Annotated in this window: 45 protein-coding genes (1 of these 45 running past the window's edge); 19 read left to right on the top strand and 26 right to left on the bottom strand. The window is 36.5% G+C overall.

The genetic code is table 11. The features are described 5' to 3' along the window. Nucleotides 1-2,423, bottom strand: partial view of a transcription-repair coupling factor gene (mfd, locus tag DWA31_RS00265; RefSeq protein WP_114324682.1) — the 5' portion only. 1,156 nt of this gene lie to the left of the window's left edge; the window shows 2,423 of its 3,579 coding nt (coding positions 1-2,423); its start codon is at nucleotides 2,421-2,423; the stop codon falls past the left edge of the window. 251 nt (nucleotides 2,424-2,674) lie between these two features. Here mfd and DWA31_RS00260 point away from each other — a divergent pair, with 251 nt between their 5' ends. The 7 genes from DWA31_RS00260 to galE all read left to right on the top strand — a co-directional run bounded on the left by DWA31_RS00260 (nucleotide 2,675) and on the right by galE (nucleotide 10,105). Then, nucleotides 2,675-2,983 carry a ComEA family DNA-binding protein gene (locus tag DWA31_RS00260; RefSeq protein ID WP_245942407.1) on the top strand — a complete coding sequence of 103 codons (309 nt, stop codon included), beginning with the start codon at nucleotides 2,675-2,677 and terminating at the stop codon, nucleotides 2,981-2,983. Between the two features lie 180 nt (nucleotides 2,984-3,163). Continuing rightward, entirely contained in the window at nucleotides 3,164-4,063 is a 900-nt protein-coding gene (gene cysD / locus DWA31_RS00255) for a sulfate adenylyltransferase subunit CysD (RefSeq protein ID WP_114324726.1), read from the top strand. Nucleotides 4,064-4,133: 70 nt separating this feature from the next. Further along, on the top strand, nucleotides 4,134-5,534 hold the full coding sequence (cysN, locus tag DWA31_RS00250; RefSeq protein ID WP_114324680.1) for a sulfate adenylyltransferase subunit CysN: 1,401 nt from the start codon (nucleotides 4,134-4,136) through the stop codon (nucleotides 5,532-5,534). Nucleotides 5,535-5,620: 86 nt separating this feature from the next. Next, nucleotides 5,621-7,348 (top strand): SLC13 family permease, encoded by a 1,728-nt coding sequence (locus DWA31_RS00245; protein WP_114324679.1) that lies wholly within the window; start codon nucleotides 5,621-5,623, stop codon nucleotides 7,346-7,348. Between the two features lie 100 nt (nucleotides 7,349-7,448). Further along, nucleotides 7,449-8,087, top strand: coding sequence for an adenylyl-sulfate kinase (gene cysC / locus DWA31_RS00240; protein WP_114324678.1), 639 nt, complete (start codon nucleotides 7,449-7,451; stop codon nucleotides 8,085-8,087). A 4-nt stretch (nucleotides 8,088-8,091) separates the two neighbouring features. Then, nucleotides 8,092-9,060, top strand: a complete 969-nt coding sequence (locus tag DWA31_RS00235) for a DHH family phosphoesterase (RefSeq protein ID WP_114324677.1) — start codon at nucleotides 8,092-8,094, stop codon at nucleotides 9,058-9,060. Nucleotides 9,061-9,094: 34 nt separating this feature from the next. Beyond that, nucleotides 9,095-10,105 (top strand): UDP-glucose 4-epimerase GalE, encoded by a 1,011-nt coding sequence (gene galE / locus DWA31_RS00230; protein WP_114324676.1) that lies wholly within the window; start codon nucleotides 9,095-9,097, stop codon nucleotides 10,103-10,105. A gap of 101 nt (nucleotides 10,106-10,206) precedes the next feature. Here galE and DWA31_RS00225 read toward each other — a convergent pair whose 3' ends face one another. Both DWA31_RS00225 and DWA31_RS00220 read right to left on the bottom strand, forming a co-directional pair. Then, nucleotides 10,207-10,785, bottom strand: a complete 579-nt coding sequence (locus DWA31_RS00225; protein ID WP_114324675.1) for a Tll0287-like domain-containing protein — start codon at nucleotides 10,783-10,785, stop codon at nucleotides 10,207-10,209. 32 nt (nucleotides 10,786-10,817) lie between these two features. Further along, nucleotides 10,818-12,038 (bottom strand): EAL and HDOD domain-containing protein, encoded by a 1,221-nt coding sequence (locus DWA31_RS00220; RefSeq protein WP_114324674.1) that lies wholly within the window; start codon nucleotides 12,036-12,038, stop codon nucleotides 10,818-10,820. A gap of 220 nt (nucleotides 12,039-12,258) precedes the next feature. On the opposite strand from DWA31_RS00220, the gene putP reads away from it, so the two are divergent. From putP to DWA31_RS00200, 4 genes are all read left to right on the top strand, one after another. Then, nucleotides 12,259-13,746, top strand: a complete 1,488-nt coding sequence (gene putP / locus DWA31_RS00215; protein WP_114324673.1) for a sodium/proline symporter PutP — start codon at nucleotides 12,259-12,261, stop codon at nucleotides 13,744-13,746. 42 nt (nucleotides 13,747-13,788) lie between these two features. Continuing rightward, nucleotides 13,789-15,366: a protein adenylyltransferase SelO gene (locus DWA31_RS00210; RefSeq protein WP_114324672.1), complete on the top strand. Its 1,578-nt coding sequence runs from the start codon at nucleotides 13,789-13,791 to the stop codon at nucleotides 15,364-15,366. Nucleotides 15,367-15,866: 500 nt separating this feature from the next. Then, a complete protein-coding gene (locus tag DWA31_RS00205; protein ID WP_114324671.1) occupies nucleotides 15,867-16,256 on the top strand; it encodes a MerR family transcriptional regulator in 390 nt (129 codons plus the stop codon). An 87-nt stretch (nucleotides 16,257-16,343) separates the two neighbouring features. Then, nucleotides 16,344-17,285, top strand: coding sequence for a sensor domain-containing diguanylate cyclase (locus DWA31_RS00200; RefSeq protein WP_114324670.1), 942 nt, complete (start codon nucleotides 16,344-16,346; stop codon nucleotides 17,283-17,285). An 86-nt stretch (nucleotides 17,286-17,371) separates the two neighbouring features. Here DWA31_RS00200 and DWA31_RS00195 read toward each other — a convergent pair whose 3' ends face one another. The 8 genes from DWA31_RS00195 to DWA31_RS00160 form a co-directional block, all read right to left on the bottom strand. Beyond that, nucleotides 17,372-18,145, bottom strand: a complete 774-nt coding sequence (locus DWA31_RS00195; RefSeq protein ID WP_245942406.1) for a DUF3379 family protein — start codon at nucleotides 18,143-18,145, stop codon at nucleotides 17,372-17,374. Further along, the gene (locus DWA31_RS00190) at nucleotides 18,138-18,653 is read right to left on the bottom strand and encodes a sigma-70 family RNA polymerase sigma factor (RefSeq protein WP_114324724.1); all 516 of its coding nucleotides are present in this window, start codon (nucleotides 18,651-18,653) and stop codon (nucleotides 18,138-18,140) included. Before DWA31_RS00190 ends, DWA31_RS00195 begins: the two co-directional genes overlap by 8 nt. 81 nt (nucleotides 18,654-18,734) lie before the next feature. Then, nucleotides 18,735-20,483 carry a BatD family protein gene (locus DWA31_RS00185; RefSeq protein ID WP_114324669.1) on the bottom strand — a complete coding sequence of 583 codons (1,749 nt, stop codon included), beginning with the start codon at nucleotides 20,481-20,483 and terminating at the stop codon, nucleotides 18,735-18,737. A 2-nt stretch (nucleotides 20,484-20,485) separates the two neighbouring features. Further along, entirely contained in the window at nucleotides 20,486-22,456 is a 1,971-nt protein-coding gene (locus DWA31_RS00180) for a vWA domain-containing protein (protein ID WP_114324668.1), read from the bottom strand. Between the two features lie 20 nt (nucleotides 22,457-22,476). Next, entirely contained in the window at nucleotides 22,477-23,472 is a 996-nt protein-coding gene (locus DWA31_RS00175) for a vWA domain-containing protein (RefSeq protein ID WP_114324667.1), read from the bottom strand. Beyond that, nucleotides 23,469-24,053, bottom strand: coding sequence for a DUF4381 domain-containing protein (locus DWA31_RS00170; RefSeq protein ID WP_114324666.1), 585 nt, complete (start codon nucleotides 24,051-24,053; stop codon nucleotides 23,469-23,471). The genes DWA31_RS00175 and DWA31_RS00170 overlap by 4 nt, the downstream gene beginning before the upstream one ends. Next, a complete protein-coding gene (locus DWA31_RS00165; RefSeq protein ID WP_114324665.1) occupies nucleotides 24,041-25,150 on the bottom strand; it encodes a DUF58 domain-containing protein in 1,110 nt (369 codons plus the stop codon). Before DWA31_RS00165 ends, DWA31_RS00170 begins: the two co-directional genes overlap by 13 nt. 22 nt (nucleotides 25,151-25,172) lie before the next feature. After that, a complete protein-coding gene (locus DWA31_RS00160; RefSeq protein ID WP_114324664.1) occupies nucleotides 25,173-26,138 on the bottom strand; it encodes an AAA family ATPase in 966 nt (321 codons plus the stop codon). 612 nt (nucleotides 26,139-26,750) lie between these two features. On the opposite strand from DWA31_RS00160, the gene fadI reads away from it, so the two are divergent. Together fadI and fadJ are read left to right on the top strand one after the other, a co-directional pair. Then, nucleotides 26,751-28,055 carry an acetyl-CoA C-acyltransferase FadI gene (fadI, locus tag DWA31_RS00150; protein WP_114324662.1) on the top strand — a complete coding sequence of 435 codons (1,305 nt, stop codon included), beginning with the start codon at nucleotides 26,751-26,753 and terminating at the stop codon, nucleotides 28,053-28,055. Then, complete coding sequence (gene fadJ / locus DWA31_RS00145) at nucleotides 28,055-30,238, top strand: fatty acid oxidation complex subunit alpha FadJ (protein ID WP_114324661.1); 2,184 nt, start codon at nucleotides 28,055-28,057, stop codon at nucleotides 30,236-30,238. Before fadI ends, fadJ begins: the two co-directional genes overlap by 1 nt. A gap of 1,170 nt (nucleotides 30,239-31,408) precedes the next feature. Here fadJ and DWA31_RS00135 read toward each other — a convergent pair. The 4 genes from DWA31_RS00135 to DWA31_RS17075 form a co-directional block, all read right to left on the bottom strand. Next, on the bottom strand, nucleotides 31,409-31,741 hold the full coding sequence (locus DWA31_RS00135; RefSeq protein WP_114324659.1) for a hypothetical protein: 333 nt from the start codon (nucleotides 31,739-31,741) through the stop codon (nucleotides 31,409-31,411). Nucleotides 31,742-31,941: 200 nt separating this feature from the next. Then, entirely contained in the window at nucleotides 31,942-36,630 is a 4,689-nt protein-coding gene (locus DWA31_RS00130) for an EAL domain-containing protein (protein ID WP_114324658.1), read from the bottom strand. Nucleotides 36,631-36,854: 224 nt separating this feature from the next. Beyond that, nucleotides 36,855-39,665, bottom strand: a complete 2,811-nt coding sequence (locus DWA31_RS00125; RefSeq protein WP_114324657.1) for an insulinase family protein — start codon at nucleotides 39,663-39,665, stop codon at nucleotides 36,855-36,857. A gap of 107 nt (nucleotides 39,666-39,772) precedes the next feature. Next, the gene (locus tag DWA31_RS17075; protein WP_168427253.1) at nucleotides 39,773-39,931 is read right to left on the bottom strand and encodes a hypothetical protein; all 159 of its coding nucleotides are present in this window, start codon (nucleotides 39,929-39,931) and stop codon (nucleotides 39,773-39,775) included. A gap of 572 nt (nucleotides 39,932-40,503) precedes the next feature. Between DWA31_RS17075 and sixA the strand changes: the two genes are divergently transcribed. Then, complete coding sequence (sixA, locus tag DWA31_RS00120; RefSeq protein WP_114324656.1) at nucleotides 40,504-41,019, top strand: phosphohistidine phosphatase SixA; 516 nt, start codon at nucleotides 40,504-40,506, stop codon at nucleotides 41,017-41,019. Nucleotides 41,020-41,027: 8 nt separating this feature from the next. Here the strand turns inward: sixA and smrB are convergent, their stop codons facing one another. Then, nucleotides 41,028-41,582, bottom strand: a complete 555-nt coding sequence (gene smrB / locus DWA31_RS00115) for an endonuclease SmrB (RefSeq protein ID WP_210725510.1) — start codon at nucleotides 41,580-41,582, stop codon at nucleotides 41,028-41,030. An 84-nt stretch (nucleotides 41,583-41,666) separates the two neighbouring features. Between smrB and prmB the strand changes: the two genes are divergently transcribed. Genes prmB through DWA31_RS00100 form a run of 3 tightly spaced genes read left to right on the top strand, consistent with a single transcriptional unit; the run spans nucleotide 41,667 to nucleotide 45,003 of the window. After that, nucleotides 41,667-42,635 (top strand): 50S ribosomal protein L3 N(5)-glutamine methyltransferase, encoded by a 969-nt coding sequence (gene prmB, locus DWA31_RS00110; protein ID WP_245942405.1) that lies wholly within the window; start codon nucleotides 41,667-41,669, stop codon nucleotides 42,633-42,635. A gap of 33 nt (nucleotides 42,636-42,668) precedes the next feature. Then, complete coding sequence (gene aroC / locus DWA31_RS00105) at nucleotides 42,669-43,793, top strand: chorismate synthase (RefSeq protein ID WP_114324654.1); 1,125 nt, start codon at nucleotides 42,669-42,671, stop codon at nucleotides 43,791-43,793. A gap of 31 nt (nucleotides 43,794-43,824) precedes the next feature. Next, nucleotides 43,825-45,003: an MFS transporter gene (locus DWA31_RS00100; RefSeq protein ID WP_114324653.1), complete on the top strand. Its 1,179-nt coding sequence runs from the start codon at nucleotides 43,825-43,827 to the stop codon at nucleotides 45,001-45,003. Between the two features lie 32 nt (nucleotides 45,004-45,035). Here the strand turns inward: DWA31_RS00100 and DWA31_RS17650 are convergent, their stop codons facing one another. Together DWA31_RS17650 and tpx are read right to left on the bottom strand one after the other, a co-directional pair. After that, nucleotides 45,036-45,158 (bottom strand): hypothetical protein, encoded by a 123-nt coding sequence (locus DWA31_RS17650; RefSeq protein ID WP_281268608.1) that lies wholly within the window; start codon nucleotides 45,156-45,158, stop codon nucleotides 45,036-45,038. A 202-nt stretch (nucleotides 45,159-45,360) separates the two neighbouring features. Beyond that, nucleotides 45,361-46,035 carry a thiol peroxidase gene (tpx, locus tag DWA31_RS00090; RefSeq protein ID WP_425451840.1) on the bottom strand — a complete coding sequence of 225 codons (675 nt, stop codon included), beginning with the start codon at nucleotides 46,033-46,035 and terminating at the stop codon, nucleotides 45,361-45,363. Between the two features lie 202 nt (nucleotides 46,036-46,237). On the opposite strand from tpx, the gene DWA31_RS00085 reads away from it, so the two are divergent. Together DWA31_RS00085 and DWA31_RS00080 are read left to right on the top strand one after the other, a co-directional pair. After that, entirely contained in the window at nucleotides 46,238-47,347 is a 1,110-nt protein-coding gene (locus tag DWA31_RS00085) for a response regulator (RefSeq protein WP_114324652.1), read from the top strand. Nucleotides 47,348-47,413: 66 nt separating this feature from the next. Beyond that, nucleotides 47,414-48,385, top strand: a complete 972-nt coding sequence (locus DWA31_RS00080) for a sensor domain-containing diguanylate cyclase (protein WP_114324651.1) — start codon at nucleotides 47,414-47,416, stop codon at nucleotides 48,383-48,385. Nucleotides 48,386-48,427: 42 nt separating this feature from the next. Here the strand turns inward: DWA31_RS00080 and lnt are convergent, their stop codons facing one another. The 8 genes from lnt to DWA31_RS00040 form a co-directional block, all read right to left on the bottom strand. Next, entirely contained in the window at nucleotides 48,428-50,008 is a 1,581-nt protein-coding gene (lnt, locus tag DWA31_RS00075; RefSeq protein WP_210725509.1) for an apolipoprotein N-acyltransferase, read from the bottom strand. Next, nucleotides 50,001-50,879, bottom strand: coding sequence for a CorC family transporter (locus DWA31_RS00070; protein WP_114324650.1), 879 nt, complete (start codon nucleotides 50,877-50,879; stop codon nucleotides 50,001-50,003). The genes lnt and DWA31_RS00070 overlap by 8 nt, the downstream gene beginning before the upstream one ends. 40 nt (nucleotides 50,880-50,919) lie before the next feature. Further along, nucleotides 50,920-51,375, bottom strand: a complete 456-nt coding sequence (gene ybeY, locus DWA31_RS00065; RefSeq protein ID WP_114324649.1) for an rRNA maturation RNase YbeY — start codon at nucleotides 51,373-51,375, stop codon at nucleotides 50,920-50,922. After that, a complete protein-coding gene (locus DWA31_RS00060; RefSeq protein ID WP_114324648.1) occupies nucleotides 51,368-52,480 on the bottom strand; it encodes a PhoH family protein in 1,113 nt (370 codons plus the stop codon). The genes ybeY and DWA31_RS00060 overlap by 8 nt, the downstream gene beginning before the upstream one ends. 4 nt (nucleotides 52,481-52,484) lie before the next feature. After that, nucleotides 52,485-53,945, bottom strand: a complete 1,461-nt coding sequence (gene miaB, locus DWA31_RS00055) for a tRNA (N6-isopentenyl adenosine(37)-C2)-methylthiotransferase MiaB (protein ID WP_114324647.1) — start codon at nucleotides 53,943-53,945, stop codon at nucleotides 52,485-52,487. Between the two features lie 97 nt (nucleotides 53,946-54,042). Next, complete coding sequence (locus DWA31_RS00050) at nucleotides 54,043-56,859, bottom strand: sensor histidine kinase (protein WP_114324646.1); 2,817 nt, start codon at nucleotides 56,857-56,859, stop codon at nucleotides 54,043-54,045. 55 nt (nucleotides 56,860-56,914) lie between these two features. Then, the gene (locus tag DWA31_RS00045) at nucleotides 56,915-57,127 is read right to left on the bottom strand and encodes a hypothetical protein (protein ID WP_114324645.1); all 213 of its coding nucleotides are present in this window, start codon (nucleotides 57,125-57,127) and stop codon (nucleotides 56,915-56,917) included. Next, on the bottom strand, nucleotides 57,128-57,367 hold the full coding sequence (locus tag DWA31_RS00040; protein WP_114324644.1) for a hypothetical protein: 240 nt from the start codon (nucleotides 57,365-57,367) through the stop codon (nucleotides 57,128-57,130). Between the last annotated feature and the right edge of the window lie 304 nt (nucleotides 57,368-57,671).

Here is a 57,671-nt window from a genome sequence, read left to right as displayed (position 1 = left end):
GGAATAGGGGTTGCGGTAAGCGTTAAAATATCAACATTACTGCGTAATTGTTTAATTTTCTCTTTTTGTTTTACGCCGAATCGATGTTCTTCATCAACGACTAATAGCCCAAGGTCTTTATATTTAATACTGTTTTGTAGTAATTTATGGGTGCCGATTAGAATATCTATTTGGCCAGACTCTACTTGTTTTACTACTTCATTTTGTTGCTTTGCGGTTTTAAAACGCGACAAGACTTCAATTGCTACTGGCCAGTTAGCAAACCTGTCACGGAAGTTTTCATAATGTTGTTGAGCAAGTAAGGTTGTTGGCACCAATATAGCTACTTGCTTACCATCATTTACAGCAACAAAAGCTGCGCGCATTGCGACCTCGGTTTTACCAAAGCCCACATCACCACACACTAATCTGTCCATGGCTTTTGAAGATAGCATATCGCTGACTACGGCATTAATGGCTTGTTGTTGATCGAAGGTTTCTTCAAAACCAAAGCTGTCACTAAAGGCTAAATAATCTTCTTTATCACGCTTAAAAGAATAACCCGTATTGCTAGCGCGATTTGCGTATATATCCAGTAATTCAGCTGCAACATCGCGAACTTTTTCTGCGGCTTTTTGTTTAGCCTTACTCCAACTATCACTGCCTAGTTTATGTAGTGGGGCATTTTCGCTGTTAGTACCTGAATAACGGCTAATAAGGTGTAGTGAGGCAACAGGTACATATAGTTTGGCATCGTTAGCGTAACTAAGCATTAAAAATTCGGTGACAATACCGCCGGTTTCAAGGGTTTGTAAGCCTAAGTATCTACCTATGCCATGGTCTATATGCACTACTGCTTGACCAATAGTTAGCTCGGCTAAATTTTTAAAGATAGCATCGGTGCTAATGTCTTGAGATTTATTGCGTCGTCTTGACTGGCGAACATGATCGCCTAGTAACTCTGCTTCTGTTACTAACGCGATAGCATTTTTTTTAGCAGTCCCCTTAGATTGAAAAGTAAAACCCTGACTAAGCGCATTAACGCTTATGCCTAATTTTTCGTTTGATTTGATAAAATCATCAATACAACTAAACAACGTTGGCTTAATGTTATCTCGGGCAAGTAACTCTAATACACTCTCACGGCGACCCTGGCTTTCGGCAATAAATAAAATTTTATCTGGCGTTTCTTTATCACTAATAAAACGATTAATTAACTCAAATGGGTGCTTTAATTTATGGTCGATAGTTAAATCGGTCAGTGCCTTAACATCAAAAACGATGGCGCTAGACTTTTGTTTATCTAGTGTTTGCGTTATATCGTCAACTTGATGGTCGTCAATTTTGGGGGTAACTATGGTAATACGTGCGAATGGTTTTAAAGCAGTATAGAGCGTTTCTGAACTTAAAAATAATTGCTCTGGTGGCAATAGTGGCCTAGTGGGATCGTAACGTCTATTTTCATACCGATAATTAATGTCTTTCCAATACTGATTTAACGATTTATCTAAATCACCAGAGATAGCTATCATGGTGTTTGGCGCTAAATAATCACATAACGTGCTAGTGCCTTGCTGGTTAAATAAATCTGAGTTGTTGTTTAAATTGTCAGTTTTATCGAAAAATAGCGGTAAGTAATATTCAATACCAGGGGGGAGAATATTATTACTGACTTGATGATAAATAGACTCTTTATCAATAGAGCTTTTAAATAACTCTCTATATTGGCTGCGAAATAAATTGATTGCTGCTTTATCGGTAGGAAATTCATGCGCAGGTAATAAATTGATTCTCTCTATTTTGTCACTGGAACGTTGGTTGTCTGGATCAAACAAACGTATTTCATCAATTTCATCATCAAAAAAATCTAAACGGAAGGGGGTTTTACTGCCCATTGGAAATAAGTCTAAGATGGCGCCTCGGGCAGAGAACTCGCCATGCTCCATAACTTGATCAACGCAACGATAGCCGCTGGCTTCTAAGCCTTTCCTTAATTGATGTAAATCTTTTCTATCACCCTTGTTAATGATTAAGCTGTTTGCTTCTAAATATTTTTTAGGCGCTAAGCGTTGTACTAAAGTGGTTACAGGCACAATCACTATGCCTTTTTCCATACGGGATAGTTGGTAAAGTGTCGCTAAGCGTTGTGAAATAATATCTTGGTGAGGTGAAAATGTGTCATAAGGTAAAGTTTCCCAATCAGGAAATAAGCAAATGGTTAGTTCATCTTTTTTTTGCGATAAACTAAGCAATTCCTGCTCTAACCTTAAAGCCGACGGAGTGTCATGTGTGACTAGTAATATTGGCGCATCATTAGTAATAGCACCTTGATATAAGGCAATACTAGCACTTGAACCTTGTAAGTTTAACCAGGTCTTTTTGTCAACAGTCTTAGTGTTATTCTTTGCTAAAATAGGGGTTAGTAAACAGCTTGATTTGCTCATGAAATAAAATAACTTGATAGATTTAAACTTATGGTGGCTTATTCTAGTTAAGGTGTGCCACCAATTCAATGGATTGTTCTATTTGACAATAGCTTATTTTACTTCTAAACCTAATAGGGTGGTTGGATAATTTGTTTTATCGTTATCTAATCGCTTTATTCTCTACCATTTCGTTTAAGGACTCGAACGAAAGTTGCACGAATGTTTATCCGGATGGTTTACATTAATGGATGTATTTACAAGGAATTAATATGAAAAACGTATCACCTAAAGCACTTATCTGTGCACTACTGACTAGCACGTTACTTTTTACTACGAATGTGATTTCTGCCGAACCTAAAATAACAACTAATGTTGAAGTTATGCAGAAATTTGTGCATTTAAATAAATCAACTATCGACGATTTAGTGACATTAAAAGGAATCGGTCATAAGAAAGCGCAAGCGATTTTAGCGTATAGGCAACAAGTAGGCGAGTTTAAATCCGTGAGTGAATTAATAAACATAAAAGGTATAGGCGAAAAGGTCTTAAGTGATAACAAGGAGCGCCTTAAAATATAATACCGATAGAATAATTTTTTTCTGAAAGTCAGCAAGCTGCTGACTTTTTACTTTGTAAAAAATGTCTAAAAATAAATTTAATATTCCTTTTGGTTATAATAAAGGTGTTTGTTATATGGAAAAAAATTACTGGATATGGCATTATTGTTCCATCAATTTTTATCAACGTTTGTAGTGGCAATGAATTTAACCCATTTAAAAAAATTAGAAGCTGAATCTATTCACATTTTTCGCGAAGTAGCGGCTGAATTTGATAACCCAGTAATGCTTTATTCTGTCGGTAAAGATTCTGCCGTCCTATTACACCTTGCCCGCAAAGCTTTTGCGCCAGGCAAAATACCTTTTCCATTATTGCATGTTGATACCAACTGGAAATTCAAAGAAATGATAGCTTTTCGTGATGAAATGGCGAAAGAGTATGATTTCGAATTACTGGTTCATCAAAACCCTGAAGGTATGGAAATGGGCATGGGACCATTCACTCATGGTAGTGCTACGCATACTGATGTAATGAAAACCCAAGGTTTAAAACAAGCGTTAAATAAATATGGTTTTGATGCCGCTTTTGGTGGCGCTCGTCGTGATGAAGAAAAATCTCGTGCAAAAGAACGTGTTTATTCCTTCCGTGATGAAAAGCATCGTTGGGATCCAAAGAGCCAACGTCCAGAATTATGGAATATCTATAACGGTAAGGTAAAAAAAGGCGAAAGTATTCGTGTTTTCCCATTGTCTAACTGGACAGAGCTTGATATTTGGCAATACATATATTTAGAAAGCATTCCTATTGTACCACTTTACCTTGCTGAAAAACGCCCTGTAGTTGAGCGTGATGGCACCTTAATTATGGTTGATGATGATCGTATGCCTATCGGTGAAGATGAAGAAGTTCAAATGAAAAGCGTACGTTTTAGAACGTTGGGCTGTTATCCATTAACAGGGGCGGTTGAGTCAACAGCAAATACCTTACCTGAAATTATTCAAGAAATGTTATTAACTAAAACCTCTGAACGCCAAGGTCGTGTCATAGATAACGATAGTGTGGGTTCGATGGAGAAGAAAAAAATGGAAGGTTACTTCTAAATAAGTAAGCTAAACCGCCATTTTGCCCAATACCATTTTTATTTGATTAAAATTTCCGAAGGAAAAAATTATGAGTCACCAATCAGACTTAATCGAAGAAGACATTCAAGCTTATTTAAAGCAACATGAAAACAAAGAGTTAGTACGATTTTTAACCTGTGGTAGCGTAGATGATGGTAAAAGTACCTTAATCGGTCGTTTATTACATGACTCAAAAATGATTTTTGAAGATCAATTGGCTGCCATTGAAAAAGATTCGAAAAAATCAGGCACCACCGGTGAAGCGATTGATTTAGCTTTGTTAGTTGATGGTTTACAATCTGAACGTGAGCAGGGCATTACTATTGATGTTGCTTATCGTTATTTTTCAACTGATAAACGCAAGTTTATTATTGCCGATACTCCTGGTCATGAACAATATACTCGTAACATGGCGACTGGTGCTTCAACCTGTGATATCGCTATTATCTTGATTGATGCCCGTTACGGTGTGCAAGTTCAAACACGTCGTCATTCATTTATTTGTTCATTATTGGGCATTAAACACATTATTGTTGCCGTAAATAAAATGGATTTGGTTGATTACTCACAAGAGCAATATCAAAAAATCAAAAAAGAATACCGTGAATTTACTGAATCACTTGAGTTTTCTGATGTCCGTTTTATTCCAATGTCAGCATTAAATGGCGACAACGTTGTAGAAGAAAGTGAAAACATGCCTTGGTATCCTGGCGCTACTATGATGAAGCTGCTAAATACCATGGATGTTGCCGAAAAAAATGAGTTCACTGAACTACGCTTCCAAGTGCAGTATGTTAACCGTCCTAATTTAGATTTTCGTGGTTTTGCCGGTACTCTTTCTTCAGGCCATGTATTGGTTGGTGATACTATTGTTGCACTACCTTCAGGCAAAGAAAGTGTTGTGAAAGAAATTGTTACCTTTGATGGTAACATTGACCGTGCTGATAAAGGCATGGCAGTTACTTTAACACTTGAAGATGAAATTGATATCAGCCGTGGTGAAATGATTGTCAAAAAAGGCAGTGTACCGACTTCTGCAAAAGAATTAAATGCTACCGTTGTATGGATGCATGAAAATGAACTTGAACCAGGTCGTGAATATTTTATTAAACACGGTAGTAAAATGACCACGGGCCATGCAAGTAAAATTGTCAGTAAATATGACGTTAATACTATGGAAAAAGTTCAAGCATCACAGCTAGCGGTGAATGACATTGGTATCGTTGACTTTGATATAAGCGAAGAGTTGCATTTTGATGATTATCAAGTAAACCGTGGCTCTGGCGCTTTTATAATTATTGACCGCTTGAGTAATGTTACGGTCGGTGCAGGCATGATAAATCATGCTATTGATGAGAATACTCATGAATATTCAGTATTTGAATTAGAGCTTAATGCCTTAGTTCGAAAACAGTTCCCTCATTGGGGAGCGCGCGACATTACTAAATAGAGTACAAGATAAAATTACTCTATAAAATGCTAATTATAAATGCGTTAATATTTTAGATATTAGCGCATTTTATTTAAGGACAGTTAATGACAGTTGAACAGTGGTTGATGATAGCGGTTTTTATCGTCACTTTTGTCAGTTTAGTTAAATACAGTAAAGTACCGGAACGGGTGTTTTCAGTAACAGTACTTGCTTGTTTAGCGTTGTCTTTTGTTAGTGTTGACGATATTCTCGCTAATGCGGTAAACCCGGGTTTAGTTACCTTAATTTTACTGGTACTTTGTTCATTTGCTTTTGAACGTACCAGTATTTTACGCCGTATGAGCCATCGTGTATTTAATGGTTCTAAAATTAATTCAATGCTGCGGCTTTTTATCGGCACTGCATTCGCCTCTGCTATCATGAGTAATACCGCAGTAGTGGCAACACTTATTAATAGTGTCAAAAATAATAAGTTGATCAACCCTGGGAAGTTGTTATTACCCCTGTCTTATGTTGCCATTTTAGGCGGCACTCTTACGCTCGTTGGTACCTCAACCAATCTTATTGTTAATAGCCTACTGATTAAACAAGGTGTGGCTGGTTTTAGCTTTTTTGATTTTACTTCTATTGGCATAGTGGCGTTATTACTTTGTTTAGTTTTAGTGATTCTACGGGCTAGAACGTTACCTGATATTGAACATAGTCAATTGTTAGCACAAGATTACTTACTGGAAGCGGAAGTCGCTTCTGACTCTAAGTTAGTGAATAAAACCATTGAAGAAAATGGTTTAAGAAATTTAGATGCGCTATTTTTAGTTGAAATAGTGCGTCAAGAGCGTTTAATAACGCCGGTTACACCAGAAGAAAGAGTACAAGCTGGAGATAAGTTGATCTTTAGTGGTGATATTTCCAAAGTATTAACATTGCAGCAGTTTGATGGCTTAACGTTATTTGCTGAGCAAGATGATTTATTGCGTGATAATTTAACCGAAGTGTTAATCAAACCAGATTCAGCTATTGCCGGTAAGACCTTGAAAAAAGCTGGCTTTCGAGCTCGCTTTGATGCGGCTGTTGTAGCTGTTCGTCGAGAAGGTTGCGCACTGTCGGGTAAATTAGGTGATATTGTCCTGCAGTCAGGTGATTTTTTGGTTCTTGCCGTAGGACAAGATTTTTCTAGTCGTACCAATCTATCAAAAAACTTTTTTATATTATCCGGTCATCAAGCCATCAATATGCTCAGTGGTTGGCGTGATCAAGCGACTGTCTGGGGATTTATACTGGCTATTGCTATCTCAGTATTAACGCCTATTTCCTTATTAAGTTGTTTATTTATTTATGTTGCTTTACTTATATTTAGTGGTGCCTTAACGGTAAATGAAATTAAGCGTCGTTTTCCTTTAGAAATTTGGATGATAGTACTTGGCGCGCTAACCTTAGCAACGGCTATTGAAAATACTGGTTTGGCGGCAATGATAGCGGATTCTATAAAACAACTTCTCGATGGTAGTAGTGTTTACTTAGCGTTTATTGCTATTTTTGTTATAACCTTATTAATGACTGAATTGATAACTAATAGTGCCGCAGCAGCTTTAATATTCCCTATTGCGTATAATATAGCTTTGGGCCTAGGCGTTGATCCTATCCCTTTTGTGATGGCAGTAGCTTTTGCCGCTAGCGGTTCATTTATTAGCCCTTATGGCTATCAAACTAATGTGATGGTGTATAACGCAGGTAATTACCGATTAGCCGATTTTGTAAAGTTTGGCTTACCCATTTCGATTGTCTACAGTGTCACCGTGATGTTGATGATCCCCTTGATGTTTCCTTTTTAAAAGGCAGCAGAGTATTTAATTAAAAGAAATAACATAAGTGGCTATTTTCATTCGCTTATTATGCTTTTATTCCAGTAAAATTTTAAATTGAGTAACTATAATGAAAACAGAAAATACCGTTTGGCATGAACAACATATAACTAAAGAACAACGTGCGGGTATAAAACAGCAAAAATCTTGTTTACTTTGGTATACCGGTTTAAGTGGCTCAGGTAAGTCAACGGTAGCTAATGCTGTAGATGCCTTATTATTTGAATTAGGCTGTCATAGTTATTTACTTGATGGTGATAATGTTCGTCATGGTTTAAATGGTGATTTAGGCTTTAGTGATGAAGACAGAGTTGAAAATATTCGCCGAATTGGTGAAGTATCAAAACTTTTTCTTGATGCAGGTTTAATTGTTTCTACTGCCTTTATTTCCCCTTTTAGTGAAGACAGAGCAAGTGCTAGAGAAAAATTAGCGCAAGGCGAATTTATTGAAGTTTATATTGATACGCCAATAAGCGTTTGTGAACAACGTGATCCTAAAGGTTTATATAAAAAAGCACGTAAGGGTGAAATTAAAGACTTTACCGGCATAGATTCTAGTTATGACATACCTCAAAATCCAGAAATTCATGTCAAAACCGCAGAACATTCAATACAGAGTTGTGCGCAGCAAATTGTTAATTATTTAGCTGAGCAAGGTTTTATCGAGCTAAGTTTTATTGAACTAAGCAAAGAAACCAACGAGAGCTAATAGCATGCATTATGATGTTTTTAATGGCGATGCTGATGGCATTATTGCTTTATTACAACTTCGCTTGTCTCAAAAAGAACAACAACCGAGTGAATCAACACTTATCACGGGTGTAAAACGTGATATCAGTTTACTTAAAGAAGTTGATGTGAATATAGCAACGTCTGTAACGGTATTAGATATATCTTTAGAAAAAAATACTGATGCTTTGATTCAACTGCTTGAAAAAGAGGTAAACGTTTTTTATGTTGATCATCATAGAACGGGTGATATTCCTCAGTCAAAACAGTTAGTCAGTTTACTCGATACTGATGCGAATACCTGTACTAGTCTATTAGTCAATAACCATCTTGGTGGAGAATTTGCTACTTGGGCAATCGCTGCCGCTTTTGGCGATAATATGCAAACCTCGGCTGAAACACTTGCTGAGCAGAACAATTTAACGTTAGCGCAGCAATCGCTATTAAAAGAATTGGGTGTTTATATAAATTATAATGGCTATGGTCGTAGTGTCGATGATTTACATTTTCATCCTGGAGATTTGTTTCATAAGTTATTAAAATATGAAGATCCCTTTGATCTAATCAATGAGCAAGGGTCTGTTTTTTCTCAGCTAAAAGACGCTTATTTAGCGGATATGAATAAAGCTAAAAATGCCGATGTGCTTGTTGAAAATGCTAATTTTAAAGCGGTACAGTTAGCCGATGAAGCATGGGCTAGACGTGTTAGTGGTGTTTTTGGTAATGATTTAGCTAATGCTTCACCTAATAAAGCACATGCTGTGCTTACCTTAAATGCTGATAATAGTTATACCGTTAGTCTAAGGGCACCTTTAAGTAACAAACAAGGTGCTGGTGAATTATGTGCTAGCTTTCCAACAGGTGGTGGTAGAGCTGCTGCGGCAGGTATTAATGCGTTACCTCAAGAAATGCTTAGCGATTTCTTTGATAGCGTGTCAAAATATTACGCATAAAGTATAAGTTGCAGGCTAAAAAGGAAGATAAAGCATGAGTTTATTAATTACAGGTGGTACAGGCTATATTGGCAGTCACACTGTTGTCGAACTACAAGCATTAGCAAATGAGCAAGATATTGTTATTGTGGATGATTTGTCAAACTCCTCTACAAAAGTACTGGATCGAATTGAAAAAATAACGGCTAAAACAGTTACTTTTATTAAAGCTGATATTTGTGATTATGAGGCGATGAACGAAGTATTTAGTCTGCACAGTATTGATGCTGTGATTCACTTCGCTGGGCATAAAGCAGTCGGTGAGTCGAGTGAGAAACCACTTAGCTATTACTATAATAATGTTTCTGGTACGGTTATTTTACTTAAGGTTATGGCAGCACATAACGTTAAAAAACTTGTTTTTAGTTCTTCTGCAACAGTTTATGGTGATAATACTTCACCATTAAATGAAACTATGCCTACATCGGCGACTAATCCTTATGGTCAAACTAAATTGATGATTGAACATATATTGTTTGATTTGGCAAAAAGTGACAGTGACTGGTCTATTGCTTGTTTACGCTATTTCAACCCTATTGGCGCCCATGAATCAGGTTTTATTGGTGAAAACCCTAACGGTATTCCAAATAATTTATTGCCTTATGTTGCTCAAGTTGCGGTTGGTAGACTGGCTCAATTACAAGTGTTTGGTGACGATTATGACACGGTAGATGGTACAGGAGTGCGTGATTATATTCATGTAGTTGATTTAGCACAAGGCCATGTTAAAGCGCTGCAAAATCTTGATAAAATATCAGGTTGTAAAGCGATCAACTTAGGTACAGGTAATGGTACTTCTGTATTAGAAATTGTTAATACCTTTAAAGAAATTAGCGGTCAAAATATTCCGTATAAAATAGTCCCTAGGCGTGCGGGCGATTTAGCAACCGTTTATGCGGATGCAAATTTAGCGCATGAACTACTTGATTGGCAAGCAACGAGAGATTTACATGCCATGATTTCAGATACTTGGCGTTGGCAGTCAGAAAACCCACAAGGATTCTAACGACTTTACTCATTGAAATTCCGAGCTAAGGCTCGGAATTACTTTGTGGATAGTGCTGGATTAGCTCTTTTAGTTAAAGCTTTTTAGTTAAAGCTTTTTAGTTAAAGCTTTTTAGTTAAACTAAATGCTCCTCTGATTTGCCCCAATGAATAGCCTACGGCTTGATCTTTTGGATAATATTGTTTGAGCGCAGCTTTTGTTTCTGCATTTAGCCCACTGCCATGGCATGTCAAACAAAGTGATTCTGTACCTTGTGCCTTCATAAAACGAAATTCATCTTTAACAACTTCCGCTTTAGCCATTGCTTTAGCACTTTCACCTTGCTGTTGTCTTTGATTGAACTCTTCAAGTACTGATTTCTCCCATGCATCAGGTGTTGCGTTGTGGTGATTGCGGGTTTTTAAACTCACACGCTTTACTTGCCACGGCGTAGACATACTAAGGTTTTTGGCTATTTCAGGCGCTTTTACTGAACATACTTCAATAGCTTGTTTCACACCACCTTCAGCGAGTGCTTTTTTTAACTGTGGTTTTAATGTGCCACCAAATTGTTTAACAATGGTTATTGCTTCAGCTTTTAGCGCTGAAAGCTCTATGGGTTGTGCATAAGATGAAAATGAATAGAGAAATAAAATCGAGCTGACTGTAGATACTATTAAGGTGTTTTTTTTATGATACATCAAGTGCGTCCCTGTTATTTAATTGTAAGAGGTTAGCCAGCTAAATGACTTTGTTCATCAGCCCAAGCAAGAGCTTCGTTATAATGCTTAACGGCTTTAACTTTGTTTAATTGGAGTCTTTCCATAATAAAATTCGTTTTATCCCATTGAGCATGTTCAATAAATTCAACTAACTTTATGATTGCTGCCATCGCGCCTTTTCGAGTGAGTAGAGGCTCTTTAATCTCGTTTGACAACGGTAGTTTTTCAAGCACAATTTCCAACTCCTCATCTAAAATAGCGTCTATCATAGATAATAGTCCTGTGAGAAAAGCGATGGAATCATCAAGTTGAGACTTCATATCTTTAGCGACTAGTTCACAAAATTTAGCACGTGTCATAGCTACTTTTATCAATTCTGTTGGTTTATCTGGATTTGCAGTCACAGCAAACATCAAACCAAGAAAACGTTTTAATTCGCTTGAGCCGAGAATGACTAATGCTTGTTTAATCGTTGATATTTCACTGCGGCGCCTAAACATCGCGGAGTTAGCATAGCGAAGCAATTTATAGGATAAAGATACATCGCGTTCAAAAACATTGGTTATGCTAGTTAAATCTAATTCAGGTTTAGAGGTTTCATATAATAATTCAGCCATAGCAAGTTGGGATGGTGATAAGTTTTTAGTTTTTACCATTTCAGGCTTAGCAAAAAAGAACCCTTGAAAATACTTAAAACCAAGTTGTAATGCTTGATCGTATTCTTGATACGTTTCTACTTTTTCGGCTAATAATTCAATATGAGGATGATCTTTAACCGCTTCGATAATTTGTTTAATTTCATCAAAATTGGTGTCTTGAATATCAACTTTAATAATTTTGATAAAAGGATAGAAATGCGACCAAACACTTTGGTGCACATAATCATCTAAAGCAATGATATAGCCTTTACTATATAAGTCTTTGCAAATTTTTAATAATTTTTTACCCGGTTTGATCGTTTCTAGTATTTCAACAACCACTTCTTCATTGGTTAGCATTTCAGGGTAACCTTGAATTAAGGTTTCTAAAGTGAAATTGATAAAAGCAGGTTTACTGCCAGTAAAATCACTAATACCCATGTTGAATTTACTCGCTTCAATTATTTTGCTAGTCGCTTCGTCACCATCAATTTCAGGAAAAACATTATCGATGCTATCGCGAAAAAGTAATTCATAAGCATAGAGATTTTTGTTTGCGTCTAAAATAGGCTGTCTAGCGGCATAAAAGTACATAGTTTGAGCAATTCTTTATAATAAAAACAATTACTAATAAATATACCTGTTCTTGTTGAAGATGCAAGATTCAACGGGAAATTATCTTTTTATATTTATGGAATGATTTCCTGTTTTTTCACGAATAATCAATGCTAAGGTATATTTCTGTCTGAGTTCTTGATAGCGTAGCAGGGAAAAATTTTTAGCTACAAATTATATATTTTTAAAGGGGAATCGTTTGGAACTGGGTACGTTAATTTCTTTAGCACTATATTTCATTGTTATGTTAGGAATAGGCTTTTATGCCTATAAAAAATCCACTAGTGATGTTTCTGGTTATATGCTCGGCGGTAGAAGCTTAAGTCCAAGTGTTGCTGCACTTTCTGCTGGCGCTTCTGATATGAGTGGTTGGATGTTAATGGGCTTACCCGGCGCTATGTACATCTCAGGAATGAGTAGTTTATGGATAGCGATAGGCTTAGTTATTGGGGCCTTTTTAAATTACCTTATCGTTGCTCCGCGCCTTAGAACCTATACTGAAGTGGCGAATGACTCTATCACTTTACCAGATTTTTTTGAAAATCGATTTAATGATAAGTCACGCATGTTACGTATAGTTTCATCGGTGGTTATTATAGTATTTTTTACGCTTTACACATCTAGTGGACTTGTTGCTGGCGGTAAGCTCTTTGAAAGCTCTTTTGGGCTGAACTATGAAGTGGGTTTGTATGTTACAGCAGGTGTAGTAGTTGCCTATACACTGTTTGGTGGTTTTTTAGCGGTTAGCTTAACTGATTTTGTACAAGGGTGTATTATGTTTATTGCCTTAGTATTAGTACCTGTTGTTACTATCAATGAAGTGGGTGGTTTGGTGGAAATGCAAGCTAGCATTAGTCACATTAATCCTGAGCTGTTAGATATTTTTAGTGGTGTTAGTGTCATAGGAATAATTTCTTCAATGGCATGGGGCTTAGGGTATTTTGGTCAACCACATATTATTGTTCGATTTATGGCAATTCGTCACGTCAAAGACATGCCAACAGCACGTCGTATAGGAATGAGTTGGATGATCGTGGCTATTATAGGAGCTATGGCCACTGGATTTTCAGGTATCGCTTATGTCGCTAAAACAGGATTAACACTTGATGATCCTGAAACTATTTTTATCGTATTATCACAAATTCTTTTTAGCCCATTAATTGCTGGCTTTCTTCTAGCTGCTATATTAGCGGCAATTATGAGTACTATTTCTTCGCAGCTATTAGTCACTTCAAGTTCGTTAACTGAGGATCTTTATAAAACCTTTTTACATAAAGATGCTAATGACAAACAACAAGTTTTAGTTGGGCGCATCTCAGTGGCTATTGTTGCACTAGTCGCTATATATTTAGCCTATGATCGCGATAGTTCAATATTATCCTTAGTGAGTAATGCTTGGGCTGGTTTTGGTGCCGCATTTGGCCCTGTAGTTATTGGCAGTTTATACTGGAAAAGAATGACGAGAAATGGCGCATTATCAGGTATGGTCACTGGCGCTGCAACGGTACTGTTTTGGATTTATGCTCCTCTTAAAATTGACGGTCAATCATTAAGTTCAATAATGTATGAAATAGTTCCTGGCTTCATTTTATGTTCACTCGTTATTTATATTGTTAGTAATATGTCTCCACAAAGTGATGCAGCCATTTTAGCTAAACATGATGAAATGTTGACAGTTCATAATTAAATCAACCATGGTGAATAATAAGTTGCAATAAAGGTTAAATAAATGAAATTTTCTAATACCTATATTAAGTTAGGCGAACAGTTTTTTCAGCGAACTTTACCGGAAAAGGTTACATCACCTACACTTTTATTATGGAATAAAGCATTAGCTAATAATTTGCTTATACCTGAAAATGTACAAGATAATCATATATTGTTGTCTCAATACTGTTCTGGTAATCAACTGCCTCATGGTGCTGAATCAATAGCACTTGCTTATTCAGGACATCAATTTGGTCATTTTAATCCTCAATTAGGTGATGGTCGAGCGCACTTAATTGGTGAAGTAATAGATAAAGATAATGCACGTCGGGATATTCAATTGAAAGGCTCAGGGCAAACGGGTTTTTCAAGACGAGGCGATGGAAAATGTGCTTTAGCGCCAGCGCTTAGAGAATACATCATGAGTGAAGCATTATTCGCACTTGGTGTACCAACGTCTCGTTGTTTATCAGTGGCTGCTACCGGAGAAATGATCAATAGAGGCTTAACTAAAGCCGGCGCTGTTGTTACCCGTGTTGCTGCTAGCCATATTCGGGTTGGTACTTTTCAATACTTTGCTGCTAGAGGTGATATGACATCATTACAAGCATTGGTTGATTACAGTATAAAGCGCCATTTTCCTGAAATAGATGCCGATAAAACTGGAAGTAATATTCCTCTATCGTCTGATCAGCGTATATTAGCGTTTTTAGCGAGTGTTATTGGCAATCAAATCACTTTAGTTGTTGAATGGTTACGCATTGGCTTTATTCATGGGGTAATGAATACTGACAATACCGCTATTTGCGGTGAAACGCTCGATTTTGGCCCTTGTGCTATGTTAGGGGAATACAATGAAAATAAGGTTTTTAGCTCTATCGATGAATATGGTCGGTATGCGTTTGGTAGCCAAGGGAAAATTGCACAATGGAATATGGCTCGATTAGCGGATTGTTTAATACCGTTATTGATAGAGGTTAGTGATAAGAAACTCACTAAAGAAGAACAAGAGCAACAGGCGTTAACGAAGGTTGAAGCACTGATCCATCAATACACGGATAAGTTTGATGTAGCGTATTTCACTATGTACGGTAAAAAACTTGGTATAAAAGATACGGCTTTAAATAATAAATCATTGATTAGTGATTTATTAACCCTAATGCAAACGCAAAACCTAGACTATACACAAACCTTTCTACAGCTAACACAATCCTTAACGGATGATGTAAAAGCGCAAGAACTACAAAGTAAATTGGGTGATTGGTACCAAACGTGGTTAGTAGTACTTAGGCAAGAAGAGCTGGAACACGAAAGTCATCCGCAAAATAAATATCAACAAGCTCAAGATTTAATGAGAAAAAATAACCCTGTTGTTATCCCGAGAAATCATCACATTGAGGCAATACTTGAATTCTGTGAAAATGCTATTGCTAATGATTTAACTTGTATGAAAAATTCAACGAAAGAAGTCATTACTGATACGGTTGAGGGGTTCCTTCGAGTATTGCGTTCACCTTATCAAGAAATAGAAGCGACAAATAAATATCAAGAATTACCAAAGGATGGCGATAGATATTATCAGACTTTTTGTGGTACTTAGCATTATTTATAAAATATAACCCAAAAAATTAAGACGTTCCCTATCTCTCAACGTTAACTACCAGTTAACTACCAGTTAACTCGATGTAAAAATTAGTGGTTTTTTGTCATGCTTGTAAAAGTTTATTAACTTTATTGTTGACTTAGTACATAGGTACGGAGTTTATTATATACCCGTAATCATTTAAAGTGCTAGATTCAGAGTACATGAGCAATTTCAGCTTGAGGCACGTCAATTAAATCATGGTTATTCCCTATTTCTTTGGCGCAACAATAAAATGGGATTGCTCAGGTACTTCTCCGATGGGGCTAAAAACGATTTATACTGCCTTATTGATTTTGACAAGGGAATAACCATTCTCCGCAATCAATACCTTGTTTAAATCGTTTTTTTCTCCCACTGAAACCTGCACTTTGAATGGTCACGGGTATACATGGATAATTTGTCTATATTTTAAAAGTGTTAGCTACATTTTGTGTTAAGTAGCGTTAAGGAGTGGTATGGGCAAAACAATGACAATTGGCAAGTTAGCCAGTGCAGTAGGGATCAGTGTTGAAACTATCAGGTTTTATCAACGTCAAGGGTTGGTTGCTCAACCGGAAAAACCATTAAATGGCTTTAGGCAGTATCAATTTGACACAATAGAGCGACTTAAATTCATTATTAATGCCAAAAGCTTAGGCTTTACATTAAATGAAATACGTACGCTTGATAACTTATCTTCTGGATGTAAGTTATTTCATGATTTAGCTAACAGTAAGTTAGAAAGTATCAAAAATGAAATAGCACACTTACACCGTATTGAACAAAATATTAATAATTTAATTGATAGCTGTAATTCCGACTGTAACGCAGATAATTGCTCAATTGCGGAAAAAATGTATAGCTAAACTCTTATATCAGTGTAATTAAAGCTTTATATAGCTCGAGTATCAATTCAACAGAATGTATTGTCGTTATACTGAAAAGGAGTTTATATGATAACAATAGGACAAGATAAACTAGAAGCCAGTTTAGAGTTATCTCAGCTTGTCTTAAATCATATGGGTGCTTATGTTTCAGTTAAGGGTAGAGATAAAAAATATATTTATGCCAATCAAAAATTAACCGCTCTTTTTAAAGAAAATTTTGATTCAATACTTAGTTTGACTGATAGTGAACTTTTTGATTTTTCAACTTATTCTGATGTGATAGACAGTGATGAAAGGGTGTTGAATTTTGGTGATTCTATTGAAAAAAAAGAAGTCAGCATTATCAAGCTGACAGATGAAAAGAAAGTTTACTTGTCATCAAAAAAGCCTATCTTTAATATCCATCGGGAAATTGTAGGTGTTCTTTGTGTTTCAACAGATATTACTGAAAGTCACTATTTACAAAAAAAGTTAGAAATAGAGGCGACAACAGATCCATTGACGGGTTTGTTTAATCGTCGTGTTTTCTTTAAATTAGCAGATCAGTTTCTCTCTGAATCAATTCGTCATAATAAAAATCTGTCTTTAATCATGATAGATATTGATTTATTTAAAGGCATAAATGATGAGTATGGACACCTTGTTGGTGATCACGTTATTCAATTTGTTGCAGCTAAAGCGAAAAGCTTACTTAGAAAAGAAGATATAATCGCTAGAGTTGGCGGTGAAGAATATGCAGTGTTACTTCCTAATACGCATAGTCAATCGGCACAATTAATTGCTGAAAAAATAAGAATGTTGATAGATTCTTCCTATATCACTGGAGATTGGTCTGGGGAAATTCAGCCAAAAGTAAGCTTAGGGGTTTCTACTTATACAGAGGGTGATAAAGAATTCTATGAAATTTATTCTCGATCGGATAAAGCACTCTACCAAGCAAAATCTACAGGAAGAAATAAAATTTGCATATATGAAAAGATCCATGATGTTGCAAGTAATGCAGTCTAACCTGTAGGATATTCTTCACTCTATTAACTATTAACTATTAACTATTAACTTGGGTATAAAGAGGAGAATATCCATGAGGTTGCTAATTATATAGACCAAGAAATATTGTCATTAATCTTACGTTGCCAAAGCTCTAGCGATTCATTTTTATCAGCGACAACAAGAATGTTAGCCTGTTTAAAACCAAGTGATTCACCTTGTAGCTTATTATCACTAAATTTATTAGTGAAGGCTAAATGCTCTTCTTTAGGCACAACAAATACAGTGACCGTATCGGTTAACCCTTGAAAAACCAGATGCAAACTTTTCATACCATCAAAGCGACAGTAGTCTGCTGAAATTAACTCCCCTAATGATTCACTAAAGCTGCCGTTAAAGGTAGTCATTTTTTTATTCAATGACGTTAAGCTTACTCGGTTATTATCATCATTATAAAAATCGTTTTGTTCATGGTAAACATGCGCTAATGCATAATCACCTAAATTAGTGTAACTATTGGAAAACTGTAAGTAATTTACTACTAAACCAGCAATAATAGCAACAGAAGCTGCGAGCGCTAAATGTACACGAGATTTACGTTTTTCTTGTTGATGGCTGGCTAATGTTTGACGTAACAGTAGCTTGTTACATAAGTCATCAGGCACAGGAACTTTCATGGCTTGCTTTAATTTTTCATCAAATAAGTGAAGCTCTTGCGCAAGTCGTTTTTTAGCCGGATCTGCATCTTGTGCCGCAATAACATCTTCATCTTGGCTAGTTGGATCAGCGTATATGCTACGTCTATATTGCAAGTCATCCATTTTGTTAATGGGGGTATTAATTTTAGGCATATCGCTATCACTCGTGTGATTATCATTCATGGAGAAGCCTCATCTTTTCTGGCTCTTTTTCTAAAGCATCTTTTAACTGGTTACGGGCTCTAAATAAACGTGTCATCACAGTATTTTTATTCAAACTAAGCATGCTAGCAATATCTTCACCGCTATAGCCACCCAGTACTTGTAATACCAATGGCTCAGAGTATTCGGGTGGTAATTGTGCTATTTTGTCTCTTAGCCATTGATTCTCTATTATTTGCTCAGTGGTAGTAGATTTTGTATCCATAACACTGGCTTCTTCATATTCACTCATATCAAAACGTTTACGCTCAAAACGTCTTGCATTTTCGCGTCTTAAAATGGTAATCAACCATGACTTTGCTGCTTTTTCATCTTTCAATGAATCAAGTGCGCGCCATGCCCTTAAAAATGTCTCCTGCACTAAATCTTCGGCAACCTGCTTTTCATGCGTTAACCAATAAGCATATCGGTATAAATCGCCGTGCAGAGCCTTTACTAGTGCTTCGTACCTAACTTGTTTAGTTGCCATGCTGTCACTGTTTTTAGAAGGTTCAGTATCTAAGACCTGAGCAGGTGTTTTTTTATTTCCAAATACTTTCATTTTTTGAGATTAGTTTGGATTTAAAGTAAATTTGCTGGTAGTGTTTTCCTCAAAACCAGCTGCATTGACCTGTTGAATAGCTTTTAATAAGTCTTCTCCAACCCATGAGCTTTCAACTGATTTTTTACCATATAAGTGTTGTTGAACATCATTAATAGCACAAGTAAATGCTTCATTATTTATGTGTGTTAATGCTGCTGCCAAAGTAGATATTTCAATATTGTCATGATGAGAACTTAAGTTATTTAACCAAGGCAAAATTAAACTTAAGGCTTGTTCAGCATTATTTTGTTTACAGGCTGCCATTAAGGCAAGGTAATGGTTATTAATTTTTTGGTGCTTGACGTTATCTGTATTAAGCGAGTTATTTCGTTTTAAATAAAACACATGAGTTGCCCATGCGAATGCAGTAAGTACCCATAAAGCCAAAAATAACCATTGTAAATAGCTTGTTTTCTCAATAACAATTGGCTGTGTTAATAGGGGATCTGCTGTGTTATTTATTAATGGATTATTTGATACAGAATTCGATAAGGTGTTCGTTGTTGCTGGATTGTTTGTTATAGGAGGTTGGGGTAGATCAGCATTAGCGCGCACCGTAATCGTTTGCGCAGGTAGTACGGCTTGTTGATATTTGTTTGTTACTGTATTCCACCAAGCAATGGTGATTTTAGGTAAAATGTATTCTCCTGCACGACTTGCAACAATCGCAAAATTTTGTCTTTTTTGGCTAATTAATCGCTCTTTGGTTAAGTTTGAATGTAGCTCTGCTTGATCTGGATATATTTTCAAGCCGTTAGGCGCATTCATTGTTATTTTAGGTAACTGAGCTTTACCAAGGCCTGCTGCAGTTAACGTGATAGTACGGGTAATTGGTTCGCCGACTTTAAACTCATTCTTGCCTTGTGAAGAGACAGGTTGCCATTCTTGGTGCAAAGTTAATAACTCACTAGGTAGCCAACTGCTAGTCGCATCTATTGGGTAACTATCTGGAATGGGTCGAACATTTAGGGTGAGCTTATCTCCTGAAATATTTACTGGCTTGGTTTCGCCAAAGCTTAAAAAGCCAGAACGGCGTTTAGACTGCACCATAACATCACCTGAAAACATCGGAGTATCAAGGGTGAATTTTCCACTTTGCTCAGGTGTAATAGCGTAAGTTCGTTCGATTATGCGGTAGCGTTTACCATTAACAATTCCTTCGCTTTCTATATCTTTACCTATTTGCTCAATAGTCGCATTAGTTAAGTTCGGCTCAGTTAAACTACCGCGTTGTAGTTGAACACCAATATGTAATTTTATCGTTAAAGCGAGTAACTGTTGCACATAAACATCGTTGGCTGATAATTCTGTCGTGATAAAAATATCTTGCTGTTGTGTTGAGTTGGCACTATCTTGCTCGATGACTTGCACGTTGATCGCTTTAGAATGATGATCATCAATGGTTAAAGCGGGAATAATTAAGTTACCCGTTTGTCTTGGAATCAACACTATTTGCCAACGCGTTGTTCTACTTGTTTTAAAATTAACCATACTGGTTTGTGAACTCACTTCGGTTCGCGCGAGGATAAAGTCTTTCAATAAAGGCGTTGTATCTAAGCTATCACGTTCAACACTGTCATCAGCAACAACAGTTAATACAATTGATTCATTACTTATAACAGGGTTAGCATCAACGCTGGCAGTAACTTTTGTCAGGGCGAAGGCTGTCTGGCTAACGGCAAAAATAGCCAGTAGCATTAGTAATTTTAAACTCATATTTACCACTTTTTCTTTACTCCTTGGCCAGCACCGTCTTGGCGGCGTTTTTTATATTCTAATTGCATTTTGTTGCGTAATAATAAATAAGGATCATCGGTTACTTTATTTAACAATTGCTGATGTTTTTGTGTTGTTTCTTTTGCTTGCTGCTCGGCTGCAATTTGTGCAGCAGTTTTTTCTTTATCTTGTTCTGTTGACTCATCGTCTTGTTTAGCTTGCTGTTCTTGTTTTTGCTTAGATTCATCTTCGTTTTCTTTTTTCTCGCTTTCACTTTTGGATTGTTCTTTTTGCTCTTGCTGCTCGTTTTGTTGTTGAGACTCGTTATCTGAATCTTCTGATGATTGCTGTTCTTGATTTTTATCGCTTTCATCTTGCTCTTGTTGCTGTGAATCATTGTCTTGTTTTTGTTGTTTATCACCCTGGTCTTCTGACTTCCCGTCTTTAGATTTGTCGTCTTTAGATTGATCGCTTTTTTCTTGTTCTTGTTTCTGCTGCTGTTTAAGCTTTTCCATATTGTCTTTGGCATCTTGCAAGTCAGGATTTTTCTTTAAAGCCTGTTCATAAGCATCAATTGCTTGTTGATATTTTTGCATTTGTGCTAGCGCATTACCTTGATTATAAAGACTGTTGGCGCTATCGGCATGTTCGCCTTGTGTAAAAGCATCAAGCGCTTCTTGGTAATTACCCGCTTTGTAATGAGCACTACCTTGCCACTGTGAATTTTCAAACAGCTGAGCAGCACTTTGGTAGTCTTCTTGATTATATTGCCGTTGTGCTTGTTGATCGTTGGTTTGCCAAAGATCTTGCCATGTTTTTTGTACAAATGATGGGGCAGGCGTGTTTTCTGTCTCTTCATTTGCGTAAGAAACAGGGCTAATCAAGGAAAAAGAGAGTAAAAACAAGAAGGGGAGGCAAGTTAGCGGTAATAGTAAAATAGCGCCGCCGCGACGAAAGTAACTTAAAGCAAGAGGAAGAACTAACAATAATAGCCAAGCACCTTGCTCTTGCCATTGATCGCCTGTTTGCTGACTTTCCTGTTGCTGATTTTTATTTTTGTCTAACACATCAAACGTTAAGATAAGGTTATCTATATCACTATCACCATTACTAATGGTTTGGTAATTCCCTTGTCCGCGAGAAGCAAGTGACTGAAGTTTTTGTGTTGGTAATCTAGGGACAACAATAGCGCCGTTATCATCTTTTAATAATTCACCTGATGGTAGTTTTATCGGCGCGCCATTTGGACTACCTATGCCTAATATATTTAGACGATGACTATACTTACTCGACCAATCAAAAATATCACTGAGTTCATCATTGTCAACATCATCGGTAAACCAGTATATATCACCGGTTAAGTGGCCAGCATTGGTAAGCATTTCATGGGCAAGTGTTAAAGCGGCATAAGAATTCGCCCCTAATTCTGGCATAATTTCAGGTGTTAAAGAGGGCAATAATAATTCAATGTTTTTAACATCTTGTGTTAACGGACTAATAACGAAAGCGTCACCGGCATAGGCAACAAGACCGACGTCGCCATCGTTAATTTTATTGAGTAAATCAACAGCTTTAAAGCGCGCACGGGTTAAACGGTTTGGCTTTATGTCAGTAGCATACATGGAATAAGACATATCCATGATAAGTACTGAGCCACGTTCGGTTTGATAAACAGGTTGTGGAAGTTTTTGCCAAGCAGGGCCAGCAAGGGCAATAATACTGAGTAAGCCGATAAGAAAAGGTTTAATTAAAAAAATGCGCTCATGGAATGGTTGCTTGCTGGGTGCGGAGCTATTGCTAGCGCCTTCCACTAATACTCCGCTTAAATGAGGAGGTAAAAACTTTTGCCAAGGCGATAGATGAAAACGATGTTTTTTTAACTGCCAAAGCACCAAAAATAATACAATTATTGCCAGTAACCAAAAAGGTCTGACAAAATGAAAATGTGCTAAAAATAAATTATATGATGTCATTATTATCTAAATTATAAGACCTAAATTGTTCTACGGATAAAAGGGGATAAGTTAATAGCAATCAAGTACCCTGTGCTCAATATAAAAGCTAACGACAATGGCCAGTAAAACAATGCGGTTAATGGGCGCATTTGCTGCTGATCTTGTTCAACCGGTTCAAGTTGGTCGAGCAAACTATAAATTAACTCCATACCTTGGCTATCTTTGGCGCGAAAATATTTACCACCTGTTTGCAGTGCTAGTTTAGTTAAGGTTTGCTCGTCTAACTCACTGGACGGGTTAACACGACGGGTGCCAAACAGAGATTGTTGCAACATTACTTCTGCACCAATACCGATAGAGTATATGGTAATATCTTTAGCGATAGCTAGCTCAAGCGCTTGTTCCGGTGTTATTTTCCCAGCCGTATTTTGACCATCGGTTAATAGCAGTAAAACCTTGTTTGACTTTTGTTTAGCATCAAAGCGTTTAACTGCTAGTGCTATGGCATCGCCTATGGCGGTTTTTCTGCCCACTAAACCGAGTACACTTTCATCAAGCATTTGCTTAACCGTTTTTCTGTCAAATGTCATCGGTGTTTGCATATAAGCATCGTCGGCAAATAAAATTAAACCAAGGCGGTCACCTGTACGTCGCTCAATAAAGTCACCTAGTACTACTTTTAGCATATCTAAACGGTTTACCGTATTACCGTGTAAATTCATGTCTTCAATTTGCATACTGCCGGATAAATCAACGGCAATCATCATCTCTCTACCTTCGGTTGGAATATCGATGGCATCACCTAACCATTGTGGTTGGCTTAAAGCGACTACCGTTAATAACCAGCATAAAGAGAGAATGATCAGTGGTGATTTCTTACTTGCTTGAGTGCTGAAATTAACCGATGTATTTATCAATAATTGCGGTATTCTTAGCGCCGCACTCGTGCGATTGTTGCGTTTTCGAGGGAGCCAATAAATTAACAAGGGTAGCGGTAATAATAAAAATAACCAAGGCCAAGCAAAAGAGATCATGGGCTGACTCCTTTGCTTTGCTGATCTAGATTGGTGTTACGGTTACTGTGAATGTTAGCGTTATTTCGCTTCGGTTGTACAGTCGATTTTGGGGGAAGCGCTTGCTTTAACCAAAGTAGCGTAGCTTGCTGGAAATTAGTATCGACTTCGTTATGAAAATGCGCTTGATATTGATTTTTAAAAGCCTGCTCGCTTAATTCAGTAAAGCGTGTTTGATGCTTTTCGGGTAATTGTGTTAATAAAAAGTGTTGCAATGATTCACCATAAAGCTTGGCAAGTTCAACACGAGAAAAATAATGCATAGCCGCCCATTTTAGCAAGGAGATAAGTTCGCTATTATTTATATCTACATTATTTTTAAGCTGCGCCAATGCTTGTTTTTTTACTTGATTTCGCTTTGCTGTTTGTTTTAATTTTACTATGATAAGTACAATTGCCAGTAATATTAACGCGGCTAATATCCACCAACCATAGGCTATGGGGTAATTGGTTATTTGTTCAGGCAGATGAATATCTTTCAATGCTAAGGGATTAGCAGGTAAAGCATTTGTTTGCGTAGGGTTAGGGTTTATTGATTGCAAAACAGCGCTCCCTCTTTCACTTGTTGTTCTAGCGTTTGTCCTGCGCTAAAACTAATAACTCTAGCACCAGCTTTAGTGAGTAATTTTGAGCATTGTTCAAAAACGGTTTCAGCTTGCTGCTTATAATTAGTTGCGGTGTCTTTATCGCCTAAGGTTAACTGCTGTCGATTATTTCCATCGGTTAACGTTACATTGAGTTTCACTGCACTGGTCGGTAATTCTTGCTCAAGCGGGTCGGTAATCAAACAAACCACCAACTCACAATGTTGACTTATTTGTGTTAAATGACGTAAAGCGCTACTTTCTTGGCTTAAGGCGGTTTGTTGTTCGGCGTTTTGAATCAACATATCTTTGATTGGTTGTGCATCAGTAATTAAATAAACCAGTGAGCCAGGTTTCGCTATTTGCCTTACGCGAGCGCAGTTCTCACTAAAGTAACTTAGGTTATTGGAGCTGCTACTGGAGCTGTTATTGGCGTTATGATTTGAATTATCCTTAGATAATGGCTGATGTTGCGAGGTGTGTTGAGATAAGTGTAAAGACGTTAACGCATGTAAATAATGCAAGACTCCTTCTTTACGACTTCTTGGCTTTAATTCTAAATGCTCGTTTTGATTAAAAACGATACCACCTAAACGGTCACCACGATTTTTTGCATGCCAAGCGACTAACGCGGCAACATGAGCGGCTTGTACTGATTTAAACAGCAGTTGGCTACCAAAATGCATGCTAGCACTTAAATCGGTAGCGATAAGCACAGGACGTTCTAATTCCTCTCTAAACAGCTTAGTGTGAGTTTTTCCCGTTCTGGCGGTTACTCGCCAGTCAATCGCGCGAATGTCATCACCTGTTTGGTAATGACGAACCTCATCAAACTCCATGCCGCGGCCTTTATTACGCGATAAGTAGTTACCGGACATTTGCCCGTGAATATTTTTTCTTGCCGACAAATCAATTAAAGCGGTTTTATTTTGATAATGTAATAGCTCAGGCATGGCAAGTGCAACGCCATTACTGTTAATACTCGCGAGTTGCAGCTGACAATTCATTTTCGAAGAATCTTGTTTATTACTCGTATCTTTTTGTTTAAACCACATAAATTACTTCTTTTTCTCGTCGCTAAGCAACAGCAACTAAGCTTAATAAGTGGTCTAATAATTGGTTCGGCGTAATACCTTCGGCTTCGGCTTGGTAGCTTAGAATTATTCTGTGTCTTAATACATTATGTATAACGGCTTGAATGTCTTCTGGACTAACATAATCTCGGTTATGTAACCACGCGCGAGCGCGAGCGCACCGGTCTAAAGCGATAGTCGCACGAGGGCTAGCACCGTAAGCTAACCATGATTTTAATTTTTCGTCATATTTTTCTGGTTGGCGAGTAGCAATAATTAAATCAACCATATACGCCTCAAGTGAGGGTGCCATATGAATATTAAGTACTTGCTTTCTTGCATCAAATATTTCTGTTTGACTCAATACTCTTAATAATGGTTTTTCGTGATTAGCACCAGTTAATGCTTCACCGCGGTTTAGTTTTAATATTTCTAATTCGCTTTCTGCATCAGGGTAATCAATTTCTAAATGCATCAAAAACCTGTCTAATTGTGCTTCAGGTAAAGGGTAAGTACCTTCTTGCTCAATCGGGTTTTGGGTTGCCATCACTAAAAATAGTTCTGGTAGTTGATATGTTTTTCTCCCAACAGTGACTTGTCCTTCAGCCATCGCTTCTAACAAAGCGGATTGTACTTTGGCAGGAGCACGGTTAATTTCATCAGCTAACACTAAATTTTGAAATAAAGGACCCGCTTGAAAAACAAAAGTGCCATCTTCGGGGCGATATATATCGGTACCCGTTAAATCAGCGGGTAATAAATCTGGGGTAAATTGAATACGGTGAAAGTCTGCTTCTAGACCATCAGCTAACGCATTAACAGCACGGGTTTTTGCTAAGCCTGGCGGCCCTTCAACAATTAAATGACCATTTGCTAACAGGGCAATAAGTAAGTTTTCTACAAAAGCAGGTTGACCAATGATTTGCGCTGATAAATGTTCTTTTAGTGTGGAGAAATGTTCAATTGCCATGTTTGCCTTGTCTTTTTGTATTTTGTTTATAGTAATAAGGAGTATTAGCTGAAACGCACTCTAGCATTTTATATTAGGGTTAATGTTGAAGAAAACAAGTCTGATACCAATTGAAATAATGAATCGACCAACTTAGAGTTACGTAGCGAGCTTAGAGCAAACAAAATGAGTTAAAGATAGTTATTCTATATTTCATTCATTTTGTGATGTTATCAGTTTGCTACGAAACTCCCGAAGGGCGAGTTTTAAAGGCTTACATGCGGCGTTATTGATTTTGACAAGGACGCTACATGGATGTAGCTTATTAGAGAATGCAGGAGCATATTCTCCTGAATAACCATTACCTTCAATCAATGCCTTGCCTCTAAGCCTTTTAACTCTCGCTAAGTGGTGCATTCATTAATTCAATTGGTATAAATTAACTTTGTTGTAACAATTTATATAGCTTATGTTTCTTATCAGATGAAAAACAAGTATTGATATTTTTTGATAGTTCGTTAAAATCAAGGTTAACATAAAAGAGGTCAGACCTCTTGATTTTGTTTTATTTCTTGTTTGACTGATTGTTTAAACAAAGTGAAAGTTGAAACCGTTAACCGGAGAAAAATAAATATGTCTATAAAAATGACCACATCAACGGGTGAGCGTATTGCTGTAGTTGCCGGTCTTAGAACCCCTTTTGTCAAACAAGCAACCGCTTTTCATGGCGTACCTGCTGTTGATTTAGGCAAGTTAGTTGTTAATGAGCTATTGCAAAAACATGATGTTGATCCCGCTATTATTGATCAATGTGTTTTTGGTCAAGTGATACAAATGCCTGAAGCGCCAAATATTGCCCGTGAAATAGTATTAGGTACTGGCATGAATGCTCATACTGATGCTTATAGCGTTTCGCGTGCTTGTGCGACAAGTTTCCAATCTACAGTGAATATTGCTGAATCTATCATGGCGGGTTTTGTCGATGTTGGTATTGCCGGTGGTGCTGATTCTTCTTCTGTTGCACCAATTGGCGTTTCGAAAAAATTTGCTCGTACGTTATTAGATTTAAGTAAAACTAAAACCTTAGGCCAAAAAATTGCGCTGATTAGAAAGCTTAGTTTTAAAGATATTCTTCCGGTCGCGCCTGCTGTTGCAGAATATTCTACTGGAATTTCTATGGGACAAACGGCAGAGCAAATGGCTAAAACCTATAATATTTCTCGGGAAGAACAAGATGCTCTGGCGCATCGCTCTCATACGTTAGCAGCGCAAAATTGGGCAGAAGGTAAGCTTACTGGTGAAGTGATGAGTGCTCATAGTGAACCATACAAAAATTTTATAGATCAAGATAACTGTATTCGTGAAAACTCTACGTTAGCAGGGTACGCCAAACTGCCTCCTTGTTTTGATCGTAAGCATGGCACAGTTACCGCAGCGACAAGTACACCATTAACGGATGGCGGTGCGGCAATATTATTAATGCGTGAAGGCAGAGCCAAAGAACTCGGTTATAAGCCGCTAGGCTATATTCGTAGTTTTGGATTTGCCGCTATTGACGTTTGGCAAGATATGTTGATGGGACCCAGTTATGCAACGCCAATTGCTTTAAAGCGCGCAGGCATGGAATTAGCGGATTTAGATCTGATTGAAATGCATGAAGCTTTTGCGGCGCAAGCGTTAGCAAATATGAAAATGTTTGCTAGTGATAAATTTGCCAGAGAACATTTAGGGCGTGATAAGGCGATAGGTGAAATAGATATGGCTAAGTTTAATGTTATGGGTGGTTCACTCGCTTATGGTCATCCTTTTGCGGCAACAGGCGCTCGATTGATTACCCAAACCTTGAACGAATTAAATCGTCGTGGTGGTGGGGTAGGCTTAGCTACGGCTTGTGCTGCAGGTGGTTTAGGTGCAGCTATGGTAGTGGAGACAGATTAATGAATGATAATAAATTAGAAAACAACAGTGCGTTTACCTTAGTTCGTCAAGATAATGGCATTGCCCATTTGGTGATGGATGTTGTCGGTGACACCATGAATACACTTAAAGCCGAGTTTGCTGAGCAAGTTGCTGATGTATTAGCTGAAATTAAAGGCGATGTTTCTATCGTAGGGGTTGTTTTATGCAGTGGTAAACAAGACTCTTTTGTTGCCGGTGCTGATATCAAGATGATTGATGATTGCAAAACAAAGGCAGAGGTTGCTGCCCTTTCTCGCCAAGGTCAAATGATTTTATTACAACTTGAACAGTTAAATGTTCCTGTTGTTGCAGCAATTCATGGTGCATGCCTAGGGGGCGGCTTAGAACTCGCAATGGCATGTCATGCTCGTGTTTGTAGTGACAGTAACAAAACAGCATTAGGTTTGCCTGAAGTGCAATTAGGTTTATTACCTGGTGGTGGTGGAACTCAGCGGTTACCTAAATTAGTTGGTGTACAAAAAGCACTAGATATGATGCTAACGGGTAAACAACTTAGAGCAAACCAAGCATTAAAAGCAGGTTTAGTGAATGATGTAGTCCCTAACAGTATTTTAATTGCAACCGCTGAAAAAATGGCACTTGCGGGAAGCTTTAAACAAGCACCAACATTCAAATCATCATTAGTTAATAAATTTCTTGAAGGCACCTCTGTTGGTCGTAGTATTGTTTATAGCCAAGCGAAAAAGACAGTGTTATCAAAAACGAAGGGTAACTATCCTGCACCCGCTAAAATTATCGATTGTGTGAAAACAGGCATGGAGCAGCCATCTGCGAAAGGCTATCAAATTGAAGCGGAGCATTTTGCAGAGCTTGCGATGAGTGACGTATCAGCACAACTACGTAACATTTTCTTTGCAACTACCGCCATGAAAAAAGAGCAAGGGATAGCTGATGTTATGCCTAAAAAAATAACTAAGGCAGGTGTGCTTGGTGGTGGCTTAATGGGGGGTGGTATCGCTTTTGTTACTGCAACTAAGGCAAAGATTCCTGCACGTATTAAAGATATTTCTCACCAAGGTGTTAGTCATGCAATAAAATACAGTTATGATTTGTTAGCTAAAAAAGTCAAAAGTCGTTTTATTCGCAACAGTGAATTGCAAAAGCAGTTATCGATGATCACTGGTACCATTGATTATTCTGGCTTTAAAGAGGTTGATATTGTGGTAGAAGCAGTATTTGAAAGCTTAGAATTAAAACAGAACATGGTGGTTGAGGTTGAACAACAGACTAAAGCGTCAACGATATTTGCTAGTAACACCTCAAGCTTACCTATTGGAAAAATTGCTGCTAAAGCGGCGCGCCCTGAAAATGTGATAGGTCTACATTATTTCTCGCCAGTAGATAAAATGCCACTGGTAGAAATTATTCCTCACCACTCCACGACAGGAAAAACGTCAGATCAAACTATTTCTACGACAGTCGCGTTTGCTAAAAAACAAGGTAAAACACCGATCGTTGTTAAAGATAAAGCTGGTTTTTACGTTAACCGTATTTTAGCACCTTATATGAATGAAGCTGCTATTTTGTTACTTGCAGGTGAACCCATTGATAAGCTTGATAAAGCCCTAGTTGATTTTGGTTTCCCTGTTGGACCAATGCAATTGCTTGATGAAGTAGGGATTGATGTTGGCGCGAAAATAGGTCCTATATTGCAAGCTGACTTGGGTGAGCGTTTCGCAGCGCCGACCGCTTTTGATAAATTACTTGATGATGGTCGTTTAGGAAAAAAAGTTAATAAAGGTTTTTATTTATACGGTAAGAATGTTAAGAAAGGGCTTACGCACGGATTTAAGCAAAAAGGGAAGCAAGTTGATACAAGTATTTATGCTTTATTAAACATCAATCCTGTTGGTCATTTATCAGCTAATGAAATAGCAAAACGTTGTACTTATATGATGCTTAATGAGGCGGCACGCTGTGTTGATGAAAGTATTGTTCGTAATGCCCGTGATGGTGATATTGGTGCTATTTTTGGTATTGGCTTTCCACCGTTTTTAGGAGGCCCTTTACGCTATATTGACAACATTGGCGCATCATCATTAGTCGAGCAATTAACACAATGGTCACAACAATATGGCGAGCGTTATACACCTTGTGACGCTTTAGTGGCTATGGCTGAAAATAGAACGAGTTATTATTAAGCTTTAATCGAAGGTTATTCTTACGATAATGTAATTGAAAATGCTAACTATAATATACCCAAGTCACTTCAAAATGCAGGATTCAGCTGGAATTAGAAACGTATTTAGGCAAGGCCTTAATTGAAGAGAATGGTTACTCCCTTCTCAAAATCAATAACGCAGTATAAAACGTTTATAAACCAGCCTTGCGGGGATGACTGGGCAAAACATGCTCATCGTTACATCTGTTTTTAATGGAACAACCATTAATAAAAAGATGCGCCTTGATCATGATCCGCTCAGGCATCCTGAAACTCGCATTTTGAAGTGTCTTGGGTATAGGTTGGCGTTTTTTGTTTTAATATCTAGAGATATCTCTTAGCACTTGTAGAAAAATATTTTGACTATAGCTTATTAGTATTTAACTTTTTAATTGTGAATTTTATCCTAAACGATAAGCCTTACCACTGTGCACTTTATGTTGATGCATTAATGATCCGGGTAACGGTAAAAGGGATCCATAAAGGCAGGCAGTTTATTGCCATTGTATTTTCCTGTTGAATAGCCGTAATAGGAACTTTTTTGTTGAATGAACTGGCTGATTTAATTATATTAGCGCCGATTCGTAGGTTAGCTTTAATTAGATAAGTATTTTATTGTTGTGGAAGTATGATGTTGTTGCTTTTAGTGTTGTTAGTCGTGTTTATTAGTGTGCTCTGTGGAGTGTTTTTTTACTGTCAGGCGCTAATAACAGGCTTTGGTTGTAAACGATGGACTGTAGCCGGACTAGTGTTGGGTCCGTTGATATGGCCAATGTTTGCGATGAAAAAGCGAATGCAGTTAAACCGTTTGTTTGGCTTTGAACAGTTGATTTTTAGAGCTTAGATACGTACTTGTAAAATACAAGGTAGTTTAGTTGTTGTGGTTTGATGAGAAAGGAATAAAGTTGCTAACATCCTTGTTAGTAATCTTTTTATATCGTCTAATATAACTCAATATAAATTTTAGATTTGAATATTACTGTCTAAAAATTATTTAAGACCACCAAGTATTAGCGGAAGTCTCTTTAATTTCAATACGAGCGGCAATAGGGTTTGTTTTACTTTTCTTCACCGTAGTTGCACTAAATAAAATTTTAAATAAATTAATCATTATTATTAACCTCTTCGATAGGGTTTGTTATAGGTAGAGTTATATACGTAAAGTGCCACGTCTATGGCTGGTAGGCGATGAGCTTCCATTATCACTGATACGTAAAGTGCCACGTCTGTGGCTGGTAGGCGATGAGCTTCCATTATCACTGATACGTAAAGTGCCACGTCTGTGGCTGGTAGGCGATGAGCTTCCATTATCACTGATACGTAAAGTGCCACGTCTGTGGCTGGTAGGCGATGAGCTTCCATTATCACTGATACGTAAAGTGCCACGTCTGTGGCTAGCTTCTTGTACTTGTAAATCATTAGTTTCAATTGTAGTAGCTGGGGACATTGACATTGCCATTGATAGAATAAGTGAACTTAACATGATATTTTCCTTTTAATTATTTATTAGTAATTTCAGGAAAGTTAGTGCTTAAATTATGCCAAGTTGACGAGTAAAGGTTGTAGCCCTTTAAAAGTGAAGGTTCAGATTAGATTTATTGAATAAATTGTGTTTTATTGAAGTACCGAATCATCACTATAACTGTGATGATGGTTTTTTGACGTTTGTTGTATAAAATAAATTTACCGATTAAATGAGGTCGATTTACTTGTAATTTGATGGGCTAATAAATACTTTTGAAAATGTTCTGTTGCTAGCGGTTTACTATATAAATAGCCTTGTAATTGCTCACAGCGCAATCCAGCTAAAAAACTTAGCTGCTGATTAGTTTCAACACCTTCAGCGACTACATCCATACCCAAGTTATGCGCGATAGTCACAATCGTTGCAACCATATTTCTGCCTTGCTCAGATTGCTCTATATCATCAACAAAGGCTTTATCTATTTTTAATGTGTTCAGAGGGAATTTCTTTAAATAAGCTAAAGAAGAATAACCCGTGCCAAAATCATCAAGCGATAAATGAATACCCATCGATCTTATTTGCAACATAGTATCTATAGCTGCTTGTGGAGAGTCCATTACGGTACCTTCGGTAATTTCAAGCTCAAGATGCTTAGCCGGTAGTTGACTTTCTTTTAAAATATCAGTGATTTGTGCTACTAAATTAGCTTGAGTAAATTGTACTGCCGATAAATTGACTGCGACTCGGCCATCAAATAATCCGGCATCAACCCACTTTTTAGTGGCAAAGCAGGCTTTTCTTAGAACTACTTCTCCTATATGAACAATTTGTCCTGTCTCTTCAGAAACAGGAATGAACACAATGGGGCTAACCACGTCCTTATTAGGTGTTTCAAATCGAACCAATGCTTCCATACCGGCAATTTTTCCTGTAGCAATTTCAATTTTAGGCTGATAATAAACTGAGAATGAGTCTTCCTTTAAGCCGTGGCGAATTAAATTTTCAACTTGTAGACGTTTAACTGCCTGTTTATTCATAGAGTCACTGAAAAACTGGTATTTATTGCCGCCACTGCCTTTTGCATGATACATAGCCGTATCGGCATTTTTCAGTAACTCATGGCCTGTTAATCCATCCTCAGGGAACAGTACAATGCCGATACTGCTATAGAGTACAATTTCTTGATTCTTAAGTTTAAAAGGCTGTGCAATAGTACGCAATATATCTTTGGCAAGAGAGGTTATTGTATGGATATCATTAGTGTCTTCAATAATAATACTAAATTCATCCCCACCTAAACGATAAACGGTATCTTTTTTACTGCTCAGAGTTAACATGCGTTCAGCTACTTGGCATAATATGTTATCACCCACTTGATGCCCCATAGAGTCATTGATTTTTTTGAAGTTATCTAAATCAAATACAAGTAGGGCATGGTTGATATTTTTTTTGACTAACCGAGTTTGATTTGCTTGAAAAAAGGCACGATTGGGTAAACCGGTTAAAGTATCAGAGCTTGCTAATTTTATTAATTCAGCTTCAGTCTCTTTACGCTTTGTTATGTCAGAAAAAACACCAACAAAATGAGATATATTGCCATTTTCATCGTGAATGATATCAATACTTAGATCAGTTAAATATTTACTACCATTAACACGTAAATTTTCTACCTCACCATGCCAGCTGCCTTTCGTTAGTAGGTGTTTTTTGATATTTTGAGAAAAGCTTATAGGATATTGATTAAAGCTTAATGAGGAACCTACCATTTTAGTTTTACTTATACCTGTAACGCGCTGAAAAGCTTTATTGACGTCAACAGCAATAAATTGACGGTCATAAATAACCACTGCATCAGATATGTTTTGGATGCAGCGTGCAAATAATTTCAAACGCTCTTCGGCTTTTTTTATCTGACTTATATCTTTTAATGTACCTGTCATACGGGTAGCATTATTGTTTTCATCCCTTTCAACTATTTTTCCACGATCTAAAATCCAAATCCAACTGTTATTTTTATCTTTAACACGATATGTTGCCTCAAAGTGTTCAGTTTTATTAGTAAAGTGATTGTCTAAGGCTTGTTTGACTCGCTCTATATCATGTTGATGAACATTCGTATTTTCTTTACCCAGACTATTTTTCTCTGAACTACTATTTCGAGTACCATCTTGAGGGAACTCTAAAACCCCCCAGATGTTAGAACGAAATATTTTACCTGTCGCTATATTCCAATCCCACATTTCATCACCACTACCCCAAAGGGATAGTTTTAATCGCTCTTCGCTTTCTTTAATTTGTGAATTATAAAGTTTCTTATTTCGATATTGTTGGATGACATAGGTCAATATGAGTAATGATACTAGGGAATATACGAATAACATACTAGTTGCTAGCCACCAAGGTGGTAGTATGAGTACATTTAAATGGCTTGTTTTTGAATTACTCGGTTGGTGAATGTCGTATGCTTGCACTTCAAAAATATAATCACCGGGACTTAGGTTGGTGTAGGTGGCACGGTTATTATTAATGCCAATATTTGTTGCTGCATCAATCCAATCTTTCTCTAAACTAAGTAAACGATATTTATAACCTAATTGAGATGGCAGTTTTGTGTTGGGTGAAATAAATTCAAAACTAATTGGGGATTGTTTATAGGCTAGTTCCACCTTCTCAATATTGTGAAGCTGTTTTTTTATGGTAAATGAGGACGAGGCGTTTTCTAGATTATCAATGTTTGTATCTATGGCTATCTTTTTATTTGCTACGTATAAATGAGTAAATAGGGGAGGGGTAATACTTTGGCTTATTTTGAGCACATCATTTGGATTAAACTGATAAAAGCCATTTGGACTGCCAAAAAATATATTTCCATTTTTTGCCTTAAAAGAAGTATATTTATGAAATTCAGGATTAAAAATACCAAAATCAGTATCAAAATGCACTGCAGTTTTAGTCTTTGGGATTATAGCCGTTATACCTGTATTTGTTGCTAACCAGGCGTTTTCTTTAGAATCAATTTGAATTGAAGATATATGGTTATCTTTTAATATATTTCCGGTGTTAAATATTTCCATTTGATTATTATGTCTATTAATTAAGGCTATTCCTTGTGAGTCAGAGCCTAACCAAAACCAATTTCCACTGACTTTTAGATTGATATATTGTTCACTTTCATAATTTTTAGGTAAGTTTATTTTAGTGCCTTGAAATGCCTTAGTTATAACATTAAATTTAATTAATTGATTGTCTGAAGAAATTAACCACAAATTGTTTTTAGTGTCTTTTTGTATTTCCTTTATAGTCACATTATCTGGTGCTATATAACTAACAAATGTCTGAGCTGTGGTGTTATAAAAAGTTAGACGGGCATCTTTATTTATATACCAAAGTTCAGTGTTAATCATTTTTATCTGATTGCTCTTTGAATAATATGAATAATTAGCCTTCTCTTGCCATTTGTTATGTTCTACTAATTTTTTTGATTGTGGAAGGTAATTAAAAAGCTGATTATTTTCAGTATAAAGCCAGAGGTTATTATTTTTATCAGCTAGAACTTGTATAATATTTTCTTTTAATTGAATCTTTACTTGTTCTATAGATTTGTTTTTATTAACCTTAAATAATCCTTTTTTGTCTGTTGATAACCAAATTATATCGCCTGATGTTTCAGCGAAAGATCCTACTCGGTAGTTTTTGCCCTTTTGGGTTGTTAAGCCATGACGAAATAAACCTGTTAACGGTGAATATTTATTTAAACCACCACCATAGCTAGCCAGCCACATGGTGCCGTTACTATCACGATAAATATCCATTAACCAATTTTCACTAAGCGAGGTTGATTGAGTGTTATTTTGATAACTTTCAATTTGATCGTTTAGTAGATTGACGGTATTTAAACCACCATGGGTAGCAAGCCATACGTTATTTTCATCAAATTGCTCTATCGCTCTAATATAGTTTGATAGTAAAGGTTGCTTGGTGCTATTTGGTATTTTATTGGCTGTTAAATGTGAAACTAATTGGTAGCGATCATCAACAATAAATAAACCATTATCGGTTGCTAGCCAATATTGATTATCGATAGTTTTTATATCGAAAAGTGATTCTGCATCAATGGTTAAATCATATTTGTTTTGGCTTGTCAGTGAGCCAAGGTAAGTTAAGTTTTTACTCAGTAAATGAATACCGTTATCAAATCCCCCTAACCAATAATTTTGTTGTTTGTCTTGAAAAATAGTTTTTATTTCTCGAATTCTATCATTGTAGTTTTTAATGTTTATACGTTGGAATGTGATTTTTTTTATATCATCATCTACGTTAAGTGTGTGTAAACCTTTCGTTGTTGATATCCAAAGTAATGGTTTAGCTTGATTACTTTTTATTAATTCGTTTTTGTTTTGATAAATGTCCCAAATTATATTATCTCGAAGAGAGTTTTCATCATTTATTTTAGTCGTAAAGTTATCAAAGTTATCAAGTTCATTATTATAGCGACTTAAGCCATTTTGTGTACCAACCCATAAGGTTTTTTCACTATCGATAAATATTTTACGAATTATATTATCAGCAATTGAATGTTGGTTATTGGCATTGTGGCGGTAGGTGACAAAATTATTGCCATCAAAACGGTTTAGCCCATCTTCGGTGGCGAACCAGATAAAGCCTTGGTTATCTTGAGTGATGCCAAAAACATTAGAACTTGATAAACCATCTAAGGTAGATAACTGGCTAAATTTTAATAAATTATTATTCGATTCAATAAAAGTAGAATTAATAGATGTCGCACCTAATTTTTTATCCGCTAACTCATTAAAAGAAAATGCGGTTGTACTGGTTGCAATACATAGCCATATAACAAAATTTATAAGAAGGCTTTTAATGTTTATTGAGTTTAGGTTTTTAAACATCAAACGCACAAAATAAACAGAGGGAAACCTAAAAGAATATGGCAGCACGGTTCAACCTAAATTAAGGAAAATAAAATTATTATTAGTTTTAGTATTTAAACGCTAGCACTAAAAGAACAAGCTTGAAGACACACCATTAAAAGTCATGCTATGTCTTAAGTCAACTTTAGTTAGGGGTTCATTTTTTTACTTAATAACTAATGATAGATCCTTTATCGGCAGCATTAATATTTTCTTTTGCTTTTTTCTATAAAATCATCAACTTTGCTTATTATTTCACCGTTTAATTCGTATTGTATCTTTTGGGCTATAGCTGTATTAATATTTTTCATGGAAGATAAAATAACTCTATCGGGATTTGCTACTGCCATTAATTGGTTTTTGATGAAGCATTTTACTTGCTCAAAGCTCAAGGCTAAAATAGCATTGACGAGTTTTTCTTTATGAGAGAAGGTTAAATCTTTATTACAAATAGCAGCCCAAAATCGCTGACTTTTTATTCTCAAGTTATTATCTTTTTCCTGTAGTTGTCCTGCTAATCCATTGATTAAGTGTAACCAATTATCATCACTTATCTCGGTTAGCATTTCTAAACTGTCAGTAATAAATTCGTCTATTGCTTTTGTTAGCGCTATTGAATCTATGTGTGGTGACTGAATATAAAAGGCAATGCCCGGATAGCGATTAATTGGCACATAGCCTACACCCACTAAATAACCATATTGTTTTTCGGTACGCATTTCTTGAAAAAATAGTGGTGATAATAGATGGCTAGTGACCATAGTTAAGGCAACTAAGTTTTCATCTCTTGTAGGTAACGGAGTATAAACAACACTAGCATGATCATGATCAGGGATCAGCATAGGTAAAATAAGCGTTCTTTTGTTAGTTATGTCTACTACAGGGCATTGCACTGCATGTTTGTTGCTGTAATTATTAGTAAATGCCAGTTTGATATTGGTTACTATGTTAGTTGCATGCTCAATTAGCCAATTACCATGAATTAACACTTCAAGGGTGATTTGTTTAAAAAGCTTTTGACAAAAACTTTGGTAGTGTAGAAAAGTAATTTTGCTTAGCGAATCAGATAACTCATCAGCACTCGGATTATTTGGTTGCATCAATGAGCTAAGAGTGGAAAATAGCTGAGATATTGACTTGCTTTTATCACTATTTTTCCAATGTTTAATGAGTTGTCGCTTGAATAATGTAAAGTTTTCTTCGTTACTATCATGATGGGTTAACCGATAAAGCAGTTTCTCTAATAATCGTGGTTGATTTTCACTAATGCCAGATAGTTGAAGGGTAATCCCTCCTTGATGGGCATATAGATGATAATGAATACCAGCAAGTTCGGCATCGTAATTTTCTTCAACAACAGTATTAGTATAGAGGTCAACAAATAAACGTGTCATCGCTATAGTATCAATACTTTCTATTGAGTAAGGAGAATCAATTCCTAGATAAATATAGCCTTTGGGTACATTAAACGTTGTGTCTTGTTTATACCATACGGCTAAACCACTGCTACTTTCTATTTTTGTAGGTAAGGTGTTGTGATCTTCGTTGTCATAAATATATGGGTTACCTGTGATATATGGGTTAGCTTGTGGCAGAAATAGGGCTTTATTAATCTTTAAATTAGCATTTCTAGGGGTAGATAACTCCCGCCAATATGTTAGCTTTTCTGCAGATATTTTAGTGACTTGGTAAGGAACCTGGTACCAAAAACTTGTTTGTGAAAAACTATTTTCTTGGCTAACATGGATAACGCGCATATTGTCAGCGCTTAAGCAATCTAGTAAGAGACTAATATTTTTATCATCCATACCTGACATAATGTAATCGCCAAAAATATAATCTTCACACGGGTAGTGTTGCATATTAATGACTAGCTGGCTGACATTATCTAAGGGGCTGGTTTTCTCATGATAAGTAAATGACAGCTCGGCAATAGCTTGCTTTTCTTGATAGTAAAAAAGAGGTAGTGTTGCGGACTTTAATAAACCAATATAAGAAAAAACTACCGATATAATTTCATCAATACAGGTTTCGCCTAATTCGGTTAAACTAATACTAATATTAAAATCTTTAAAGTTAGAGCCATTGATGCCAGAGCCAGCGGTTAACCCCATAGCCCATTGGTTTCTTTTTAATGCAGATAAAATACTGCCCGCGCCTTCATGACCAATAAGATAAGCTAATACTGATTCAGGTTTGTCTTGGTAGAATTTATCAATACTTTCCATGGCAAAGCTGATGATCAGCTGATGATCATTTTTAACGGGCTTTACATTAATGTAAATACCTTGATGTTCTGGTAAATATAAAGGCTCGGTTATAGTCGGTAATATTGACTTGTTATTTTGTATCCCGCCAAACATTTCTTTGGCCAACTGCGTTAATTCTATTAATGTTTGCGGGCCTTCTATCGCGAGAGTCATGTAGCTAGCTTGGTAATATAGGTTAAAAAAATCTTTAACTTCTTTACTGATGCTTTCACTATTTCTATCTGCAAGTGTATCTATATTACCGACTGAAAACTTTGAAAAAGGGTGACGTTGATTAATGGTTTCTTTATGAACATCGTATAAGCGGCGAATATCGTCTTTAAGTTTTAACTTAAATTCAGCTTCAATATTTTTGCGTTCTTTGGTGATAAATTCATCTGCTAAAAGCGGAGAGATAAAAAATTGGCTAAAACGATCTAATGCTTCAGTAAAGTGTTGATGATGAATGTCAAAATAAAAGCAGGTATGCTCGGTCGCAGTCCAAGCATTATTACTGCCGCCGTGTTGGCTGATAAATTTTTGATATTCGCTACCGTCAGGGTATTTGTTAGTGCCTAAAAACAACATGTGTTCTAAAAAATGTGCTAATCCTTGCCTGTCATGAGGATCATTAAAATGTCCAACATTTACTGCGAGCGCTGCAGCACATTTGTCTGTTTCTTCATTATGAACCAATAAAACCCGTAAACCATTATCCAAGGTAAGTGATTGATACTCTTTTAAATCATTTGGACTTTGCTTCAACGTTTGGCTCCTAAGCTTATACCCATGTTACTTCAATATGTCGGATTCAGCTGGAATTAGAAACGACTTTAGGCACAGGTTCATAGTTCCAGACTGAACCTAAGTACCTACATCCATGTACGCAAGGATTTGATTGAAGAGAATGGTTGTTCAGGATAATGTGCTCCTGCATTATCTAATAAGCTACATCCATGTAGCGCCATTGTCGAAATCAATAACGTAGCAAAAATCGTTTCTAAACCAGCCCTACGGGGATCCCTGAGCAAATCAGGCTCTTCGTTGCATCTCTTTTTAAGGGATCACCCTTAATAAAAAAATGCGCCTTGATCATGAATCGTTCAGGTGTCCTGAAACGCGCATCTTGAAGTATCATGGGTATAGCAACAAGAATTAATTCAATTGGTATACTAAAAATTACTATTATAATAACAAGTTAACAGTCTAAATTACCTTATGGAATAACTAGAGTCTATATATTCTTAACAGATAATGTAAAAGGCATTTAGATTCTATTACTATAGCCTCAAAATTGACAACTGCGTAAGCATATACCCGTTCCACCTGAAGATGCATGATTCAGCTGGAATTAGAAACGTCTTTAGGCAAGGCATTGATTGAAGATAATGGTTATTCCCTTGTCGAAATCAATAACGCAGAATAAAACGTTTATAAACCAGCCCTTTGGGAAAGGCTGAGTAAATCATATTCTGCGTTACATTTCTTTTTAAGGGAGTAACCCTTAATAAAAAAATGTGCCTTGATTATGAATCACTCAGACTTCCTGAAACGAGCATCTTCAAGTGGAACGGGTATATCTACTTAATGTGCGGGAGAGTAAATGCAAATTTTTATAATGCGACATGGTGAAGCGGCGAATATAACAGGTGATGATTCTTTGAGGCCTTTGACTGACCAAGGGATTCTCGAAGCTAAAATAATGGGACGATGGTTATTACAAAAGACCCCAAAATTGTTAGATGTTTTTGTGAGCCCGTATATTCGAGCGCAACAAACTTGTGAGAATGTGTCTGATTTTCTAATAAAATCTAATCTACTCATGACTCAGCCGAAAACACTCGATTTAATTACCCCGTCAGGTAATGCTCAGCACATGCATGATTTTTTAGACGGTTTACTTAGCCAGTGTAATGAAGTAGATCATGGTGATAAAAATCTAGCAGTATTATTTGTTTCTCATATGCCTTTTGTTAGCTATTTTGTCGCCCAATTAACGGATAAAAACCAGATGCCTATTTTTCCAACAGGTGCCATCGCGGTAATTGATTATGATACTAAGTGCATGCAAGGGCAGTTGCTAGATATTATTTCACCTGCTAAGTTAAATAGTGAATAGTTTAATCATTAATTTCTATTAAACTTATCTTTTAGTTCTACTAAGGCTAACAAAGCACCGTTGCCTCCCCATTCTAATGTTGCTTGATGAAATGCCATCACATCAGGGTGCTGTACTAACCAATGAGGGACTTTATTTTTCAATATTCTTGAGCCAAGGCCATGAATAATACAAATGCATTGGGCATGTTCTTTTTGACAAGCATAAAGTAGCGCGGCAATTTCTTGTTTAGCTTGATGTTGGTCTAAACCATGTAAGTCTAAAATTAAATCAGGGCTATAAAACCCTCGGCGTAAATTTTTGGCTTCAAAACTATTAACATCCGCTCGCACATACTTCATTGGCCCTTGTTTGTTTAAATGGGGTTCAAATTCGTCAGAAAAGTGGAACTGGGCAAAGGCTTTTTTACTGTTTTTGGGCTGAGCATGTGTTTTAGGCTTGCTGACTTTTTTAGCAAAGTGTATGGTGTCCACTTTTAAAGGCTTGATCTTGCCTATTGCTTCTTTAAAAAGTGATTCATCGTTAGCATGTATTAGCTTTTTATTGGTGTTTTTCATTTTCATAGCGGCAGTTTAAAAATATCTGCTAATCTTTACAAGTAATGAATTTAATGAAACAGAATAAACGTAAAAATTATAGGAATAAAAGTGAATAAATTAACCTCAGTAACGAGTCAATTGCATACTATCGCTGATTACTGTCGATATGGTGCAACATTGTTTAATCAAGCAGAATTGTTTTATGGACATGGTAGTGAAAATGCCTTTAATGATGCATATATATTGGTAATGTATGCTTTATCACTACCTAATGACGTAGATGATAGCCTGATGACTTGTCGTTTGATTGAATCAGAAAAGCAAAACGTGTTGGCATTATTTACCCGTCGCATCGAAGAACAAATTCCGGTGGCTTATATAACTAACGTTGCTTATTTTGCTCAGTTACCTTTTTATGTTGATGAGCGAGTATTAATTCCACGTTCTCCTATTGGAGAGTTAATTGAAAACCAGTTTTTTCCTTATATAGCCGCTAATAAAGCGCCCAAACGTATCTTGGATTTATGTACGGGCAGTGGTTGTATTGCCATAGCCTGTGCGAGTTATTTTGATGATGTAGAGGTAGATGCGGTAGATTTATCGATAGATGCGTTAAATGTTGCGCAAATAAATATAGAAAACCACGGTCTTAGTGAACACGTTATTCCCATTCAATCTGATATTTTTTCTGGGGTTGAAGAACAACGTTATGATTTAATTGTTTCTAATCCACCTTATGTCGATCAGCAAGATATTGACAGTTTACCGCAAGAGTATCTCCATGAACCTGAAATGGGCTTAGGTTGTGGCGATGATGGCCTAGATATTGTGCGTGTTATATTGGCGCAAAGTGCACAGCATTTGAATGATGGAGGCTTACTTTTTTGTGAAGTAGGTAACTCAGAAGTACACGTAAAAGCTTTATACAGTGAGGTGCCTTTTACTTGGCTTAATTTTGAACGTGGTGGCCATGGTGTATTTATGCTAACTAAGGCACAATTGGTTGAGTTTTCGGCGGTTTTTACTGCTGCTTTAAATGAGAATATACCCGTTCCACTTGAAGATGCACGGGTATAAATCAAAGAATTAATAACAGACGTTGGAGTTAAAATGTCAGGCAATACTTTCGGAAAATTATTTACTGTTACTTCATTTGGCGAAAGCCATGGCTTAGGGTTAGGTGCTATTGTTGATGGCTGCCCTCCTGGAATTGAATTATGCGAAGCAGATTTACAAATCGATCTTGATAGACGTCGTCCAGGTAAGTCACGCTTTACTACTGCGCGTAATGAAGCAGATATAGTAAAAATCATGTCAGGTGTGTTTGAAGGTAAAACAACAGGAACACCTATAGGCTTGATTATTGAGAATACTGATCAACGCTCTAAAGACTACGGTAATATTGCGCAAAGCTTTCGCCCCGGCCATGCTGATTACACTTATTCGCAAAAATATGGATTACGTGATTATCGTGGTGGTGGTCGCTCTTCTGCTCGAGAAACCGCTATGCGTGTTGCTGCGGGCGCCATAGCTAAAAAATATTTAGCGCTAAAATTTGGCATGAAGATACAAGCCTGCGTGACTCAAATTGGCGAGATTACGGCCACATCTACCAATGGCGAACCACTTGATTTTCAAAATATTGATTGGACTGAAGTAGAACAGAATCAGTTCTTTTTCCCCGACAATACCAAGCTTGAACAATTAGACCAACATTTGCGTGATATTATGCGTGCTAAAGACTCTATCGGCGCAAAAGTCAGTGTAGTAGCAACCAATGTACCCGTTGGATTAGGCGAGCCTATTTTTGATAGGCTTGACGCTGAAATCGCTCATGGCTTAATGAGTATTAATGCGGTAAAAGGTGTTGAAATTGGTGATGGTTTTGCTGTTGTTAATCAAAAAGGCTCAGAGCATAGAGATGAATTATCACCACAAGGTTTTGCTAGTAATCATGCGGGTGGTGTTTTAGGTGGTATTTCTTCAGGACAAAACATCATTGCACATTTAGCATTAAAGCCAACTTCAAGTATTGGTGTGAGTGGTAAAACGGTTGATGTTAGCGGCGAAGCAACGGATATTATTACTAAAGGTCGACATGATCCTTGTGTTGGTATTCGTGCAGTACCCATTGCAGAGGCAATGTTGGCGTTAACTTTAGTCGATCACTATTTAAGACATCGTGCGCAAAATGCCGATGTTGTTTGTAGTACGCCTGTAATAACTGAACAATAAATTAGCATCAGCGGGTAAATAGGAATAAAACTTGTCATTATTTACCCGCCTATCTTCCAGTTATTTTTTTTATTTTGCCATTCTTGGCTTAATCTCACCGTATCTTTCAGTTTTTCTTGATAGTAAGGGTTTCACTTCGCTTGAGCTGGGTGAAATTTTTGCCATTCTTACCGCGACCAAAATTATTGCGCCAAGCCTATGGGCTATTTTAGCGGATAAAACGGGGCAGCAATTACTTATCATTCGCCTGGGAGCAGTACTCGCTCTTTTGAGTTTTATGTTGTTATTTTGGTTGGATAATTATTGGGCAATTAGTATTTGTTTAGCATTTTTTAGCCTTTTTTGGACGGCAATATTACCTCAACTTGAAGTATTAACCTTAAATTCAGTGAGGCGCAGCAGTAAAATTTATGCACGTATTCGTTTATGGGGAAGTTTGGGTTTTATTGTTTTAGCTATTTTTGCTGGACAAGTAATGACGTTTTATCAAGAAAAGAGCTTATCAAGTGTTACAAACACTCCATTTACCAATGCTTTTGTCGTTATGGGCTGTGTTGCTTTATTGTTATTGTTGTTTTCAACACTTAGTCTTAAATCTCGTCACGTTCTTAGCACAGCGAAAATACAGGTATTATCAATAAAAGATAAATTACTTGAATCTAGGTTTCTGATCTTTTTTATTGCAGGAATATTATTGCAAATTAGTTTTGGTCCCTTTTATGGCTTTTTTGCTTTATTTTTACGAGATTTAGAGTACCCAGGTTTTGCTGTCGGTTTGTTTATTTCATTAGGTGTTTTGGCTGAAATACTAGTCTTTATCTTTGCGAGTAGTTTTTTTAAACATTTTTCGTTGAAAACCTTATTGATCTTTAGTTTAGCTGTTACTGCCTTACGTTGGCTTTTGGTGGCTTTGTATGGCGAGTCTGCTTGGATGTTAGCATTGACACAGTTAATGCATGCGGCTAGCTTTGCTTTGTTTCATAGCGCTTCAATGATCTTTATCAGTAGTCACTTTAGTGCTTGCCAGCAATCAAGAGGCCAAGCCATTTATCTGGGAGGTGTTTATGGCGTAGGTGGGGCCATTGGAGCATATCTAGCGGGCGCATTATGGCTTGATGGCTTAGGAGCAACCACTGCCTTTTTAACGGCCAGTGTTGTTGCATTGTTGGCGGCATTATTGATGATGTTTTTACCGAAAGAAAATAGGTGAATTTATACCCATGTTACTTCAATATGTCGGATTCAGCTGGAGTTAGAAACGCCTTTAGGCAAGGCTTTGATTGAAGATAATGGTTGTTCCATTGTCGAAATCAATAACGTAGCATAAAGCGTTTCTAAACTAGCCTTACAGGGGCCCCTGATCAAATCATGTTCTTCGTTGCATCTCTTTTTAAGGGAACGACCCTTAATAAAAAGATGCGCCTTGACCATGAATCGTTCAGCGGCCCTGAAACGCACATTTTGAAGTATCATGGGTATATACCCATTATTTCATCACAGTGCCTTGAATTGAAATAACTCAAGCATTCTGAAAAAAGCACCTTGATTGGTAACGGGTATAAATAGGTTACTTAGTAGTCTCGCTAGGTGTTTCACTTGTTATTACTTTGTTTTCAATAACAATTACAGGGGCGATATCTTTAACGGCTGTCAATGCATTCTCGTAATTTGGATGTTGAGATATGTTAGCCACTAATTCTTTATATTTTACTATTCCTTGGCTATCTATAATAAAAATGGCGCGAGTCAATAAGCCCATGTCTTTAATTATTAGACCATAGCTTTCACCAAAGTTACGCCAAACTGAATCGGATAATACTTTTACTAGGTCTACATTCTCAACTTTGCAAAAATGCTTTTGTGCAAAAGGTAAGTCATTACTAATAGTTAATATGGTGATGTTTTTCGGTAACTTGGCTGCTTCTTCATTAAAACGCTTGGTTTGTAGTGAACAAACGCCAGTATCTAAACTTGGTACAACTGAAATGAGTAATGTTTGCTCTTTAAAATCAGATAGATGTACTGGAGTAAAGTTTTTATCTACTACTTTAAAGTTTGGCGCTTCATCACCAATATTTATCTGGGTACCGAGTAAAGTAACGTACTTATCGTTCGCTTTTACTAAATCTTGTGTTTGCGTTAGTGTTGATTGACTAACTGGTTTTGCGTGAGCATTGAACATTAATACATTGGGGGTAAAAAATAATATAAATAAAAGCTTAGTTAGGGTAGATAATTTCATCATTAGTTGGAATAATTAGTTGCAAAGGTTAAGTTTACCGTTTTTCTCATTGGGTTTCTTGATTATTTTTCGATAAAATTAGTGTGAAAGCTTTACCAAATATCCTATTGCTATGTTCAAAAAATAGGTATTAATATTAAAATACATAAACGAGAAGTTTTGATTCCATGCGATTTTTATTTTTCCAAGGTGATGAGCCATTATGCCAACTAAGCTATTAATTTGTGATGACTCTAATATGGCGCGTAAGCAACTAGCGAGTTCATTGCCTGAAGGTTGGGATGTTGAAATTAGTTTTGCTATCAATGGAATTGAAGGAATAAAGGCAATAAAAGCAGGTAAAGGTGATGTACTCTTACTTGACTTAAATATGCCAGAAATGGATGGTTATCAAGTTCTTGAGGCTATTTTAAAACAAGATTTACCCACTTTGACTATTGTGGTTTCTGGAGATATTCAACCCGAAGCGCATAAAAGAGTTACGGGCTTAGGGGCATTGGATTTTATTCAAAAACCGGTGAGTAAAGAAAAATTGACAGAAGTACTACTGTCTTATGGTGTATTCACTAAAGAAGAGCATATCTTGGCTCAACCAGTGATTACTACCAATGTAGATGCTCAAAAACCACTTGTACAAGCAAAAAGTAATATCGTTGTTGTTCCACCTTTAAAGGTGGTGACTGTTGACACATCTGCACCTATTAGTCATGTTGAATTAACTTTGTCTGCTGAATTAAGGGATTGTTATCAAGAGGTTGCTAATGTTGCCATGGGACGGGCAGGGGATTTACTCGCGAGATTGTTGGATGTTTTTGTTAAATTACCGATACCCAATGTTAACTTTATTGAAGTAAGTGAATTGAGCATGGCACTCAAAGCGGTAGAGGCAAGCGAAAGCACTTCAGGCATTTGCCAAGGCTTTATTAGTGCAGGTATTTCTGGTGAAGCGTTATTAATATTGACCGATTCTAGTTTTCAAGATGTAGCTTCACTGATGAATTACCAATATGACGAAGACGATGGTACAGAGTTAGAGTTATTAATGGATTTAGCAAACGTACTTATTGGTGCATGCTTAAAAGGGCTATCGGAACAACTTGATATCGCTTTTAGTCAAGGTCACCCTGTGGTTTTAGGTCAGCATAGAAAAATATCTGAACTAATTGCTAACAATACTAAGTGGAAGAAAACATTGGCAATTGAAATTAGTTATAGCATTGAAAATTATCCAATCAAGTGTGATTTACTTTTGTTGTTTACCGAACAGTCGATGCAAACATTAAATAACAAGTTATCTTATTTACTTGATTAAGTTTTTGTATTTTAACCGCTATGTTTATATCAAAAGAACGTGGATTTAAAGAGAATGGGATTGGCCATGTCGTTACAAACCTCACAATTAAATGAATTACACTGGTTAATGGAGATGCTTCATAACATTGATGTTGGCTTAGTGGTCTTAGATAAAGAATACAAGGTACAGATTTTTAATGGTTTTATGGAAAACCACAGTGGTTTATTGCCTAGAGAAGTGAAAGACAAGTCGTTGTTTAAATTATTTGATGAAATACCCCAAGATTGGTTTGAGCGCAAAGCCGAGTCAGTATTTTTATTAAAAAATAAAGCGTTCACTATTTGGGAGCAACGACCCTATTTATTTAAGTTTAATAGTTACCGTCCTGTTACCGGTAGCTCTGATTTTATGTATCAAAATACTACCTTTATTCCACTGATGTCTTCAACGGGTGAGGTGAGCCATTTATGTTTGCTTGTTTATGACGTAACGGATAATGCAGTACATAAAAAGAGCTTGGGAAAAGCCAATGAAGAATTAGCTATATTAAGCCAAACTGATGGGTTAACAAAGCTGTTCAATCGAAGTCATTGGGAGAGCTGCTTACAAGCTGAGTATAAACGTTGGATCCGTAGTCAACACTCAAGTTCGTTAGTGATACTCGATATTGATCACTTTAAAAAGGTAAATGATACCTATGGTCATGTGGTTGGCGATGAAATTATTCGTCATCTTTCCAATTTAATTCAAAATCATGTAAGGGAAACTGATATTCCTGGTCGTTATGGTAGTGAAGAGTTTGTTGTTTTACTGCCAGATACACCACTAAAAAGTGCGTATGTTTTTGCTGAGCGTTTACGCAAGGCTGTAGAAGCATCGATTACTCAATATAATGATATTGATCTTAAATACACTATTAGTATGGGTATCGCTGAAATTGAGCCGGTGATTAGAAGCCATAAAGCGTGGATTGAATGTGCAGATTCTGCACTTTATCATGCAAAAAAAAGTGGTCGAAATAAAGTGAATATGCATCCGAAATCAGTAAAATCTTAACTCGTAACACTAATATGTATTTGGTACAGCCTCAACGCCAAATTAATGTTCTTTTTTCTCTTGAGTTTGTAAAAAAACATTAAGAATTAACGGTATGATAATCATTAATACTAGAATCAAACGTGGCCATAGGCTATAAAGTGTTACACCTGTTACTAGCTCTACCTCTGTTTTTAATACGCCTTCTTCAAACTGTGGAATACGCGCAATAAAGTTACCGTGATGATCAATAACTGCGGTTATACCATTGTTGGTTGAGCGAAGTAATGGCCGGCCAAACTCTAAAGCACGCATACGAGCTATTTCCATGTGTTGATGTGGCCCGTGTGAATTACCAAACCAAGCATCATTACTCACTGTTAATAACAAACTCGTTTGTTTAGTTAAATTAGCGGCTAATTGATGAGGAAAGGCAATCTCAAAACAAAGTAGCGGTAAAATATGTAAGTTTTTTGCTATCAGGTTATGCTGCATATAATTTCCTCGACTAAAAGAAGACATGGGCAGATTAAACAGTGGTGCTATTGGACGTAATAACTCTTGAAATGGCACGAACTCACCAATGGGTAACAGATGATTTTTTGAATAGCGATTGTTATGGTTATAGTAATAACCTTGCTCATCTTCATCTTGTTTATTTCCTAAAACTATTAAACTATTAAAGTATTCTTTGGTTTCAAAATTATAATTTAAAATACCGGTAATAATGGCACTATTATTTAATAAAGCTGATTGGTTTACTGTGCTCAAATAGTCTTGTACTGCAGGCTCTACTGCAGGAATAGCTGACTCAGGCCATATAATGATATCTGCATCGTAATTTACCCGAGTAAGATCTAAGTATTTAAGCATCGTTGGCCATTCTTGCTCTGGGGCCCATTTTATTGATTGAGCAACATTACCTTGAACTAGGGCAACTTTAGTTGTTTTTCCGGTGACTTGAACCCAATTTACGTTAGCTAAACCATAACTTAATGTAGTAATCATAAAGATAAGCGCGATAGGATAAGTCAGCGTGTTTTTGCTATTTTGCTTTAAGGAATAAACTATTTTTACTAGGCAAACATTAATTAAAATGACTAATGCGGTGATGCCCACTTCGCCTATTAATGGTGCAAACTTAGCTAATGGACTATCTATTTGGCTATATCCTAATGAGAGCCAAGGAAAGCCAGTAAACACAACACTACGTAGGTACTCGCTAATTAGCCAAAAAGGCATTAATAGCCATAAATTAAGCTGCTTTTTATTTGAAAAATAGGCCGTTAAGTAAGCGGCAAGAGCAGGAAATAATGCTAAGTAAAGACAAAGCAATAACATTAAGCCTAAAGAAACGGTAAGCGGTAGGCCACCAAATTGGTCGATGCTAACGTGAACCCAACTGATACCGCTAGCAAACCAACCAAAGGCAAAAATAAACATTAGTTTTGCTGACTTTTTAGGCGGTTGTTTAGCTAAGTGATAGAAAACAATGGCAGGAATAAAAAGGCTTAAATACCACTGTGAAAAAGGGGCGTAAGCAAATACTAAGCTTAAACCCGTGATAAAAGAAAGCCAATTTTTCTTGTTTACTAAGGAGCTCTTTAATGATGATAAAAGTGTTAGAATGCTTACTTTAGTCACTCAGTTTACCGTTGATTTTATGTTTCTTATCGACGGTTACTTGTAGCATTTGCATACGTCTTGTATCTGCTGTAAGCACTTTAAAGTCAAATGGCCCTAGGGTGAGTTGCTCACCTTTTTGTGGCATATGGTTTAAATGTTGTAAAACTATTCCTGCGACGGTATCTGCTGACTTTTCGTTAAATTCACAATTGAAATATTCGTTAAAATCTTCAAGTTCAGTTAACGCTCGGACTAAATACACATTGCTAGCGAGCAATTTTATATCTTCCTCAATATCTTCATCAGTTTCATCTTCAATTTCCCCTACTATTTGTTCAAGAATATCTTCGATAGTGATCACCCCTGAAATACCACCATATTCATCAGCAACTAGTGCCATATGATAACGGTTAGAGCGAAATTCGTTTAATAGTGGCTCTACTTTTTTACTTTCCGGGACAATGATTGCAGGGCGAATAACATCATTTAAACTAAATATTTCTGAAGAGTTACTAAAACCAAAGGCGAGTAAGTCTTTAGCTAATAAAATGCCATCAACATGATCAATATCTTCATTTACGACAGGAAAACGTGAATGACCAGAGTCTAAAATTATCGGTAAAAATTCATCTAAGCTATGATTTCTATCGATGGTTACCATCTGCGAACGAGGTATCATAATGTCGCGAACGCGCATTTCTGATACTTCTAATACCGCTTCAATCATTTGCCTTGTTTCAGGGTTTATTAACTCACGGCTTTGCGCGTCAGTTAATACATCAACTAAATCGTTTTTATTTTTCGGCTCAGGTCTAAATAATTGAATTATTTTATTCAATACTGATTTTTTCTTTGAGCCGTTACTCGAGTGGGGGTTATCATCGCTCATAGAGCTTATTTTGTTCCTATTAAAGTTTGTTTAGCTATTGTTAGCTTTCATAAGGATTATTAATGGATAATTGTGCTAAAATTTTTATTTCTAGCGCTTCCATTTCATCTGCATCAGTATCGTTTATATGATCATATCCTAATAAATGCAAGCATCCATGAATAATCATGTGTGCCCAATGATCAAATAATGTCTTGTTTTGCTCTTTTGCTTCCTGTTCAACAACTTGTACACAAACGACTAAATCGCCTAGTAAATTAAGTTCAATACCATCAGGGACTTCAAAGGGAAAAGACAGTACATTAGTGGGTTTGTCTTTTTGTCGATATTGGCTATTTAACTGTTGGCTTTCTTCAATAGTAACTAACCGAATAGTTAATTCAAACTCTTGATTGGTTACAGCAGTTAAGGCGATGTCTGCCCAACGTTGAAAAAGCTCAATTGATGGTAACTCGGTTGCTTCACAAGCAATTTGTAAATCAATATGATTACTCATTGTTTAAGTATTTTGCTTTTACTTGTTGTTCTTTTTGCTGTTTTTGCCTGTTTTCTTTTTGCTCATAAGATTCATAAGCTTCTACCACCCTTGCTACTACTGGGTGACGTACAACATCTTTAGCTTGAAAGAAGTTAAAACTTATCCCTTGAATATCCTGTAGAACTTCAATTGCTTGGCGTAAGCCCGATTTTTGATGTTTAGGTAAGTCAACTTGTGTTATATCACCAGTAATAACGGCACGTGAATTAAAACCAATACGCGTTAAGAACATTTTCATCTGTTCAACCGTAGTATTTTGGCTTTCGTCTAAAATAATAAAGGCATCATTTAAGGTTCTACCACGCATATACGCCAGTGGTGCAATTTCGATGACATTACGCTCAATTAGCTTCTCTACCCGTTCAAAGCCTAACATTTCAAATAAAGCATCGTAAAGCGGTCTTAAATAGGGGTCAATCTTTTGTGCTAAATCACCGGGTAAAAAACCAAGCTTTTCTCCAGCTTCAACAGCAGGGCGAGTGAGTAATATACGGCGAACTTCTTGTCGCTCTAATGCCTCTACAGCGCAAGCAACCGCAAGGTAGGTTTTACCTGTACCAGCAACGCCCACACCAAAGCTTATATCATTGGTTATAATATTTTGAACATAAGATTGCTGATTACCATTACGTGGTTTTACTATGCCGCGTTTTGTTTTAATAGTAAGCATTTTTTCATAATTAGCGCCTAATTCAGCCGCTTCTTTACTTTGAGCGGGGATATTAACATCTTCTTGTTCTAATACATTCGCTTCGAGTATGGCTAAATGCACCATTTCACTGGTAATTAATTTGTAAATACCCTTTACTGGCGCAGTTTCGATATAAAGATTTTTTAATAAGTGGATAACCGCTTGGCAGTTTTTGTCTTTACCTACTATTTTAAATTGACTACCACGATAACTAATTTCTACACCTAAACGACGTTCAATCGTTTTTAGGTGATCATCCATAGGACCACATAACTCAGCTTGGCGCTCGTTATCAACAGGAGTTAAGTCCAGTTGGTGGTTTGTGGCTGAGTTGATGTTGCTATTTTCTTCAATGCTCAAAGTGTTATCCATATTACTAACTATTAACTGGTGAAGGAGTATAGGTACCGACACCTAAGTCATCAAGATGACTTACTTTAGGTGACTTATGATGGCTATTAGCTAAAATGTCAGCGGGTGAATGAGCAATGCGTAGCCCCATATCACTTTCTTGACGAATCAACTCACCACGTAATGAGTTGGCATACACGTCAGTAATTTTAATATCAACAAATTGACCAATAACCGAATGTGGTGCTACAAAATTGACGGTTCGGTTATTTTCTGTTTTACCACGTAGTTCCATTGGATTTTTCTTTGATGGTCCTTCAACCAAAACACGTTGCTCGGTATTTAACATTTGTCTAGCAATGCGTAAAGCTTGATGAGTAATTTTGTCTTGTAGTAATTTCAAGCGTACTTTCTTGGTGTCATCACTTATATCGTCAGGTAAATCTGCAGCAGGTGTACCTGGACGAGCGCTGTAAATAAAACTAAAGCTTAAATCAAAGTCTATTGCTTCAATTAACTTCATGGTATCCATAAAGTCTTCATCAGTTTCACCGGGGAAACCAATAATAAAATCTGATGACATAGATAGTTCAGGACGTACTTTTTTTAATTTTCGAATCTGAGATTTATATTCAAGTGCAGTATGACCACGCTTCATCTGCGTTAAAATTCGATCACAACCACTTTGTACAGGAAGATGTAGGTGATTTACCAATTCAGGGACATCCTCGTACGCTTCAATAATGTCATCGGTAAACTCAACCGGGTGTGATGTGGTATAGCGAATACGGTCAATACCATCAATGGTGGCGACTAAACGCACTAAATCGGCAAAGCGACAAATGCTTCCATCATGCATTTCACCGCGGTAGGCGTTAACATTTTGGCCCAGTAAATTTACTTCGCGAACATCCTGCTCAGCAAGTTGAGCTATTTCATATAAAACGTCATCAAGTGGTCGGCTTACTTCTTCGCCACGGGTGTAAGGCACCACGCAAAAAGTACAATATTTACTACAGCCTTCCATAATAGAAACAAATGCACTTGGACCATCTGCTTTGGGCTCTGGTAAACGGTCAAATTTTTCAATTTCAGGAAAACTCACATCAACGATTGGACTACTGCTACGTTGTAATTGATTTAACATTTCAGGTAAGCGGTGAAGTGTTTGTGGACCAAAAACCATATCAACAAAAGGTGCTCGTCGGCGGATGGCATCACCTTCTTGTGAGGCAACACAGCCACCAACACCAATAAGTAAATCAGGTTTGTGATCTTTTAATTTTTTCCAACGTCCGAGTTGATGAAAAACTTTTTCTTGGGCTTTTTCACGAATAGAGCAAGTGTTAAGCAGAATTACATCGGCATCTTCTGCTTCTTGCGCTAGTTCAAAACCATGGGTAGAGTCTAATAGTTCTGCCATTTTCTGCGAGTCATACTCGTTCATTTGACAGCCCCAAGTCTTGATATATAGCTTTTTACTCATTTACTTTACTCTTACTTATTCGTATTTATTAACATCGATATTGTTAAACCCAACACTTGCTGAGGCATCGACAAAAGGAGACGTATTTTATATTAAATTAATCGAAATTTCGAGTTGTAAGATTATTATTAATTATGATTGGTAAGCTTAATACTAGTTGACTACCATTACCTTGTTCATTAAACGTATTAATAGAGCCATTATGCTTATTAGCAATTTGTCGAATGTAATACATAGAAAGATCAATGTTGACTATACTATTAAAGTTAATATAACTTTGTCCATCATCACTGATATTTAACCATATTTTAGTCTTAAATTTCTGAATCACAACTTTGAAATTTCGACCACTACCCTTGAGAATTGCATAAGTTATCGCCTCAAAAATAACGCGATAAAGGTCAGCCCGTAGTTTATATTCAAGTTCACTTTCATTTGCATCTAATTGAAAAGATAACTTCGTTTGATATTTTATTTGCAAATACTCGGCTAAAAAAGGAATGGCAACCGTTAACGAATTACCATTTAATGAATTTGGCTCTGGTGATTCTTGCTGTTCATTTAAGTCGTCAACACATTTTTGAAATAAGACTTTGCTTTCATTAATTTTATTTTCAGATAATAAGGCGATGGCAACGGTTAAGTTACGCTTAACTTGCAAACTAGTTTTGCCGTAATTACTAATGTCACCTTGTAAAACATTATGAATATGACGAATAGACTTGCTACGTAAATAAAGTAACCAAGCACTAAGGCACACAATACAAATTAGGATCACTGCGTACACTAATCGTATTTGCTGACTCCAATACCAAGGAAAGGCAACACTAATTTCAGTGTAGGCTTTATTATCGCTCCACTGGCCTAAACTATTTGTTGCCATTATCTCAATGTAATAATTTCCTGAGGCTAAGCCTGTTAATGTTAATTGATTTTCGTTAATTTTATGCCATGTATTGCCATTAAGTGTGTAGCGGAACTGTTTGTTGATCCCTGGACGGTAATCTAAACTTGCTAAGTCTAGCGTGATAACATCATTACCGCTGGTAATATTTATTGCCTGATTTAATAAATAAGACTTTCCTGATACGGTTGTTTTACTAATATACACTTTAGGATGAAAAGGAATTTTAGTTGTTTTTGGTAATTGTAATATCCCCATGCTATTAGCTATGAATAGTGAATTAATATAGGACAAAGGTGTATCAGTGAATGAATATTTTTCAGTATTTGAGATCATTGATATTTGATAGTTTTCAGGATTTATTTCATAAAGAGCTGGTTTGGCAGAAGCGAAGATTTTATTATCAATTAAGGACATATAACTAAAATTTATGCCTTTAGCAAAGTGAGTTAATAGTTGTCCTTGCTGATTGTATACAAAAATGCCATCACCTTTGGTTGCTGCAAAAACTTTACCGTCAGCTTGCAAAAGGGATGTGAACTTTGCACTTATTTGGCTTGTAATGGTGTTATTTGTTTTAGTGTTGTTTCTTATTACGTCAATGCCTGAAGCTGTGGCAAGCCAAATATCACCATTGGCTAAAGGTAAAACATCAATCACTTCACCTGAACTTAAACCTACATCTCTGTTCAGGTGTTGAATTACTTTATCTTTATTTAAATCGTAAATGATAAGACCTTGTCCGTCAGTCGCGATATAAAGTAAGTTTTGTTTATGTCTTAATTTAAGTAAAATCAAATTACTTAAATTAGCGTTTTCGAAAGATAAGTTGATTTTCTTTGTCTGTTGCAATTTTTTATTATAACGCCATAAACCATCAAAGGTAGCGATACATAATGTATTGTCAATGGCTAATAAGTCAGTGATATTCAATGCTTTTTTTGAAAGTTTTTTATTGATGCTATTAACAGCATTAACTTGGTTTTTTTTGAAAGGAGATAGTGTATGAACACCTTTACCGTAACTGCCAATGTAGAGTTGATTATCATAAACTTCAGTTTCTAGTGAACTAAACCGGGTATCAAAAATTGCAAGGTGGTTTATTACGGTATTTTCAGTTAATCGCTGAACGCCTCTATTATTTACTAGCCATAAAACGCCTGAACTATCATGCAGTAAAGCTTCGTATCTTGATTTTTTAACAATTGGAAAAGTATTATGATGCTTTTTTAATGTTTTTAATTCACGTTTTATGATTGTGCCAGACAGATCGACAGTAAAAAAGTGTTGGTTATTATTGCTTATGGCTATCGCTGATATAGGAGAAAGTATTGATTTTTTGGTAATAGTACTCGTATCAGTGAATTTGAATAAATTACTTTCGCTAGCGATTATTACCGTATCATCAGTACCGGTTACGGCTACTATGTTTTCATTAAAATCTTTTATATAGTGTATTTTTTGGTAATTATCAGTGCTGTCTAAATAGAATAATTTTTCTTTATCATTAAAATAGACCCTATTGTCACTAGAGAGCAAGGTGTTATTGGTAATATCTTTCATTATTATCGTGGTTACGCCAGTGGCTATGTCGTAACGATATAAATGTTGAGGAGCCATACTGATGGCATAGTAGCTATTTTTATGGTGTATAGCTTTATAAAACGTATTGGATTGTGCCTCGATTTCAATAGGGGTTGTTGTACCTGTATCAGTGTTAAACAACCACAAGCCTTTAGTTTCTGTTGCTAATATGAGTTGTTCATCTTTTATTGATAAGTTATTTATCCAATTAAATGGGATAGCCCAGCCTTTTTCCTTATTTGAAAAATTAATAATCTGTGTGCCGTCAAATCGATAAAGGCCATTTTGACCAGATAACCAAATAAAATCTTTTTTATCCTGCACAATAGAATAAATATTAGCGAGGCTTTCAAATGAATTTGTTTGTTTAGCAAAAGATGAGACAGAAATTAATACAGAGGATATAAATAAGAAAAAAAGCAGCAAGTTAAGCTGCTTAATATAATTTGCGCGATAAGAGTTAGTTATCTGAAATAAATAACTAAATGATGCTCTCAGGGGCAATATCTGTTTTATGCCTACGCGAACCACAAACGGCAAAAACTTGCGGAGTATCCCCTGTTGTAATTGACTTTTGCACCAGTAAGCAAGTGCGTTTTCGTGGATCATCGTGTTGTTGTTTCTCTGCCCATGCTTTACGCACTTTATCGGCATCTTCCTTTGAATATTTTGATTCAAACGCGGTAGCGATCATTTAAACGCCGAAATCATCCATTACCATAATTGCATTGTTATGGTAGCCACTTGTGGTGTCAAAATCTATATCTACCGTAAGAATATTATTTTCAGGTAATACGAGATCGGCGCGAATATTCGCGATTACTGCTCTGTCTTTGGGTGCTTTTAAGTGCGTTTTGCTTGGCTTTTCTGTCATGTTATATACTATTTTAATATCGTCATGAACGACCAATTCGTCTTTTTTTGTCGCTGTCATAATATTTCCCTTTTACTATGTATACCCATGTTACTTCAATATGTCGGATTCAGCTGGAGTTAGAAACGTCTTTAGGCACAGGTTCATAGTTCCAGACTGAACCTAAGTACCTACATCCATGTACGCAAGGCTTTGATTGAAGATAATGGTTATTCAGGATAATGTGCTCCTGCATTATCTAATAAGATAATTGGACTCCCCCACACCTAAGATGTGGGGTAATATATTTGTTACCACACAAAAAATATTATAAAGAGTCCTTGTTATGAAGAATACTATAATTGGCGTAGATTTAGCAAAAGAA

Origin of the sequence: Candidatus Colwellia aromaticivorans, assembly GCF_003333305.1 — a bacterium.
GTDB classification, from domain to species: Bacteria; Pseudomonadota; Gammaproteobacteria; order Enterobacterales; family Alteromonadaceae; genus Colwellia; species Colwellia aromaticivorans.
The sequence above is the reverse complement of the archived record's forward strand: the minus strand, read 5'-3'. Positions and strand labels throughout refer to the sequence as shown.

Coding starts and splice junctions, on each gene's coding strand:
- DWA31_RS00260 (WP_245942407.1), top strand. CDS start 2,675: ATGAAAAACGTATCACCTAAAGCACTTATCTGTGCACTACTGACTAGC.
- cysD (WP_114324726.1), top strand. CDS start 3,164: ATGAATTTAACCCATTTAAAAAAATTAGAAGCTGAATCTATTCACATT.
- cysN (WP_114324680.1), top strand. CDS start 4,134: ATGAGTCACCAATCAGACTTAATCGAAGAAGACATTCAAGCTTATTTA.
- DWA31_RS00245 (WP_114324679.1), top strand. CDS start 5,621: ATGACAGTTGAACAGTGGTTGATGATAGCGGTTTTTATCGTCACTTTT.
- cysC (WP_114324678.1), top strand. CDS start 7,449: ATGAAAACAGAAAATACCGTTTGGCATGAACAACATATAACTAAAGAA.
- DWA31_RS00235 (WP_114324677.1), top strand. CDS start 8,092: ATGCATTATGATGTTTTTAATGGCGATGCTGATGGCATTATTGCTTTA.
- galE (WP_114324676.1), top strand. CDS start 9,095: ATGAGTTTATTAATTACAGGTGGTACAGGCTATATTGGCAGTCACACT.
- DWA31_RS00225 (WP_114324675.1), bottom strand. CDS start 10,785: ATGTATCATAAAAAAAACACCTTAATAGTATCTACAGTCAGCTCGATT.
- DWA31_RS00220 (WP_114324674.1), bottom strand. CDS start 12,038: ATGTACTTTTATGCCGCTAGACAGCCTATTTTAGACGCAAACAAAAAT.
- DWA31_RS00210 (WP_114324672.1), top strand. CDS start 13,789: ATGAAATTTTCTAATACCTATATTAAGTTAGGCGAACAGTTTTTTCAG.
- DWA31_RS00205 (WP_114324671.1), top strand. CDS start 15,867: ATGGGCAAAACAATGACAATTGGCAAGTTAGCCAGTGCAGTAGGGATC.
- DWA31_RS00200 (WP_114324670.1), top strand. CDS start 16,344: ATGATAACAATAGGACAAGATAAACTAGAAGCCAGTTTAGAGTTATCT.
- DWA31_RS00195 (WP_245942406.1), bottom strand. CDS start 18,145: ATGAATGATAATCACACGAGTGATAGCGATATGCCTAAAATTAATACC.
- DWA31_RS00190 (WP_114324724.1), bottom strand. CDS start 18,653: ATGGCAACTAAACAAGTTAGGTACGAAGCACTAGTAAAGGCTCTGCAC.
- DWA31_RS00185 (WP_114324669.1), bottom strand. CDS start 20,483: ATGAGTTTAAAATTACTAATGCTACTGGCTATTTTTGCCGTTAGCCAG.
- DWA31_RS00180 (WP_114324668.1), bottom strand. CDS start 22,456: ATGACATCATATAATTTATTTTTAGCACATTTTCATTTTGTCAGACCT.
- DWA31_RS00175 (WP_114324667.1), bottom strand. CDS start 23,472: ATGATCTCTTTTGCTTGGCCTTGGTTATTTTTATTATTACCGCTACCC.
- DWA31_RS00165 (WP_114324665.1), bottom strand. CDS start 25,150: ATGTGGTTTAAACAAAAAGATACGAGTAATAAACAAGATTCTTCGAAA.
- DWA31_RS00160 (WP_114324664.1), bottom strand. CDS start 26,138: ATGGCAATTGAACATTTCTCCACACTAAAAGAACATTTATCAGCGCAA.
- fadI (WP_114324662.1), top strand. CDS start 26,751: ATGTCTATAAAAATGACCACATCAACGGGTGAGCGTATTGCTGTAGTT.
- fadJ (WP_114324661.1), top strand. CDS start 28,055: ATGAATGATAATAAATTAGAAAACAACAGTGCGTTTACCTTAGTTCGT.
- DWA31_RS00135 (WP_114324659.1), bottom strand. CDS start 31,741: ATGTTAAGTTCACTTATTCTATCAATGGCAATGTCAATGTCCCCAGCT.
- DWA31_RS00130 (WP_114324658.1), bottom strand. CDS start 36,630: ATGTTTAAAAACCTAAACTCAATAAACATTAAAAGCCTTCTTATAAAT.
- sixA (WP_114324656.1), top strand. CDS start 40,504: ATGCAAATTTTTATAATGCGACATGGTGAAGCGGCGAATATAACAGGT.
- smrB (WP_210725510.1), bottom strand. CDS start 41,582: ATGAAAATGAAAAACACCAATAAAAAGCTAATACATGCTAACGATGAA.
- aroC (WP_114324654.1), top strand. CDS start 42,669: ATGTCAGGCAATACTTTCGGAAAATTATTTACTGTTACTTCATTTGGC.
- tpx (WP_425451840.1), bottom strand. CDS start 46,035: ATGAAATTATCTACCCTAACTAAGCTTTTATTTATATTATTTTTTACC.
- DWA31_RS00085 (WP_114324652.1), top strand. CDS start 46,238: ATGCCAACTAAGCTATTAATTTGTGATGACTCTAATATGGCGCGTAAG.
- DWA31_RS00080 (WP_114324651.1), top strand. CDS start 47,414: ATGTCGTTACAAACCTCACAATTAAATGAATTACACTGGTTAATGGAG.
- DWA31_RS00070 (WP_114324650.1), bottom strand. CDS start 50,879: ATGAGCGATGATAACCCCCACTCGAGTAACGGCTCAAAGAAAAAATCA.
- ybeY (WP_114324649.1), bottom strand. CDS start 51,375: ATGAGTAATCATATTGATTTACAAATTGCTTGTGAAGCAACCGAGTTA.
- DWA31_RS00060 (WP_114324648.1), bottom strand. CDS start 52,480: ATGGATAACACTTTGAGCATTGAAGAAAATAGCAACATCAACTCAGCC.
- miaB (WP_114324647.1), bottom strand. CDS start 53,945: ATGAGTAAAAAGCTATATATCAAGACTTGGGGCTGTCAAATGAACGAG.
- DWA31_RS00045 (WP_114324645.1), bottom strand. CDS start 57,127: ATGATCGCTACCGCGTTTGAATCAAAATATTCAAAGGAAGATGCCGAT.
- DWA31_RS00040 (WP_114324644.1), bottom strand. CDS start 57,367: ATGACAGCGACAAAAAAAGACGAATTGGTCGTTCATGACGATATTAAA.